Origin of the sequence: Nocardia pneumoniae NBRC 100136, from assembly GCF_000308755.1 — a bacterium.
GTDB lineage: Bacteria > Actinomycetota > Actinomycetes > Mycobacteriales > Mycobacteriaceae > Nocardia > Nocardia pneumoniae.
In genome coordinates this window covers 1-54,314 of the sequence record NZ_BAGF01000145.1, presented here as the reverse complement: position 1 = coordinate 54,314, position 54,314 = coordinate 1, and the positions used below count along the sequence as shown (strand labels likewise).

The following is a 54,314-nucleotide window of genomic DNA, read 5'->3' as shown; positions in this document are numbered from 1 at the left end:
GAAGGAAAGATCATCAACGTGGCCGGGATGATCGCCTTCAGCGGCCCCGCAGACGGATCCGTCATGCCCCGCCGTGCCGTCTACGCGGGCACCTTGGCCCACCTCGTCGCCATGTCCCAGACGCTCAGCGCCGAACTGGACGGCACCGGCATCCAGGTCGAGGTCCTCTGCCCCGGCATCGTCGCCACCGAATTCCACGAGCGCCAAGGCCTCGACCTGAGCGCCGTGCCCCGCATGACCGCCGACGAGGTCGTCGCCGCTGGACTACGCGGCCTCGAGCTCGGCGAAGTCGTCTGCGCCCCCGGTGTGGAAGACGCCGGCCTCCTCGACGCTGTCTTCGAAGCCGACCTCGCTGTGTTCAGCGGACAGAGCCCCGAACTCGCCTCCCGCTACCGGGCCGACTGAAGATGAACTCCTGCAAGTCAACACCAAAGTCCTCGACCTGCTCGGCCGCAGCTGCCCGGTGAAATCCAGGTGCGCCCGCATGCTTTCATTTCGCCAGCTGTAGTGCGAAGTGGCCCACGCCGCCCGCGGCGCCGTTGATGAGCATCGTCGTGTCGGCGTTCAGCGCCATCGGGCGATGCTCACCGACGCCCAGGCCGCACACAAAGTTCGACGAAGATGCGCCGCCTGGGAGACGGATCCTGGTGAGCCGCGCCGATTCAGCCGGCCTGTAGCAGCTGCCCGGCGATCCGGTATGTGTGCCGGCACGGCCCCACCCACGCCAGGTTTGATGCTGCCGACCAGCAGGAATACACCGTCAGCGAGACCGCGTTCGATCCATTTCTGGTGTCCGGTCATGTGCTGCGGGGCGTCATTCCGGTTGCTGGAGAACCTGAGCAGAACTACGAACATGCTTTTGTCGCTTCTATTTCCGTCAGTCGTGTGCCCCGGCGTCGTCACCGGGCAGTGTGGTCGGGGTTGTCGGTGTAGGTGTCGAGCCAGTCGTGCAGGCGTCCGACCTCACGGCGGATGAACTGTTCGTCGTGGAAGGCATTGGCCAGGGTGGCCACGCCCTGGGTCGCACGCCTGATCCTCCCATTGGGCGAGCATGCGGCGGGTGTCGGCGACGCGGGCGTCGATGACCGCGTCGAGGATGTCGTCCTTGGCCTTGAAGTGGTAGTAGAAGTTGGCGCGCGACAGATGCACGGCCGCGGCGATGGACGCGAAGGAGGTCCGGTCGAACCCGCGATGGCAGAACACCTCGTCCGTCACCTCGACGATGTGTTCGCGAGTCGTCTTGCCGCTTGCCGAATCACCGAGGCTAGGACGCATGACCTACTGCGTCGAGATCGCGTGCGTGAAGACCTCACCGCGGCCACCGACGCGATCGAGCGAGCTCGAGCGGAACATGGACACACGCCTGGCCTTGGCGGGTGAGTGACAGTGAATCGCCACAGCGAAATGACCAAAGTATGACGCGCGGGCGGTCGCACGCGACTTTGCCGCTACTGTCCGGACAGAATCACCTCATGAATATCGACTTCGCGGGTGGAACCCGCACGACCAGCGCCATCCGGGCGTGACGCCGATGCGGATCATGTTGACCGGTGCCGCCGGGTTCATCGGATCGCATGTGCGCCGGGCGCTGTCGGAGGCCGGGCACGAGGTGGTTGCCGTCGATCTGATGTTGCCCGCGGCGCACGGGCCTGGTGTACCAGTCCCGGACGGTGTGCTTCGGGTCGATGTCCGTGATCGCCGAGGCATCGAGCCGTTGCTGCGTGGCGTCGACGTGGTTTGTCACCAGGCCGCGGTCGTCGGAGCCGGTGTGAGCGTCGCGGACGCACCCGCATATGCCAGCCACAATGATTCGGGAACGGCGGTCTTGCTGGCCGCGATGGCTGAGATGGGCTGCCGTAGGTTGGTTCTGGCGTCCTCGATGGTCGTCTATGGCGAGGGCCGATACCGAAACGCGCGCGGAGAGATTGTCGACGTGGGGTTGCGCGATCGAGCGGATCTCGACTGTGGGCGGTTCGAGCACCGTTGCGCTGAAACCGATGCGGCGTTGGATTGGGAGCCGGTACCCGAGCACGCTCCGTTACGTCCGCGCAGCCTGTACGCAGCCAGCAAGGTGGCGCAGGAGCACTATGCGGCGGCGTGGTCGGCCGCTACCGGCGGCGTTGTCACGGCCCTGCGGTACCACAATGTGTACGGCGATGATATGCCGAGGGACACACCGTATTCCGGTGTCGCGGCGATTTTCCGGTCGGCTCTCGAGGCCGGACATCGGCCAAGGGTGTTCGAAGACGGCGGGCAGCTGCGAGATTTCGTGCACGTCACCGATGTCGCGGCGGCCAACCTGGCGGCCGTCGAGCATCCGTTGCCGGGATTCGCGGCCCTGAACGTCTGCTCAGGGCAGCCGATCACGATCGGCGAGGTCGCCGCGGTGCTGGCGAGAGCCCGTGGTGGTTTGCCGCCGGTTGTCACCGGCGAGTACCGGCCCGGCGATGTCCGCCATATCGTCGCCAGCCCGGACGCGGCGCAGCGCATGCTGGGGTTTTCCGCGCGGGTAGAGCCGCGTAAGGGGCTCGCGGACTTCGCGTTCGCGCCCCTGCGTGCGACGACAGGCGCAGTCGCGCCGACGATCTGACTCAATGCCCCGGAAGCGGCAACCGTACTTCGAACCGGCAACCTTGTTCACGATTCTCCGCGGTGATATCGCCCGCGTGCGCCTCGACGAGCCCCGCGGCGATGGCCAGGCCCATGCCGCTGCCTGCGGGCACGCCGTCGGCGGCAACCGGTGATCGGGTGGACGTGCCCCGGTAGGCGATGTCGAAGATCCGGGGAAGGTCGTTCTCGGCGATGCCGGGGCCCGTGTCGTCGACCCTGGCCCAGGCGTGCCGGTCGTCGGATCCGGCCGAGATCGCCACGTGACCACCAGGCGGGGTGTGCGCGATCGCGTTCGACACCAGATTCGTCAGCACGCGTCCCAGCGCCCGATCGTCGGCCGCGACCGTGATCCGGGAGTCCGGGTGTTCGGCGTAGAGCGCCACCGTGGCGCGCTCGGCGGTCGTGCGATTGGCGGCGAGCACCTCATCGATCAGCTCGCGCAGATCGATCGGCTCCAACTCCAGTCGCAACGCACCGGCGTTGATCTTCGACATTTCGAACAGGTCGTCGACCATGCCGGAAAGCCGGTGGACCTCCCGGCCGATCTGTGCGGCGTAGCGCGATACGTCGGCGCTGTCGGTCACCACGCCGTCCGAGAGCGCCTCGGCCATGGCGCGGATGCCCGCGAGCGGGGTGCGCAGATCGTGGCTGACCCATGCGACCAGCTCACGCCTGGAGTGCTCGGCGGCTCGCTCTTGTTCCCGTATCTGCTTCTCCCAGACGGTTTTACGGGCCTGCTGACGACCGAGCAGTACTGCGGCGGGGACGGTGACCGCGGCGACGACGACGAGCACGACCAGTGTGTGGTGCAGCTCGGTGGTGAACATCAGCCCGCTCACGACGGTCATGCCGGCCAACGCCGAGAGGATCGGAATCAACACCAGCGCCACCATGCTGGTGGTCAGCGACCGGCTACCGGCCGCACGCAGCAGAATCGCGCCGAACAGCACCACCGGCGCCGATCCGGCCGCAGTGTAGAGCACCAGCTGTACCGTCGACTCATCCATTCGACGCCTCCTGCTCGCCACCGGCGCGTCTCCACGCGTAGCCGCGTCCCCATATCGTGTCGATCCGATGATGGTCACCGAGCTTGGCACGCAATCGCTTGACGTGCACGGTGACGGTCGACAGGTCGCCGAAGTCCCAACCCCACACCCGTGCGAGCAGCTCCTCGCGACTGAACACCGCACCAGGATGCCGCACCAGGAATTCGAGAAGGTCGAACTCGCGCGGCGTCAGGTCCACTGGGACGCCGTTCGCGGACACGAACCGCGCAGCGGGCCGCACCTCGACGCGGCCGTCGCGCAGCACCAGGTGGCCGGGGGTGGCCGGTGGCCGTGACCTGCGCAGCACCGACGCCACACGCAGCGCCAGTTCGCGCGGGCTGAACGGCTTGGTCACGTAATCGTCGGCGCCCGCCTCGAGCCCGACCACCCGGTCGTCTTCCTCACCGAGCGCGGTGAGCAGGATGATCGGGGTGTCCGGACGTGGCCCGGAGCGGACGGCGCGGCAGATGTCTATGCCGTCCGGCGCGGGCATCATCACGTCCAGCACCGCGAGCTCGACCTCGTCGTCGCGGCGCGCCAGCGCAGCGGTAGCGCTCGCCCCGTCGGCGGTCTCGATCACGGTCAGGCCGTCGCGTTCGAGATAGCGGCGGACGACCTCTCGTACCACGGGGTCGTCGTCGGCGATGAGTATGCACATGGCGATCACCAATTCGTCAGGATCAGATGAGCGAGTACCAACGTCCCCACCGCCTGCACCGTAAGCCAGATCCGTGCCGATGCTCTCGGCAGGAACGCGGTGCCGACGAGTAGCCACACGTCGAACGGCAGCCAGATCCGCTCGGTCTCGGCCTTGCTCAAACCGCTGGCGTCGGCGATGAGGACCGCACCCAAACCGGCGGCCACCAGAATCGCCGCCGGGTCCGCAGCGCGCAGCCGCGCGATCGCTCCCGGCAGCGCCGCGACGGTCGCCAAACCGACAGCGCACACGGTTGCCGCCAGATTGCCCCACCACCAGTAGCCGAACGGCCGCTCGGCGGCAATGCCCTGGTAGTAGCGCTGGACGACCAGGTGGTAGCCGTCGAGCCACCAGAACCCGGCGGCGGTGAACGCCACGACAACCGTCAGCGCACCGGCGAGCGCGGGAAGCAGTGGCCGCAACGTCCGGCCAGTGATGAGGACAGCCGCGGCCGGGAGAGCCATGAGCACCAGTCCGTAACTGAGGTAAGCGCCGAGGCCGAACAACACCCCTGCGCCGACCGCGGCCGGGGCACGGCCGGAGCGGGTCGCGATCGCGAGCAACGCGACAGCCCACGCGGCGGTCGCGGCGAATATCGCGTCGGCCGACACTGCGATCCACAACGCGGCAGGCGCGAGCACCAGGAACGGTAACGCGGCCCGCGCCTGGGCCTGGGCTCCTAGCGCGCTCAGCGCGACGGCCACGGCGATCACCACGCTGCAGCCGATCACCAGGCAGGCCAATCCTGCCCACGCACCGCCGCCGAGCCCGGCCCGGTCCAGGATCACGAAGAACAACAGGGCTCCGGGAGGGTGCCCGGAAACGTGCGTGGTCCACGAGTCGGGCTGGAAGTCGAGAATGCGGCCGGAGAACCCGCGAAGCACGGCATGCAGGTCGGTGACTCCGGGAACCTCGTACAGGTACTCGTTGCGATCCGTCAGCCGGTCGGTGAAACCTCGCCGCCAGCCGTCGACCAGCGCCAGCGACAGCGCCCAGCAGACCGACGCGGCATAGGCCGCACCCAGCAGCCGGGGCCAGGACAGCCGGGCCACGACCGCAGGGCCGCTCGTGACGATCGCCGCCGCGAGGAGAATCGCGGGCACGGTTCCCCACCCGGCATGGGGCAGCCACTCGCCGAAGATCGGCGCCGCGCCCGCGTACAGCGAGCGACGCCACTGTTCGCTGGCGATTCGCGGAATGACGAATGCGGTGACAACCAGCGCGACGGCGGCCCCGGCGGCGAGTAAATCGCCGCGCGATGGGACAGTCCTGCCCCGCGCGGCTTCGGTCAGGTCATGCACAGAGGTCACGATAGGCCGGAGTGATCCCCGGATCTGCGACTGAAGGAACCGAAATGCATAACGTCAGAGTTTCGTCACCGGTTTCGCGGCTCTGTCGAGCTTTCGAGCGCATAGCGTCGGCACGGTGACCGAACCCATGGACGAGCGATACGGCGTGACAGTCGTCATCCCGTGTCGAGACGAAGCTGAAGCGTTGCCAAACGTCTTGGCGGCCATTCCCGCCGGCTACCGGGTACTGGTCGTCGACAACGGATCCACCGACGCCACCGCGACCGTCGCGCAGGCGGGTGGAGCCCGGGTGGTCGCCGAGCCCCGGCCCGGATACGGCGCCGCGGTCCAGACCGGTGTCGCCGCGGCGCAGACCGAGTTGATCGCGGTCCTCGACGGCGACGGCTCGATGGACCCCACCGAACTGCCGATGCTCGTCGAGGCGGTACTGGCGGGTGCGGATCTCGCGGTCGGCCGACGCAGACCGGTACGCCCTGGCGTGTGGCCCTGGCACGCCCACCTCGGCAACCGGATAATCGCCGGACGACTGCGCCATAAGCACGGCGTGCCGGTGCACGACATCGCCGCGATGCGCGTCGCCCGCCGCGCGTCGCTCCTCGCACTGGGGCCGCTGCACACCCGCTTCGGCTACCCGCTGGAACTGCTCATCGGCGCCGCGAAAGCACAGTGGCGGATCGTCGAAAAAGACATCACCTACCGACCACGAGCCGGTGGCACATCGAAAGTGTCCGGCTCCTGGCGTGGATCGCTGCGCGCCACTCGGGACTTCTGGACGGTCCTGAAATGATGTTTCCGACGACTCGATCCGCGACACTTCTGGTGCTGGCGAAGGCGCCCGTCGCCGGATTCGCCAAGACACGCCTGACACCGCCGCTCACACCACACGAAGCAGCAGATCTCGCCGCGGCGTCGTTGCTCGACACACTCGAGGCCGTGCTGCACACCGACGTCGCCCACCGCGTCGTCGCTCTGACCGGCGACCTCACCGCAGCCGAGCGCCGGGGCGAACTACGGCGACTGCTGGCCCACTTCCGGGTCGTGCCGCAACGCGGCCGCACCTTCGGCGAACGACTGGCCAACGCGCATGCCGATGCCGCCCGGGCAGCCCTGCCAGTACTGCAGATCGGCATGGACACACCACAGATCGACGCGACGCAACTGACCCGCGCCGCCGGCGAACTCGTCGACACCGGCGACGCCGTGCTCGGCCCGGCCACCGATGGCGGCTGGTGGGCGCTCGGCCTACCCACCCCGCAGCCAGCGCGCGCCCTCATCACCGTGCCGATGTCGACCCACCGCACCGGACTACTGACCCGAAAGGCGGTGCAGCAGTGCGGTTTACACGTTCGCACACTGCCGACGCACTCCGATGTCGACCGGTTCGAAGACGCCATGCGCGTCGCCACGTCCACCCGGGGACGGTTCGCCGACACGGTGCACCGCCTGCGCCGACGACACCTGGCGACGCGATGAGCGGGACCTTCGACCAAGCGCTGACCGGCGCGGACTGCTGGGTCCGCGCCGCAGACGGAAGCAGACGCGCGTTGCCGATACGACGCTGGTTGGGAACCGCCGACCCCGCCGATCGCCGCGCCGACACCGCCTTGACTCGCCTGTGCGACGGACCGACGATCGACCTCGGCTGTGGACCGGGACGACTGGTCGCCGCGCTGCTACGGCGCGGCGTTGTCGCCCTCGGTGTGGACATCTCGCCCATGGCCGTGGCGATCACCAGATTTCGCGGGGCGCCCGCCCTGCACCGCGATCTGTTCGGGCCGCTGCCCGGCACCGGGCGATGGTCCTACGCGCTGCTCGCGGACGGCAATATCGGCATCGGCGCCGACCCGGGTCGGTTGCTCGCCCGGATTCGCGACCTGCTCGCGGGCGACGGAGTCGCCGTAGTCGAATTCGACAGCCCCGGCACCGGCATGGTTTCCGAGCGACTGCGCCTCGAGACGAATAACGCTGCCAGCCAATGTTTTCCGTGGGCGCGCGTAGGCATCGAGCACGCCGAAGCGCTGGCCAGGGCCACCGGGTTCCGGGTACGCACGACCCTCGAGGTGCATGGGCGACACATCGCCTGTCTGGACCGATGCCGGACCCCGACGGCGGTTCCGGCATGATCGCGCGGAACTGGGCAATCCGGCGACGGAACGAATTATCGAGTCGCAAAACCGATTCCGGCCCGCGCGGACCCGAAGTTGCCAGCCGAGTCGGCATCCCACTCGGCATCGCGATTCTGGTGTGCTTCACGACCGGCCTGATCAGCCACTGGATACAGCATCCGCCGACCTGGTTCTGGTGGCCCACCCGACCTGTATGGCTGTATCGACTCACCCAGGGCTCGCACATCATCGCCGGAGTCGCCGCCATTCCCCTGCTGCTGGTGAAATTGTGGGCGGTATACCCGAGGCTGTTCCGGCGACCGGTCCTGCGTTCGCCACTGGCGATCGCCGAACGCGGATCGATCGGCTTGCTCGTGGGATCGGTCATCTTCCAGCTGTCGACCGGACTGGCGAACATCGCCCAGTACTACCCATGGAAGTTCTTCTTCCCCACCGCGCACTATGCGATGGCCTACGTCGCTATCGGGGCACTCTCGGTGCATCTGGCCGTGAAGCTGCCAGTGGTGCGAAACGCGTTGAGCCGCCCCATCGACTCCTCGGCCGGTGCCGCATCCGCCACCACATCGGCGAAACCAGCTGCGACCGGACCGCTGTCGACCGCCGAACCGCCCGCGATGAACGTTCGCGAAGATACACCTTCGGTCGGCCCAGCAGCCGCCGCCCCTCGTATATCCCGCCGCGCGATACTGAACGCGGCATGGGCTTCCGCCGCGGTTGCCGCGCTGGCGGTCGCGGGGCAGACCGTACCATTCCTGCGCTGGATGGCGGTCCTCGCACCGCGCAGCGGCCAAGGCCCACAGGGAGTTCCCGTCAATAGATCGGCGACCGCGGCTGGTGTCGTCGAACGTGCAAACGATCCGCGCTACCGGCTGGTCATAACCGCTGGCAACCGGCGGCACGAGTTCACCCTGGACGAATTGGCCGCGCTGCCACAGGCCACGGCGCGACTGCCGATCGCATGCGTCGAAGGGTGGTCGGCGTCCGCCTACTGGTCCGGTGTCCGGCTGCGGGACATACTCGCCGTCGTCGGATATAGCGGAGGCGATGTGCGTTTCGATTCCCTGGAAGCCAGCGGCCTCTATCGAAGCTCGGTTCTGCCCGCACACCACGCGACAGATCAGGACACGCTCATCGCGCTGACGCTGAACGGGCAAACACTCGACCTCGACCACGGCTATCCGTGCCGTCTCATCGCGCCGAACCGCCCAGGCGTCTTACAGACGAAATGGCTCTTCCGAATCGAGGTGCTGTCATGATCACCGCCGCACGCGGCCTCCTGCTCGTAACCGGCCTCGGGCTCGGCTGGTATGGCATCGCCGCGCTCCTGGACCTCCCCCCCACGGACCTGATCTCCGTCGCGCTGTGGTTCTGCGGCGGAATCCTCGTGCACGACGCCGTCTTCGCTCCGCTGGCGGCGGCCACCGGACTCGGCGCGCGACGAATCCTCCCCATCGACGGGTGGGCACCCGCGGCGTGCGGCGCCGTATGCACCGTCACACTCGCATTGATCGCCGCGCCAGTAATCGGACGCCGAAACGCGATGCCGGACAATCCGACCGTGCTGGATCGCTCCTACTCACTCGGCCTGATCGCCGCCGTGACCGTGGTGTGGTCGCTCGTCGCCATCATCTTGTTGATACAGCGACAGCATCGACGCCTTCGATAACAAAAGACTTGACGCTCTCGTCGCGGCGGGTTCACGAGCTCAGGTGTGGAGATCGCGGCGGGTATAGCCGAAACACCGATAGCCGTGAAGGCGAAGGTGATCGCCGTGAACACGGTGGTTACGAGCCGGTCCGGAGGGACGTGCGGCACTGCGGCGAGGTGAGCGGTGAGTCGTCCCCGTCGTCTGCGGCTCGGTGGCCATCCTCATTTCGCGATGCGTGGAGACGCCAGAGAGACGCCACGCCGGTTCGATGACCGCCGGGAGGATTCCAAGGCCCCAGCCGAATCTTCGACCGTGCCGCGATTGTCCTCCCGCGTTCACTCACACCGCGTCGAGGTGCGTCCTTTCCTGTTCTCCTCCGTCTGTCCTGATGCCAGTCCCCACGGATCAAGGAGTCACCATGACCGACCCGACCGAGTTCGAGTCCCCGGCGACAGTTCGCACGGACGCACCCCCGCAACCTGCGGCGCCCACGTGTTGCAGCACCGAACGGCAGACCGCGTGCTGCGATGACAGCGAAAAGGCGACGTGCTGCGCTTCGGCAGCCACGGCCGGCGGCGGATGCGGCTTTCAGTAGCTCTCACCCGGGACAGTGCGGTGCGAGCCTCGAGAGGCTCGCACCGCATCTTTGTCTGGTCGTGGTGACGTGCGGGTGACCGGTGGACGTTCCGAGCCGATGCGCCGGTCTACTGGTCCGAGGGTGCGGCAGCACCACAGCCGCAGCCTCCGTCACTGCCGGCTGTGTCTCCGCAGGCTCCCTCGCGGGGTTGGTAGTCGTGGACGTGGCCGGCCCGGTCCTGGCTGATCTGGCAGCAGGCGTGCAGTTGGGCGTGGAGGGCGGCGCGGCCGCGTTGGACACGGGATTTCATCCCGGACACCGAGATACCGGCCTCGCTGGCGGCAGCGGCGTGCGTGCGGGCGTCGAGGTCGACCATCTTCACCGCGGCCGCCTGCTCGGCGGGCAGCGCGGAAAGCATCGGCACCAGGCAGGAGGCGAGTTCTTTCTGCGCCGCCTCGTCGGCGCCGAGTTCGTCCTCGCCTGTGGACGGGTTGTCGGGGACGGCGTCGACGGGGAGTTCGCGGCGATGGGGCGCGGAACGGTAGTAGTCGGTGATGGCGTTGCGGGTGATGGCATACATCCAGCCCAGCAGCCGGTCCTGGTCGCGCAAGTTGTCCAGGCTTTTGGCCATTCGCAGGAACACGGTCGACAGGATGTCGTCGGCGTCTTCTGGGCGGGAGACCCGGCGGGCGATGAAGGCGCGCAGGTCGCTGGAAAAGCGGCGCCAGAGCTGTTCGAGATCACCGGGTTGCGGCTGGGGTGTGGTCGCGGTGGTGGCCGTTGGCTGGCTCATGATCGTGGTTCCTCTCCGTCTCCAGCATCCTCGCCTGCTAGCGCGGCGGCGAGCCTTTGGTTCGTCATCGCACGTAATGACGGTGATGACCCCGATCGGACGCATCCGTGCGTCCCGATCCGGCGTGTCACGTCTGTATGGATGTCGATGTCGATGTCGGATTCGCCGATTCGACAGACCCGATGAGCGCGGTGAGGAGGTGAGAGCGATGCTCACGACACATCTGCTGTCGGATCTGACCGACGAAGAGGTCGATCTGATCGTGGCCGAGGAACTGCATCTGCTCGACGCCATCCCATGAGCGCGTCGACGCCCGCACCGGGCGTATCCGCTGAAACAGCACACCCCGTGCGCCCCTACGCCCTCGCCGGGTAGGGGCCATGGACGTGCCCGGCTCCGGGCGCACCGCACACGCAGAACCCGCCTCGTCCTTCCCTGATGGAAGGACGAGACGAGTGCGCCGTCGTTCAGCGAGCGCTTGCCGACCGAACCATGCGGGTGAGGGCGGGGACTGCGGTGACCGCGGCCCACAGTCCGAGCGCCGCGACCAGGGCGGCGGCAGTGTCGGCGGCGGTGGCGGTGCCCAGCACGTGCCCGCGCAGGGCGTCGGTGGCGTGCGCGACCGGGTTCAGCGTGGCCATGGCCTGCATCAAGCCGGGCATGGTGCGGATCGGTGCGAACGCACTCGAGACGAACATCAGTGGCATCATCACCATCATTCCGGCGAACTGGACCACATCCGGGCGGCGCAGCCGGTCCCCGATCAGCCCGAACAGCGCGCTCATCGCCCCCGCCAGCACCACCAGAACCACGACCGCGGCAACGGCATCGATAGCGGTGCCGTGGAAGTCGAAACCCAGTAGTACCGCGGCGATTCCGAGCAGCCCGGCTCGGGCGAGGGTGAACACGGCCTCGTTGATGGTGCGAGCCATCCCTGGCAACGTCGCGCGCATCGGCAGGGCCGCGAAGCGGTCGTGCAGGCCGGTGGTGTGATCGATCGCGGCGGAGACTCCGGCGTTGGTGCCGGCCATCACCGTGGAGACCGCGAGCATGGCCGGGGTGAGGAAGTCGATGTAGCTGACCCCGGCCGGGAAGCCGGGTCCGGCGGCGACGCTACGGAACACCTGGCTGAACAGCACGAGCATCGCCATCGGCATGGTCAGCGAGAACATCAGCAACTGCGGCACGCGGGCGCTGGTGCGCAGGTTCCGCACAGTCAGGGCGGCGAGTTGGTCGACGATCGGGGAACGCCCGATCACGGTCGTAGTGGTGGTGTTCATCGGTGGGCTCCGGTGGTGTGGGCGAGGTGAGTGAAGACGTCGTCGAGGCTCGGGGAAGCCACGTCCAGATCGGTGACGTCGATGCCGCCGCGGTGCAGGTCGGCCACCAGCGCGGTCGCGGTGCGGGCATCGTCGACGGTGACCGACACCCGCACCCAGGTGCCCTCGACCCGATCGGTGTCCGGGGTGAACGGCAGATCCGCGATCCGGTGAGCGGGGACGGTGGCGTGCAAGACCTTGCCGCCGACGATCCGCTTCAACTCCGAGGGAGCGCCGCGAGCGGCGACCCGGCCGTGGCTGAGCACCACGATGTTGTCGGCGAGCCGGTCGGCCTCCTCAAGATACTGGGTCGTCAGCAAGACGGTGGTGCCCGCAGCGGTGAGCTCGTCGACGACATCCCACAATCCGGCGCGGGCCAGGGGGTCAAGACCAGTGGTCGGCTCGTCGAGGAACAGCACCGACGGGTCGCCGACAAGGCTGGCGGCCAGATCGACGCGGCGGCGGGAACCGCCGGACAGTTCCCCGACCCGCCGGATCGCGTACTCGCCCAGCCCGAGCCGGTCGATCAGCCCGTCGGCCCGTGCGCGGGCGGTGCGGCGCAGCCCGGCAAGGCGGCCGATCAGCTCCAAATTCTCCCGGGCAGTGAGGAATTCGTCGAGTCCGGCATATTGACCGGTCACCCCGATCCGGCGACGGACCTCGGTGGCGTCGGCGACCACGTCGAGCCCCCCGATCTCCACACGGCCGATCGTGGGCCGCACCAGAGTGGTGAGGGCACGAATCAGGGTCGTTTTGCCCGCCCCGTTGTGCCCGAGCACCCCCAGCGTCGTCCCGGCGGCAACTTCCAGATCGACACCGTCGAGGGCCCAGGTTTTGCCGTAGGCGACGTGCAGATCCTCGACCACGACGGCCGGGGCGCTCATCGCACACCCCCGACGCGGTTGAACAGGTGGTTGGAAAGGTGGATGGTCATCGCAGGGTTCCTCTCGGAAGAAGGTGTGTTCCCACCCCGGGTGGATGGGAGTCCGCTTCCTCAGACGAACCAGCCGCTGGTTGGACGCACTGCCCCCCCAGCGGCGGCCGGTCATCAGGTGGATCCCACGCGGGCGAGCTACGCCGGATCCCGCGACCCACACCGCGCAGTGACACCGACGACAGCAATCACTGCCACTCCGCACCCTGCAGCTGGACGCGGATGCGTATGGGAAAGAGGCACCATTGCGGATGCATCCTGTGCTGACCTGCGCTCCGAAAAGTTGACTGAGCGGTTCGGGGCGTTCGCTTATTGAGCAGGGGAAGGCAGCGAGGCGGGTTGGACCAGCGCGCGGGTGATCGGCAGTTTCGTCGTCGCGGCGATGCCCGCCACCGACCAGGGACAGGGTGAGTGAGTCGATGTCGGCGTCGGCTGCGATGCGGCCCAGTTCCCGCTCGTCGGCGATACTGGACGCGGTCGGCAACGCCATCGACTCTTTGGGCGGAGCCTTCACGGTGGACTACATCACTTTGGCCGCGACCGCCGCACGCAGGCACTTCCTGACGGCCGCGCTCGGCACCGAAGCCGGTCGAGGGTCGATGGCTGCGGCTCGAGCTGGCGCACAACCACATCGGCGTGCACGTTGCCGCAGGTCGCCGTGATGCAGCGTGCGTCGCGGCGGGCCTTCATCGCGCGGAGGTCGAATCATGTGATGGCTGACTCGAAAATCCGTTACGGTCCGATCTGGGTAGAGGTGCCCACCCCCTGCGGGCGTCCCACCCACCCGGGGGGTGGGCACCCTCCACCCCCCGGGGCCCCTGCGGGGCTTGTGTGGGTCACGCCAGTTCGGTTGGACCCGCGTCGTCTGTCCAGTCAGAACAGTGCGGCCGATGCGCTGCGGCTCTGCTCACGGGCTTTCCGATGCCTATCCCCTATAGCGAATAACTCTATGTCGCTGTTACAGCTGCAGAGGTCGGCTCGCTTCAAGTTGGCGCCCACAGGCTCGTCTCCATACGCGCGGCCGCTGCCAGCGCGGGCAACGTGGATGGCAGGAATGGTTTGTCCGATCCGTCGGTCGAGCCTACGCGGCCATGACGGCCCGAGAATGCCTCGTGGCGCGCACCTATCGGGCGTGCGGTGCCATCGTGGCGTGCGCCGCGAATCCGGGCCCCGGAGGATAAGCACCGGCTGGAATGCGCCTGCGCGGAGACCTCTGCACTGAGGTGTTGCTGGATGACGTCTTTGCTGCCGGGTAAACGCCAGCTGACGAGGCGATGTCAGTGAAGCCGCCGCATCCCGCCATCGACATTACAGGGGCCCACTTACATTCGCTGGGAATAGGTACGACCACGCTTTCCTCGAAAGTCATAGTTTGCTGGCTTAGACTCTCCCTGCCCGCTCGCTTGGGGGACGGCGGCGGACGTAGGACGCAGTGCGGAAACAAGGAAGCATATGGAAGTGATTGCGCGCGATGCGCTACCGGAAATCACCTCGGTTGTCGTCGACGGCGAAGTCCACAACATAGGCCTGCTCAAGGACTTTCATCGCAATCCCACGCTCGAGGAGTTCGTTCCCGATTTCAGCCGGCTTTCGGTCAGCTGGGTGCGACTGCGAGCGGACGAGGAACTCGCGGTCCACCAGCATCCCACGAAAAGCATGATCGTCATCGCCGAGGGAACCGGCCGGGCCATCGGCGACATCACCTCGGACATCCGGGCCGGTGACGTCGTCGTGGTTCCGCCGGATGCGCGGCACGGATTCGTGGGTACCGCGCCGGATGGCTTTTGGGCGCTGTCGATCCAATTCGAGGGCGCAGGCCTGTACGAGAATCTGGACGATCCCCGGGTCACTTTCGTCGGTGACCGACCGGAACTCGCGGCCGTGCGCGCGGAAAACGACCGGTACATGCGTGAATTCGAAGACCACGCACTGGTCCGCCTGGTCCGCGAGCTCGACGCGCAGCCGCCGCGGGTGCGCGACGGTCTGCTCGATCATCTCCAAGGGTGGTCCGACGGGTTCCAGCGCGTGATCGCCGCGCGGGTCGCCGGCGAGTACGACGGACCGGCGCGCGCGCTCGCCGACGAACATCTCGCCGAGGAGATCGGCCACAACCGGCTGCTGGCCGAGATCCGCGACGGTCGCCGCGCACCGTGGGATCCAGTGATCGCCGCCGTCTCGTCGTGGTTCGTGGATCGCATGACCACGGCGTCTTCGGTGGAGCGCACGGTTCTGGCGCATTTGGTGCTCGAGGGCAGCGGGCTGATCTTCCATGTCGCCGGACTCTCCTCGTTCCCGGACAGCCGGTACTTCCAACTGCACGACGGTGCGGACGCCGAGCATCTCGAAATGGGATACCGGGCACTGGCCGAGCGCGAGGACTGGACACCCGCCGAGGTCGGCACAATGCTGCGCCAGGGCTGGCAGATGATGGGCTTGCTGTGTGACCGGATCGCCGAAAACGCCCGGCGGACGGCGTCACTCGACCATGTCTGAAATCGAGGCCCACGACCCCGCCCGGTTCGAAGAGCTGGAACGCCAAGTGCTTGCGGCGATTTTCCGCGGTGACCAGGCCGCCATGGAAGAGCTGATGCACCCGGACGGTTACGGCTTCGACGCGACGATGGGCCTCGTGCGTCAGCGCGAGCTGATCGACAGCATCGACGGACTTGCCCCGGGCGCCCGCTTCGCGGCCGACCAGGTCCAGGTGGTCCCCGCGGGAGAGGGCGTCGCGGCACTGACGTACCGGCTCCGGCAGTGGGGCGAATTCAACGGCACCTCGCTACCGGAAGTCGTCTACTGCAGCAGCATCTGGCGACTCGGGGACGGTCGGTGGCAGGCGGTCTTCCACCATGAGACCCCGGCCTCCGCCGGCCGATCCGATTGAAAGCGGTTCGGATGACCCGAAATGCGGCGACCCACGCCGAGCCGGTGCTGGTGACCGGCAGCGGCGGTCCGGCCGACCCCCAGCCATGGCGGAACGCGGTATGCCGGCTCTACGGGACTTCGAGCCCCGTTGTTCCGCTGGGCAAGATCATGCACTGGCGCGCGGTCACCGAGGCACTGGGTGTCGAGACGCCCGCCGCCGATCCCGCACTCATCGCCGGTGGTTACTTCTACCGGCCGCACACCACGGCGCCCGATGCGGCCGAGCTGGAGGCGGACATCTGGGCAGCGGTATCCGGCGGGGCGCGGTGGCTGTTGTATCCGGTAGTGCGCGGCGCCGCGGCCCTGCTGGAACGGCACGGTTTCGTCGAATTGCCATGGTTCGTGGAGGCCGAGTTCGTCACCGACGACGAGCCCGATCACCAGCTGCGGACACTGATGGGCGGAGCGAGATTCCGGGAGCTGCGGCGGATGGTGCGCCGTGCCGAAGAACAGTTCGAGTGGCACATGACCACTGGTGACCGGATCGACGATGAAATCCTCACGGCCTTCGACCGGTTACACCGGCTCAACCTGGCGAAGTACGGCCACACCCGCAATCATTTCGCCCTGCCGATCCTGCGCGATCTCACGAGATCCGCCTTGGGCGAGCGGATGTGCTTCTTCCTGCATCGGCAGCGATCCGGTGGCACACCGGTACAAGCCGTGCTGGCGATGCGCTATCCCGAGTCGAACACCGTCGAGGTCCTGGTGCAGGGTATCGACCACGCCGTCGTCCCACCGGCGCAGAACCTCTACGCCACTGCGTTGTACCGGATCTATCGGTGGGGGTGGTCTCGCGGCATCCACCGGTTCAACCTCGGGCGCGGTGCCCAGCTGGCGAAGCTGAACCTGGGGGCGAACCGATTCCATGTCGTCAGCAATCACATCGCGCCGGTCACCGGCGACCGGCACGAGGAGTTCGCCGCACTGCGCGCGGCGGCACGCGCCTCGATGAACACGGCCCTGGCGGCACTGCGCGCCGCCGCGGACCGCCGGTCTGCCCGGGATGTGGTACTACCACGAGACATCGTATGAGTGGACTCGCAACAGCCCGGCGGGTGGGCGCCGTCTGGATGGACGGCCAGCAGGTGGATCCCGCGACGGCGAGCGTGCCGGTGCTGAGCTTTGGCCTGCACAACGCGGCCTGCGTCTTCGAAGGCCTCCGAACGTATCGCGGCACACCGTTCGCGGTGTCCGCGCACGTGGACCGGTTGCACGCCTCCGCCGCGGCGATCGGCATGCCGGTGCCGTGGACGGCGGCGCAGATCGCCGCCGCGATCGAGGAAACCGTCGCTGCGGCCGGATTCGCAGACGCGTATGTCCGTCCGGTCGTCTGGCGGGGTGACGAAGTCATCGGCATCGATCCGTCCGGGACCACCGTGCACTTGGCCATCGCCGTTCTCGAATGGCCGCGGCGGTCCCCGGACGGCACACGGCCATTGCACGTCGGCTTGTCCCGGTGGACCCGCCCCGCCCCGACCATGGCTCCGGTGCAGGCGAAGACCTCCGCCAACTACCTCGTCGGGTCCCTGGCGCTGACCGAGGCCAGGCAGCACGGCTTCGACGACGCACTGCTGCTCGACCACCGCGGTTTCGTGGCCGAGGCCACCGGCGCGAATGTCTTCATCGTCCGCGACGGCGAACTCGCTACGCCAGTGGCCGACACCTTTCTCGACGGCATCACGCGGCAAACCGTGCTCCGCCTGGCCGCACAGGCCGGTATCCCGGCCCGAGTGTGTCGGCTGACGCCGGACGAGGTCGCCGCCGCCGGCGAGGTGTTCCTCACCGGGACCGCGATCGGTGTCCGGCCCGTCGCGTCGTTCCGCGACACCCAGTACGGGGCCGGCCGTCCGGTCACCCGGGCCCTGGCGGAGGCCTACTTCCGCCTGGTCGGCGGCGACCACCAGAAGGAGGCTTCATGCGCGGCATCGGGATAGTCGGCATGGGGATCTCGGCGCTGCATCTGGCGCTGCTGCTGCAGCAGCGCGGAATCCCCACGACGCTCTACGCCGACAAGACCCCCGAACAGATTCGGGACGGACGGCTGCCCAACAACGTGTGCCGGTTCGGCCGGACCAGGGCCCGCGAGCGGGAACTCGGTATAGACCATTGGAATTTCACCGATTTCGGCATGCGCTGCGCGCACGTGCGCGTGGGCGGCGACCCGCCGATCGCGTTCTGCGCACACCTCACCCACGAGGCCAGCTACGTCGACTTCCGCATCTACCTGCCGCAGCTGCTCGCGGACTATCGTGAGCGAGGCGGGCAGGTCGTCGCGGTGCCGGACGCGGATTCCGCGGTCGCCGCGCATGCGGCCGACCACGACCTGGTGGTGGTCGCCTCCGGTCGCCAGGGTGTCGACACGCTGTTCCCACGCGACGCGTCCCGCTCCGCCGACCACCCCTCGCGGTTCATCCTCGCCGGGTTCTTCACCGGTGTGGCACACACCGATCCGATGGGCATGCACTTCGAGATCGCTCCCGGCGCAGGTGAGATCTTCCAGACCCCGGTCTATGCGCTGACCGGTCGGGTCGCCGGGATCACCTTCGAGGCCCTGCCGGACGGGCCATGGGCGCAGCGTGTGCGCAACCGCTACTACGACGATCCGCACGCGTGCGCACAGGTCGTGCTCGAGCTGCTGCGTGAGTCCGATTCGGAGATCTTGGACCGCATCGATCGGCGGCGCTTCGCCCTCACCCGGCCGCTGGACTTGCTGCAGGGTTCGATCACCGGCACGGTTCGCACGCCGTGGACCCGGCTCGGGCCCGACACCTACGCGGTCGCGGTCGGCGACGCGGCTGTGCTCAATGATCCGGTCACTGGTCAGGGCGCCAACCTCGCCGTCGCCGCCGCCTGGGAACTCGGGCGGATGATCGAGGTGGGCCCGGCGTTCGACGAGCACTTCTGCCACGAATGGGAAACGCGGCTGTGGGATCTCGCTCGCGACGTCACGGAGTGGACGCAGTCCGCGCTCGGCCCACCACCGGACCATGTCATGGAGGTGTTCCGGGCGGCACAGCACAGTCAGCGCCTCGCCGACGCATTCCTCGACAATTTCGACAACCCGAAACAGATGTGGGGTTCCATGGCAACCGCACGACGAGCGGCAGAATTCATCCGCCGAGCCACCGGGAGCATCGATGCCTCCGACCCGGACAGCGCGGTCGTCGATCGGGAGCTGCGCCTGCTCGACTCCCTCCGTCGCCCCGAGGACGGCACCCTCGATGCGCTTGTTGCCGCCGACGGCGTGCTGGTCACGGCGGAAGGCTGCCACCCGAAAGAACGCTGGCACCACGCGGCGGCGCCGGTCGAGGCGACCGATCACCCGGCCGACGTCACGGTGGTGCCGATGACCGACACCGCTCAGCTGGTCACCTATCGGCACGGCACCTGGCACTGCTCCACCTTGTGGCGGCGGGAGAACGACACCTGGACGGCGGTGGTCCACCACCGGTCCCCCAGCGAGGAGATCGCATGACACTTCGCGCCTTACGGCTGCCCGCAGCTTTCCGCGGACAGATCATCGATGCCGCCCACCCAGATTACGACCGCACTCGGCGGATATGGAAGGGATTGGATCGGCGTCCCGCGCTCATCGCGGGCTGCGCCGATGTGTCCGACGTGCGACGCGTCGTCGAGTTCGCCGCAGGAGAGGGCCTCCCCCTCGCCGTGGTGGGCGCAGGGCACGACGTCGCGGCTCGGTCGATGCCCGACGATGCACTCGTCGCCTCCACCGCGGCGCTCGACCGAATCGAGCTCGATCCCGAAAATCGGCGCGTCCGAGTCGGATCTGGCGTGCGGTGGGGCGACCTGGCGGCCGCGGCCGACCGGTTCGGGCTGGCTACCACCGGTGCCTCCGTCGCGACCGTCGGTGTCGCCGGATTCGCGCTGCACGGCGGTCTCGGCTGGCTCATGCGCAGTTACGGCACGGCCTGCGACAACATCCAGTCGCTGGAGATGGTGACCGCCGACGGGCGACTGCGCACCGTCGATGCCGACACCGAGCCCGACCTGTTCTGGGCGATGCGCGGGGCCGGGTCGAACTTCGGTGCCGTCACCTCACTGACGCTGCGCTTGCATCCCGTCCGCCGGGTCGTGGCGGGCGTGAAGCTCTATCCCGCCGGCAGGGCCAGGGACGTGCTGAACGCGTATCGGGAGATCACCGCCGGTGCCGGTGATGAAATGGTCACCCACTTCTACTATTCGAGCAATCCGGACGGAAGCCACAGCACCGGCATCGGCCTGTGCTACAACGGACCGCAGGACGCCCTCGATGGCCTCCTCGCCCCGCTCGCGCCGCTCGGCGAACCGATGCACGACTCCGTACGTACGATGAGCGCTGGCGAACTGCAGGCCGTTCACGACAGCAGCACCCCGCCCGGCGCCCGATATCATTTGCGCGCACACTACTTTTCCGAGTTGAGCGATGCCGCCGCCGACGTGATCGTCGAGCGCTGCCGTTCCATCGATGCGCCGTTCACCCAGGTCTTCCTGGAACACCTCGGCGGCGCGGTCGGCCGGGTGCCGGCCGAAGCGACGTCGTTCGGCGGACGCGACGCCCGCTACTCCTTCCTCGTCGTGAACGGCTGGGACGCACCAGATGCCGATGCGGCACAGGTTGAGTGGACCCGGGCCTTCGGCGATGCGGTCGCACGGCACGCGGCACCCGGCGCGTACGTCAATTACCTCGACTACGACGAGGACCACCGGATCCCCGGGGCATACGGCGACGCCTACTCGAGGCTGCGCTCGCTGAAGCGAATTCACGATCCCGCCAACATGTTCCGATTCAACCGCAATATCCCCCCGGAGGTCGATCGATGAAACTCGATCAGAAGGTCGCCGTCGTCACCGGCGCGTCCCGCGGCATCGGGGCGGCCACGGCGGCGGAACTGGCCGCGCACGGCGCGACTGTTGTCGTGAACTACCAGGACGAACGCTTCCGGGACGAGGCGGAATCGGTAGCGTCCGCCATTACTGCCGACGGCGGGCGTGTCCACCTCGTTCGTGCCGACCTGCGGGTCGCCGAACAACGCCAGAACCTGGTGGACAGCGCGGTGCGGTTGGCCGGCCGGCTGGACATTCTGGTCAACAACGCCGCGGTCTACCGTCGCCGATCCACCGAGAACGTCGACCTCGGCCACCTCGCCGAACACTTCGACACCAATGTCAATGGCGGGATCCTCACCACCGTGGCCGCGGCGGCACAGCTGAGTGACGGCGGGCGGATCATCTACATCTCCTCCGGCCTTGCCCGTCGTATCGCCGCGACCAGCACCGCCTATGCGGCCACGAAGGCGGCCGTGGAAGCGGCGGCCCGATGCCAGGCCGCCGAGCTGGGCGCCCGTGGCATCACTGTCAACGCCGTCGCCCCGGGCATCGTCGACACTGCGCAGCTGGACGGGACACTTACTCCGCCGGAGCGCGAAGCGTTGATCGCCGTGACATCGCTCGGCCGCATCGGACAGCCGCGCGACATCGCCAAGGTCGTCGCGTTCCTCGCATCCGACGACGCCGGCTGGATCACCGGGCAGGTCATCGACGTCGACGGCGGCCTGCAGTAACGGCCGGACGCGCCGTAACCACCCACGTACACGGGTGTCGTGCTCGTGTTCCAGAATCGCAATCGCCTACCCAGGTGGTGCTCGACCGATAGTGCCCGACGAGAGAAACTCTTCGAGCCGGTCGACGAAGCCCGGTGCCGCCGGGGCTAAATGGTCCGCACCCGGTGCTACCAGCCGTTGTGCTCCGAGCGCGTCGGCGAGCCGGTCGCAGATCCGCTCCAGCCTGGGAGAGTGTCCCCCGATGCGACCAGCGCGGGTATTCCGGCCGCCCGCAAGACGGTCAAGTTCGGTCGTGCTTGCCCCGGTGGTCGAGCGTCCCAGCCGAGCCACTTCAGGATCCTCAGGAGCGAGGAAGTACAGGGGTGGTTCGATGAACGGGTATCGCTGCGTGCAAATCATCGCGCTACATGCGCACATCTCGGACCACGATGGCACCGTAATCCCTGCTGGGCGGATCCGGATAGTAGTTGGGGACGATGTGCCTCCGGTCGGGCACCAGATAGTCGTGGCCCCGGTACAACTCCAAGAACGGATCGACCAGGCAGCCACCGAGTCTGCGAAACGCGTAGTCGCGGGCGTCGATTTCGCCGAATCGGCGGCAGTAGGCGTCGTAGCCGGGGATCTTTGCTCCGGTGAGGACAAAGTCCAGCGAGTAGCGCTTGGCCAGCTCGACCGGGGTCTCCATCATCACCGCATACGCGGTGCCACCGCGTGCGGTGCGTTTCAGTGAGCCGGAAGCCAGATATATGGCGTTCGCGGTGTCCAGATCGATCTCTGGATAGTAGCCGTGCCCCGTCACGGTGTCCCAATCGCTCAGCTCGGAAATCCTGTCGGTGTCGTACCGCATGGGGAAGCCCATCAAGGTGCCGACGACTTCGTCGTTCTGCTCGAAAATCCAGAACCCTTCAGGAAACGCGCGAAGGCGAGCCGTCATCTGGTCTCGGCTTGCCCGCTGGGATTCGTCCCAGTCCTCCTCGACGACCATGATCTCGTCCAGGTCGTCGATCGTCGCCTGCCGTACCAGGATCGTCATCGTTCCTCCCAGGTCACGGGTAGCCTTTCCAGGCCGTGCACGAAAACCCCGTCCTTCCACCGTAAAGTGCTCGGATCGACCGCGAACCGCAGTCCGGGAAAGCGCTGCATCACGGTTCCGATAGCCACCGTCGCCTCGAGTCTTGCCAGCGACGCCCCGAGGCAGAAGTGCAGGCCGAGGCCGAACCCCAAGTGCCGGTTGGGCGTCCTGGTGATGTCGAATCGGTCCGGCTCGGAAAACTGCGCTTCATCATGATGTGCGGACAGCAGTGAAGCGACGACCAATTCCTCGGCCGGAATGACCGTGCCCCGGAACTCGACCTCGGTGAGCGCAAAGGCTCCGGTGCTGTTCTTGACCGGCGGACAATATCGCAGCACCTCCTCGACAGCCGGTTCGATGAGCGCTGGCGTCGCGCGAAGCCGACGCAGTTGCGCTGGATGCCGCAGCAGCGCCCACACCCCATTGCCGATGAGGTTCCCCGTCGTTTCGAAACCAGCTGCGACGAGCAGGAATACCATGCTCATCAGCTCCACCGACGACAGCCGGTCGCCGTGCGTCTCCGCGTCGATCATCGCACTGGTGAGGTCGTCGCGGGGCTGACGGCGGCGCAGCGCGAGAAATTCCTCGAGGTACGCGTGAAACTCGGTCGCCATCCGGCGCAGAGCGTCGAAGTCTCCTCCCGACGGCGGAGCGATCAGAATGCTGGTCCACTCCCGGAAGCGTTCCTGGTCTTCGACCGGAACCCCGATCAGCTCGGCCAGCACGGTGATCGGCAATCGGAACGCCAATGCGTCGAGCAGATCCACCGAGTCCTGCTGCTCGGCCAGATCCAATAGTCGTGCGGTCGCCTCGATGACGCACGGGCGCAGTTCCCGGATGCGGCGCGGAGTGAACGCCTTGCTCACCAGCCCGCGCAACCTGGTGTGTTCTGGCGGGTCGGCGTAGAGCATGTGCTTGTCCAGCCGGTCGAATTCGGTCACCCGGAAGTACTGGGAACGGGCCTGATCGGACAGTTTCCGTTTGTCTTTGCTGAAACGGTTGTCGCGGAGTAATTCGACCACGTCGGCATAGCGGGTTACGTGCCACTCGGGGGCACCCTGGTGGGGATTGAACAGGCGGACGATCGGTGCCTCGGCGCGCATCAGCGCCAGCGTCGGCAGCGGATCGACGCGCATCTGTTCGCTCCACAGATCGAACCGGTTCACTCGGGCCGCTCCAGCACCTTCCCGACCCGGAGCCAGGTCGGCCTTGCGCTGATCTGCCGCCACCACCTGGCCAGGTTCGGCCGCGCGTCGATCAGGTCCGCGCCGTTGGAGGCGACCAGATACTGCAGATAGGGCAGCCAGGTCACCTCGGCGAGGGAGAACTCCGGACCTGCGAGGAATTCCTGCCCAGCCAGGGCGGCATCCGCGACATCGAACGCTGTGGCGAGTTCAGCACGCGCGGCGGCAATAGCGTCCTGGTCCGGTGGCGGCGGCAGGAGCGGCGCGGCCGGGCTTCGGCGGATGATCTCGTATACCGGGCCGCCGCGGACAAGCTCCCACACCGGTCCGCTGACATAGCTCTGCTCGATGCTGATCCACTGCTCCATCAGCCCGCGGAGCCGGAGGTCGGCAGGCGTCAACACGGGGCCCGGCAGCCGCTGATCGAGATAGCGAATGATCGCCCGCGATTCGTACAGCAGGAACCCATCGTCTTCGAGTACCGGTATCTCGCCGAAAGGCTGGCGTTTCCGGTGTTCCGGCGACTTGTCATGTCCTTTGAGGACACTCACCTCGACCAGTTCCGCCGAGTGATCCTTCTCCGCCAGCACCATCAGTACCTTGTGCGTGCAGGCGCTGGTGGCTGTCCCGTATACCTTCATCATGAGGGGTCCTCGGTGTATTCGGCGAGCACCTTCAGCAGATACGCGGTGATCGCCCTAGGGGTCGGATGCTCGAAGGCTAGGTTCGCCGGCAGCGGGAGACCCGTTCGCGCGGCCAGTTCATGCCGCAGTTGCACGGTCATCAGCGAATCCATCCCCAGTTCCATGAACCTGCCGTCGACCGGGACCTCTGTAGGCGAAGACAACTGGAGTACGGCGGCTGTGTCCGTGCGTACGGCCCACTCGATCGCGGCCTCCTGCTCGTCGTCGGGCAGCCCGATCAGTTCATCGACCCAGTGGACCGGCTCGACGACAGCCTGTTCCGTCGGTGGTTCCGGCGTTTCGAGCCAGTAGCGCCTGCGCTGCCAGGGATAGTGCGGCAGCGCTACTATCCGGCGACGATCCGGATACAGGCCGGCGAAGTCGACCGGATACCCCGCGGTATAGAGGTGGGCGACCGCGTCGAGCAGGCTGCGCATTTCCGGGCGGTCCCGGCGCAGCGTCGGTACCGCCGCTGTGCTGTCGAGGCAGTTCGCGACATGGCCGCTCAGCACGGGGTGCGGTGCTATCTCCAGGAACACCTGCTGCCCGTCTCTGGCCGCCGCGTGCACGGCTTCGGCGAACCGGACCGGATGCCGCACGTTGTCTGCCCAGTAGCCGCCGTTCAATTCATCTCCGGTGATCCGGTCGCCGCGCACCGTGCTGTACAGGGGGCATGTGGTCCGTCCGGCCTCGACCATGCCGAGTTCTTTCGCGAGCTCGGCGGCCAGCGGCGCCATGGATGGCGAGTGGAACGCGTAACCGACTGGTAACCAACGGCAGCGAACGCCTCTGCGCTGGATCGGGTCGAGCACGGTGTCCAGCTCGTCCACCGGGCCGGACAGCACGACGGAGCCGCCGTCGTTGATCGCCGCCACCACGACCGACGTATCCGGTGTGGCCAGTATGCTCGCCATCTCATCCTGGCTGAGCGCAACCGCGACCATCGCTCCCGAGTCGTCTGCCCGCGCCATGATGCGGCCCCTGGCCACGACGATCCTGATGGCTTCCGCCAGGCTCAGCGCACCCGCGACGTGCGCGGCGGCGATCTCGCCGACACTGTGCCCGATGACTGCGTCCGGTCTGATGCCCCATGACGAGAGCAGTGCCGAGAGCGCGATCTGACAGGCGAACAGCGCGGGCTGAGCGATCTCCGTGTGGTGCAACCTCGACCGAGCGTGTGGCGCCGCGAGTTCGGCGAGCAGTGAGAACGATGCGTGCCGTGCGATCAGCTCATCGCATTCGGTGAGCGCGGCGCGGAAGACAGGCTCACTGGCCTGTAGCTGTCGTCCCATACCGATCCACTGAGCACCCTGCCCGGAGAAGACATAGGTCAGCGTGGGCGGTGCCGCGGCTACCGCCGCGGCGGCACCGTGCCGTGCGAAAATGCGTAGCTTCTCGGCCAGTTCGGTACCGGACGCACCGACCACCGCGGTCCGCCAATCATGATGGTCGCGCCGGGCCCCTGCGGTGTAGGCGATGTCGTGCGGATCATCCTCCTGCTCCAGGATTGCCGCGTACGCCGTGGCCAGCTCGGTCAGTGCCGCCGGACTTCGCGCCGACAGCGGGAGCAGCACCGGTCCGGCGCGCGGCGGCACCTGCTCGACCGCGGGTGCTTCGGCAACCACGACATGAGCGTTGGTACCGCTCATGCCGAACGAGCTGACGCCAGCGACCCGCGGCTGCTTGCCGCCGGGCCAGGCCAGCGTCGTCTTCGGGATCACGAATGGTGTTCCGGTCAGGGAGATCCGCGGATTCAGGGTGCTGAAGTGAAGGTTGCGGGGAATTTCCGCGTTCTGCACAACCAGCACCGTCTTGATCAGTCCCGCGATGCCGGCGGCGGCCTCGAGATGCCCGAGGTTGGTCTTGACCGCGCCGAGCACACAATCCCCGCTGCCCGGGTCCACCTCACCGAAAACCTCTGTCAGAGCCTCGATCTCGACGGGATCCCCGAGAGCCGTGCCGGTGCCGTGGGTCTCCACGTATCCGATCTCACCGGGGTTTACCCGTGCATCGGCGAACGCCTGACGCAGCATGTCCCGCTGCGCCAGAGGATTCGGCGCGGTCAACCCGGCTGAGCGACCGTCGGAGTTCACCGCCGAACCGCGCAGTACGGCCAATACCCGGTCACCGTCGGCCAGCGCGTCGGAGAGCTTCTTCAACACTACGATCCCGCAGCCCTCGCCCCGGACGAACCCGTTGGCACGCGCGTCGAATGTGCGGCACCGGCCATCGGGGGACAGCGCTTGCAGATCGGCGATCATGTCGGTCGAGGACTCGTCGAGAACCAGGTTCACCCCGCCTGCCAGCGCTAGCGAGCTCTCCCCTCGCCGCAAACTCTGCATCGCAAGGTGCACCGCGACCAGCGACGAGGAGCACGCGGTGTCCACCACGAGACTCGGCCCGCGCAGACCGAGCAGGTACGACAACCGGCCCGCGCCGAAACAGTGGGCCGTTCCGGTACCCGTGTACCCGCGCATGGCGCCGGATCGGGCACTGAGTAGCAGGTAGTCATTGCTGCTCATTCCGAAGAACACGCCGGTTCGGCTGCCGACCAGCCGCTCGGTCACCACTCCTGCGTCTTCCAGCGCCTCCCATGCGACCTCGAGCAGTAGCCGGTGCTGCGGATCCAGCGCGGCGGCCTCGCCGGGCGAGATCCCGAAGAACGCGGCGTCGAAACCGTCCACTTCGGACAGGAACGCAGCTGTTCTCGCGGCATCCCGGGTGATACGGGCGGGTCGCTCGGTCAACGCGTCGACACCGTCGCAGAGCAGTCTCCAGAACGATTCCGGGTCGTCGGCGCCGCCCGGGAATCGGCAGCCCATGCCGATCACCGCGACAGGTTCGGTTTGCTGCCGCGTCAGTCGCGCGACCTCCGCCTCCAGCTTGCGCAGCGCGGCAGCGGCTTTGACCAAGCGCGCGCGGTAGCGTTCCTCGTCGGCGTCGTTCACGTCAGCTCCCCGCGGTCGAGCCGGTCGAAGGAATCGTCGATCTGCGTCAGCAGGTCGTCCATGTCCAGATCGCCGAGATCATCGAGTTCCTCGGTGGCCGCCCGCGGCTCGGCAATGCCGAGGGCGCCGAGCAACTGTTCGGTCAGCGCGAGCACCGTCGGTGCGCCGTACAGCAGCGTCGCGGACAGCCGCACGCCCAGCGCCGCCTCCAGCCGGTTCCGCAGTTCGAGCGCCATCAGGGAGTCGACCCCCATGGTGGTCAGCGGCGCCTTCCGGTTGATGAGCCCGGCGTCGAGATGCAGGATCTGGCCGAGCTGCTCGGTCACGACGGCGTCGATCAAGCTCGGGCGCTCGGCAGGGGTCGCCGCACGCAGCCGGTCCGCGAACCACGGAGCAGATCGTCCTCCCCCACTCCCCCGGTCGTCACCCAGTTCGGCGAACAGCGACGCACTGGCCAACGACGGGTAGAACGACAGCCACTGTCGCAGATCGAGATTCGCCGCCGCGACCTGGCTGGTGCGGCCGCCCAGCAGCCGACCGAGGATGTCCATACCTTGTTCGGGGGTGATGGTGCCGACCCCCCGATGCGCGAGTCGCTGCCCTTCCGCCCCTCGGCCTGCCATGATGCCGTCCTGCGAGTACAGCCCCCAATCCACGCACAATGCCGTTCGGCCACGGCATTCCCGATGCCGCGCGAGCGCGCCGAGAAATGCGTTCGCGGCCGCGTAGGCGGCCTGTCCCGGTGAGCCGAGGAGGGCGGCGGCCGAGGAGTACATGACGAAGAAGTCCAACTCCCGGTCGCCGGTCAGTTCATGCAGGTGCCACGCGCCGAGCACCTTGGGTGCCAGGACCCGGTCGTACCGCTCGGCATCCAGTTCCAGAATGGTTCGATCGTCCAAAACCATGGCGGCGTGCACCACTCCGCGCAGCGGCGGCATCCGGTCGTCGATGTCGGCGAGCATCCTGGCGACATCCGGACGCCGTGCGACATCCGCACGCACGACCATGACCTCGACGCCATCATTTCTGAGCTCGGTGATCCGGTCCTCCGCATCCGGGCCCGGATCGTGCCGTCCGGCCAGCACCAGGTGCCGGGCCCCACGCGCTACCAGCCAGCGTGCCAAGCGGAGACCGAGCCCACCCAGCCCACCGCTGATCAGGTAGGTGCCCCCGGTCAGGGCTGGCACGTCGTCTCCGGCATCGAGGCGGGTCCGGACCAGCCTCGCCATGCTCCGCCCGTCCTCGCGTAACGCGACCTCGTCTTCGCCATCTGCTCCGACCAGTTCAGGGAGGAGTTCTCTCGCGCAACGAGGTGGCGCCCAACCGGAATCGAGGTCGACCCGGGTGCACTCCAGTTCGGGATGCTCGACACTCAATGTCCGCGCCAATCCCCACAGTGGTGCCTGGGACACCGCGACCGGTTCGCGGCCTACTTGCTGCGCCCCCTTGGTGATCAGCCAGAGCCGGGGATGGTCCCGCAGGCGGAGACGGGCGAGCGCGCGGACCAGCCGCACGGTGGATAGACCGGTGGTGCGCAGATCGGCGGTCAGTGTGTCGGCGGTGGCGTGTTCGGTACCGGTGGTGTCCAGGCTCCACAGGTGCACCACCCCGACGCGGCCCGCTTCGCCCTGGGTGACGTCGGCGAGCAGCGTGCTCCATGCGTCGTCGTCGGTGACGTCGATGTCGTCCTTGCCGACCACAACGCACGTCTGTCCGCGCTCTTCGAGCATGGTGGCCAGCGCCTTGCCGACACCGGTGGAATCGGTCAGTACCAGCCAGGTTCCGGCAATTCCCGCACTCGGCTCCGGTACCGTGAGCCGTTCCCCAGCTCGCCAAGCCACCCGATACAGCCAGTCCCGGTACGGGTCCGGTTCGGCAGCTCTGGCCACCATCAGCCCCTCGACCTCGATCAGCACGGCGCCGTCTTCGTCGAGTACCAGCAGATCTCCGCAGTCCGCGCTGGACCGTGCGCGCGCGTGTACCCAGACGCGTCCGCCGAGTGGCCGATGCGCTCGAAACCGCTCGATCCGCACCGGAATGACGCCGCCGGTCGGCACCTGATCGAGCAGCACGCCGCCGAGCACTTGAAAGCAGGCGTCCAGCAGCGCCGGGTGACAGACATAGCCCGATGAGGGCCCTGGCAGCTCGACCAAGGCGACACCCTCGCCGTCACCGATCCAGATCCGATGGACACCGCGAAAAGCCGGGCCGTAGCCGACCGCTCGCCTGGCATACCGTTCGTAGTGCTCGGCCGTGGTGATCTCGGTGCGGCACCGGTCCCGCACCGACAAAGGTGGCTCCGCCATGGGTGGCCCGCCGTCGCCGTGACCGATCGTCCCGTGCGCGCACAGCGCCCACGGTTCGGCCGTTGTCGCCCGGGCGTATACCTGGAAACCGTCGGAGTTCTCGATGAATTGGACCTGGCCGGAACCATCCTCCCCGAGGATCGCCATCCGGTCGAATACGAGGCCCTCCAGCACCGATGATCGTCCGCAGGCACCGAGCGCCATCTCCACATAGCCCGACGCCGGAAACACGACCGCACCCGCCACGGTATGGTCGGCCAGATACGGCAGATCCAGCTCGCGTTCCCAGATTCGACTACCCGGCGAGTTCGCCGGGCTGACCGGTGCACCGAGCAACGGATGCCCGTCCTGCGCGCGCCGGGCGGAAGCTCTGTCCACCCAGTACCGCTGGCGCCGCCACGGGTAAGCAGGCAGCTGCACGCAGCGCCCGCCGCTCGGGTGCAGCGTGGGCCAGTCCACGTCGCAGCCCCGGACATACAGCGCCGCAAGCGATTCCGAGAATACCGCGCGCTCATCGTGGTCGCGCCGCCCGGACGGCACAACCGTGCCTCCGTCCTCCTCTATCGAGGGCAGCAGGATCGGGTGCGGACTCAGCTCGACGAATACCGTGGGCCCCGACGCCAAGCAGTCACGAACCGCGTCCGAGAACAGCACGGGTTCACGAAGGTTGCGTACCCAGTAGTCGGCATCCAGCTCCGTCCCGTCGCAGACCTTCCCGAGCACGGTGGACCGCATCGGCACGGTGGTGGCCGCCGGTGTCAGCGCACCGAGCCGCTGTCTCAGCTCATCGCTGATGGCGTCGACTTGCGGGCTGTGCGCGGCAACCTCCACCTCGACCCGGCGGCAGAACACGCCCGCACCGGTCAGCTGGGTCACGACTTCGTCCACCGCGTCCGGCTCACCGGAGAGCACGGTCGAGCGTGCACTGTTGCTCGCCCCGATCGAGACCCGATCGGCGAATCCGGACAACACCGCGCGCGCCTGCCCTAGCGGCAGCTCGACCAGCGCCATCGCACCGCGCCCGGCCAGTGTGCGGAGCAACCGGCTGCGGCGACAGATGATCCGCGCCGCGTCGGCCAGCGTCAGTGCGCCGGCCACATGGGCGGCGGCCACCTCGCCCATGCTGTGCCCGATGACCTCGTCGGGCTCGATGCCCTTCGACCGCCACAGTGCCGCCAAGGCGACCTCCATCGCGAACAGCACCGGCTGCACGATGTCGATCCGGTTCAACCGAGACCTGGACGGGTCGGCGGTCAGCTCGGCGATCACAGACCATTCGGCCTCATTTCGGATCGCCTCGTCGCACGCCTCGACGGCCGCGCGGAATGCCGGCTCACCGGCGAACAGCCCGCGTCCCATGCCGAGCCACTGCGAGCCCTGTCCGGGAAAAACGAACACCACCCGTGGCCGTTGGTCCGGCGCGGTGCCCGACACCAGCCGCGGCCGACCGTCCCCCGGAACCACCAGTGCGGCGCGGTGCTCGTGATGGTGTCTACGGACCGCCGCGGTGTAGGCGATATCGGCGACCTCGGCCTGCCGCTCGGTCACCATGGTGCGGAACGCGGCGACCAGATCGGTCAGCGCGCCTGCATCGCGCGCGGAGATCGGCACCAGCGCCGGTCCTGCTTCGAGCGTGGCGGCGGGAAGCTCGGTGCGCTCCGGTGGTTCGGCGACGATGACGTGCGCGTTGGTACCGCTGATACCGAACGCGCTGACGCCGGCCATTCGCGTCGCCCCCTCCCGTTTCGGCCAGGCGACCGGGCCTTTCGGCAGTACCAGCGCGGTCCCGGTGAGGTCGATCCTCGGGTTGACGGTACGCAGGTGCAGGTTCCGCGGAATTCGCTCCCATCGCAGCGCGAGCACTGCCTTGATGAGTCCGATCACCCCGGCGGCTGCCTCGAGGTGACCGATGTTGGTCTTCACCGCACCGAGAACGCAGCGCGAACCGTCGTCCCGCGGCCTGCCGTACACGTCGATGAGCGCGTCCACCTCGATCGGATCGCCGAGCGGCGTTCCGGTGCCGTGGGTCTCGACGTAACCGATCTCGGCCGCGTCGGCGCGCGCGCTGCGCAACGCCTGCCGGAGCAATTCCTTCTGCGCGGACACGTTCGGCGCGGTCAGCCCGGCCGAGCGCCCGTCGGAGTTCACCGCGGAACCACGGATCACGGCGAGCACCGGATCACCGTCTGCCACCGCGTCGGAAAGCCGTCTGAGGACCAGCACCCCGCACCCCTCGCCCCGGACGTAGCCGTTGGCCAACGCGTCGAAAGTCTTGCATCGCCCGTCCTCGGACAATGCGCGGGAACTGGCCAGCATGTCGGTCATGTCGCTGGCCAGCATCAGGTTGACCCCGCCGGCGAGCGCCATCGTGCTCTCGCCCGATCGCAGGCTCTGAACCGCTAGATGCACGGCGACCAGCGACGACGAGCACGCCGTATCCACCACCATGCTCGGGCCCTGCAGCCCCAGCACGTAGGACAGCCGTCCAGCGGGGAACGAGTGACCGTTGCCGGTGACGGTGTAGATGTCGCGATGTGCGACGCTGAGCCGGTCGTAGTCGGTGACCACGACACCGGCGAACACACCTGTCCTGGAACCGGCGAGCCGGTCGGGTAGAGCGTGCCCGGCCCGTTCCAGCGCCTCCCAGGACACTTCCAGCAGGAGGCGCTGCTGGGGGTCCATCGCCGCGGCCTCGCGAGGCGATATGCCGAAGAAGGCCGGGTCGAATTGGTCCACGTCGGACAGAAAGCCGCCCCACCGGGCTGCGGTGCCACCGTCCACGCCTGCCCACCGGTCCGGGGGCACCTCGCTGATCGCGTCTACGCCGTCGTCGAGCAGCCGCCAGAACTCATCGGGGCCGATGCCGCCGCCGGGCACCCGGCACCCCATGCCGATGATGGCGATCGGCTCGGTCTTTGCCAGCAGTTCCCGGTCCAACCGTGCCTGCAGGGTCCGGATAGCCGTCAGAGCGCGCTTCACCGACAACGTCTGCTCAGTCATCGCACCATTCCCCTTCGACGAGTTCGATGCTGTCCAGGAGCATGGCCTCGGCCTCCGCGTCGGAGAGCGAATCGATGTCCGCTGCCACGGACGGCACTTCGTCCGGGTCCGGTTGCCGATCCGGAGTTTCGGCGGACGCGAGTTCGTCCGCGATGAACTCGGCCAGCGCGGCGATGGTGGAGTAGGTGAACAGCAGCGCGACGGACAACCGGATGCCCAGCGTGGATTCCAGCCGGTTACGCAGCTCCACGGCCATGATCGATCCCATCCCCATGCTTTGGAATGTCGACTTCCGATGCAGGTTTGCTGGGTCGCGTTGCAGCGTCAGGGAAAGCTGTTCCGTGAGGTGTTCTTCGATCAGCGCGGTTCGTTCTGGTCCGGTGCTCATGGCTAGCCTGGCGGCGAACGCTGTCGGGATATTCGGCGCACCGGATTCGATCTCATCGAACAGGGGCGTTCCCGCCGCACTGGGAAACAACTCGAACCAGTGCCGAAGGTTCAGCCTCGTGACTACGAGCCGCCCGGGGCCCTGGCATACGCCGCGGTCCAATGCCCTGGCCAGCCCGGCAGAGGACGCATCGGTGATGCCGAGTGCCGCTGTGTCGGCGCGCGCGAGGTGCAGGCTCAGTGCCTGCAGGCCGAGGGTACGGCGGTGCTGGGCAATCGCATCCAGCCGCGCGCTGTCCAGCGCGTCACCTGGACGACCGAACACCGAGGCGACCGATGAGCAGAGTACGAAGAGGTCGAGCCCGCGGTCGAGTGTGTGCTGATGCCACCGCCATGCGCTGTCGCCGTGTCCGGCGTGGATGAGCCCGCGCAATGGGCCCGCGGCGGCCTCGATCTCGGCAGTCAGTCTCGTCAACTCGTGATCGTCGCCAGCGCACGGATCGATGGTCAGCACCTTCACCCCCGGAAGGCTGATCGCCCCGGCGGCGCCGGTCCCGCCCGCGATCACGACGTTCCGGGCGCCGCGGTCGGCCAACCACCCGGCGAACGAGGCCGCGATCTCGGCGTCCTCGCAAACGATCAGATACGCCCCCTCCGCATGCAACGCCACGACTCGCTCACCATTGTCCGGCACGCGGACCAGCCTGGCGACGAGTCGTCTGCCGGGACGCAGGGCGATGTCGGTCTCGCGACCATCGCTGAGCAATTCCGACACGAGCGTGGCCGCTTCCTCGGGGCCGGGCCGTGCGGCGAGGTCCACCCGCGTGACGGACAGCGCCGGATGGTCGAGCCCGAGCGTCCTGCCGAGTCCCCACACGGGCGCTTGGTCGACGCTGATCTGCGCATTGTCCTCACCGACTGCCTGTGCGCCACGGGTAACCAGCCACAGCCGTGGCTGATCGCGCCATCCCATACCGGCCAGCGCCTCGACCAGTTCCCGCGCGGTCGCGCTGTCGAGACTTCCGATATGCACGACCCCGGCAGGCGCCGGTCCAGCCAGAAGTGCCCGCAGGGAACCATTTGCGGTCAAGTCCGCTATTCGCGCAGTCACCAGCTCGCAGTGAACGTCTCGAGCCCGTAGCTCGTCGGCGAGCTCTGCGCCGACGCGGTCCTGGCCCGCGATCACGACCCACGACCCCACTCGTTCGCGCAGCGGTGCTGGGTCTGCGCGTTCGCGCCATTCCACGGTGTACAGGCAATCCGCATCCGGATCGGCGTCGGTGGGCGGCAGCGACCGAAGGCGCACGCTCTCGGCTTCCACCAGTACCCGGCCGTCGTCGTCGAGCAGGTAGAGGTCGCCGCCCGGGCCCGCTGATCGGCCGTGCACCCATACCGGCCCCGTCACTGTCCGATACACCCGCAACCGACCGATCCCGGTCACGACGTAGCTGCCGGTCGGCCCGTTGCACAACGCGATCAGCGTCTGCAGAGCGCTGTCGAGCACCGCGGGATGGAGGCGGTAATCGGCGCCCTGCCAGTGGTCGGGATCCTGCGGCACGAGCTTGGCCAGCACTTCGTCCTGCCCCAGCCACAGCTCCGAGACCCCCCGAAGGCGCTCTCCGATATCCAGTCCCGCCCTGGCCAGCGCACCATAATGGTCTGTCCCGTCCCAGTGCGTGGTGCAGCGCTTCGGGATCGCGGCCGGTTTCTCGCGCACTTCCGGCTGACCGGTATCCGGACCAACAGTGGCCAGCACGTGGCGTACCCAGTCCGAGCCACGATGGCTGAACACCTGGAAGAGCTCATCCCGAGTGTTGATCACCGCCTGCGTCTCGGGCACCGCTGCCTCGGTCACTTCCAGCATTCGCTCGAACACCAGGCGAGTGACGGCAATGTCCGTGGTGCCGTACGCTTCGGCGGCCGAAGCCAATGCCATCTCGGCGAACGTGGCGGCCGAGAACACGACATTCCCCCGCACGGTGAGGTCGGTGAGATACGGCAGCCGCGCCGGGTCCAACGCGCGTTGCCAGTACCGGGTCCCGTGCTCGACAGCCGAGACCAGACCGGGGCCGAGCAGCGGATGGCCCTCGGCGGTCCGGGAGAGCACGCTGGTCCGGTCGGCCGCGAGCCAGTACCGCTTTCGCTGCCATGGGTACGCGGGCAGCGCAACAACCCGGCCGGTATCGAGAAAACGATCGAAGTCCAGCTCGCACCCGCCGGCGTACAGTGCGCCCGCCGCGCGGCGCAGCGCGGACCGCTCGTCCTCGCCCCGCCGCAGCGAACCGATGGCGTGACCATCGACCCGGCGGGCCGCGAGACATCGCTGGATGTTCTCCAGCAGCACCGGATGCGGCCCGATCTCCAGGAAAACCCGGTGGCCGTCGGAGATCGCGGCGTGCATCGCGTCCGCGAACCGCACGGTCTGTCGGACGTTTCGGCCCCAGTAGTCCGAATCGAATCGCCGATCGCCGACGAGTTCGCCGGAAACTGTGCTGTAGCAGGGCAACCGGCTCGACTCCGGAACAAGCGTGCCGAGCACTTGGGACAATTGCTGCCCGGCCGAATCCATCCCCACGCTATGAAACGCGTAACCGACCCGGAGTTCACGACAAGCGACCCGGTTGCGGCGCAGCCGTCCGAGCAAGTCCGCCAGTGCGGAGACGCCGCCGGAGACGACGGTCGAATACGGATCGTTGATCGCTGCTATCGCCAGGTCTCCCTGGTACTCGCTCAGCATGTGGCGCAACCGTTCGGCAGGCAGTTCCACCGAAGCCATCCCGCCCGCTCCGGTCGCCGCTGCCGCCTGCATCAACCGGCTCCGGTGATACACCACCTCGACCGATTCGGCGAGGGACAGTGCCCCCGCCAGATACGCCGCGGTGACTTCGCCGACGCTGTGGCCGATCACTGCGTCCGGTTCGATTCCCCATGACTGCCACAGCCGTGCGAGGCCTACTTGGATCGCGAACAGTGCCGGTTGCGCGACCGCGGTCTCATCGAGGCGACTGCGTGCCGCCGGCGCGGTCAGCTCGGCGGTCAGCGACCATCGGGTCAGCGGCTGTAACCGCTTCTCGCATTCCTCGATTGCGGCACGGAACACCGGTTCGGTGCGCAGCAGATCGCGGCCCATCCCGGCCCACTGCGAACCCTGGCCCGAGCATACGAACACGATCCGAGGCCGCTCGCCATACTCGACGCTGCCCATCCATGCGTTGCCGGGCATGCCGCCTTCGGCCGTGGCACGCAGCGAATCGGCCAGTTCCCTCGACGAGGAACCGGTTACCGCGAGCCGGTGTTCGTGATGATCGCGCCGCACGGCGGCGGTGTAACACAGGTCGCTCAGGGCGACGTCGTCGCTGTCGAGTACCCGTGCCATCGCGGTCGCCGACTCCAGTAGGGAGTGGCGAGACCGGGCGGAGAGCACCAGCAACTCCGTACGCCCGTGATCCGGCGTCGTCGGCCGGGCGGCACCCCGCGTGTACAGCGCACCCAACGAATCAACCAACGTCGAGCAGTCGCGATCACCCCGGCGCAGTGTCGGCAACGCCGCGCCGCCGTGCTGCTCCACTACCGACGTGAGGATCGGATGCGGGTCGACATCGATGAAAATGCGGGATCCGGCGGCGAGCAGGCACTCCATCGTGCTGTCGAATCGCCACGGTTCGCGCTCGGTGCGCACCCAGTGCTCGGCATCGAGCCGGGTGCCGTCCATCCGTTCCCCGGTGACCGAGGAATAGAACGGTATTCGTGTCTCGCCGGGCCGCAGATCGGAGAGCGCGGCCCGCAGATCGGACAGCACCGGGTCCACATAGGGACTGTGTGAGGCATAGTCGACCCTGATAGATGCCGTTGCGACCGCTCGCGCGGCGAGTTCGCCCCGAATCGCCTCGATTTGCGCTCGGTCACCGGAGATCACCGTGCGTCCCGGGCTGGCGCTGCCCGCGACCCATACCTCAGCACCGTGCCGAGACAGCAGCTCGTTTGTGTCGTCGGCGGACAGGTCGAGCACGGCCATGCCGCCGCGGCCGGACAGCGTTGCCGTCAACGCGCTGCGCCGACAGATGATCAGCGCGGCGTCGTCGAGGCCGATCGCACCGGCGACGTGTGCCGCGGCGACCTCACCCATGCTCATTCCGGCGACGGCGTCCGGCTCGACTCCCCATGACCGCCACAGCTCGGCCAGTGCCACCTGCATCGCGAAAATCGCTGGCTGGGCCAGCTCGGTGCGTTCGATCCAGCTCTCGTCGGCCGAGGTCAGCAGTCTGGTCAGAGACCAGTCGACGCCGTGCCCGTGCAGCGCGGTCTCGCACCGGATGATCGCCGATCGGAACGCCGGCTCCCGCAGCAACCACGCACCCATCCGAGGCCATTGCGAGCCCTGCCCGCCGAACAGAAACGTGATCGTCGGCCGGTCGCCTTCCACTTTCCCGGTGCTGGCCCCGGTTCCGGCGTAGCCGCCGAGGAATTTCGCCACTCCCGACACGACATCGTCGTAGGTGCGAACGGACAGTGCGAGCCGGTACGGGCCGTCTGCCTTCGCAGCGGCCGAGGCACACAACCGAGCGATCGACGACCGGTCCCCGGTGCTCACCAGTTCCCGCGCCGCCGCCCGAAGGCCCTCTTCGCTGGCCGCGGCAAGCGGCAGCAGATGAACCCGGGCGCCGCCGCCGCTCTCGAGGACCACATGGCAGTTCGTGCCGCCGAAACCGAACGCACTCACGCCGGCGACGAGGCGGCCTCCCGCATCACTTCGCCACTGCTCCGGCCGTGCAGGCACCCGCAAACCCCATTCCGCGAAGGGGATAAGCGGGTTGGCTTGCTCGAACTGGCCGCACGGCGGCAGGGTGCGATGCCGCATCGCCAGCAGCACTTTGATGAGCCCGGCGATCCCGGCCGCCGGTTCGAGGTGCCCGATCGCGCTCTTGACCGAACCGATCGGCAGCAGCCGGTCGGACGAGCGGCCCGCGCCGAGCACCGTGCCGAGAGCACTCGCCTCGATCGGGTCGCCGAGCGCCGTTCCGGTCCCGTGGGCCTCGACGTACCCGACATCGGCGGGCGCGACCCCAGCTCGGCGATAAGCACTGCGCAGCAACGATTCCTGGGCCAGCAAGCTCGGCGCGGTCAGGCCGTTGGTGAACCCGTCGTGGTTCACCGCGCTGCCTACGAGCACGCCATGAATCGGATCACCATCGATGAGTGCCCGGTCGAGCGGCTTCAGCACGATCATCCCGGCACCCTCCCCGCGGCCGTATCCATCGGCGCGCGCGTCGAACGCCTTGGACCGCCCGTCCGGTGCCAGTGCGCCGAGTCGCGACAACGCGTGCACCGTGTCGTGCGCCAGCATCAGGCTCACGCCACCCGCGAGCGCGATATCACACTCACCCGCCCGCAGGCTCTGCGCCGCAAGATGCACGGCGACCAGTGACGACGAGCAAGCGGTGTTCACCAGTAGGCTGGGCCCGCGGGCACCGAGCGTGTAGGACAACCGGGCGGGAATAATGCTCGGATCGCCTCCGGCCAACGTGTGCTCGGTGACCAGGTCCGGGTCGGCGCGAATTCCCGCCCCGTACTCACTCCACATCGCACCGACGAACGCTCCGGTTCGGCTTTCGCGGAGACTGCCGGGCGGAATGCCCGCGTCATCGAGAGCTTCCTGCATCAATTCGAGCATCAGCCGTTGCTGCGGGTCGACGTGCGGAGCCTCGCGGGGAGAGATGCCGAAGAACTCCGGATCGAACTCGTCGATCCGGTCGAGGAATCCGCCGCGCGCCGGACCGCCTCCGGCCCAGCGGCCGTCCGGCGGTTCGGTGAGCGCGTCCGCACCCGTGCTGAGCAATCGCCAGAATGCCGCCGCGTCGGGAGCACCGGGGAACCGGCAGGCAAGGCCGACGATCGCGATCGGCTGCTGCTCCGGCGATTCGTGGTGGTCCGTCGGCTCCGGCCGGGCCCCGGTGAGCCAGGCTGCCAATGCGACCGGTGTCGGATACGCCCACAGCAGAGTCGGCGACACCGGTTGGCCGCCTAACTCACTCAACTCGCTGGCGAGCGTCGTCAATGTGAGTGAATCGAGCCCGTAGCGGGTGAACGGCTCGCGTCCGTCGATCGCGGCGGGCTCGAGTCCGCTCAACGCGGCGGTTCTGGCAATGAGCCAGTCCCGCACCTCCTCCATCGACCGGGACCGCATGGGCCGGGGACACCTCCAACACGCAACCAACCTCATCGCCGCGTGTCTCGATGCCCTCCCTCCGCCAGCACGCTCGAATCAGACGGATCGTATCCCGCCCAACTCACCGTGTACAGACCGCAAGGTCTGGAAAATCGGGCGTCCGAGGCGATCTCTTTCGTCATAGGCGCCAGCCCATCGAAGACCTCGGATGGTGCGGTCCGGTCAAGATCCAGCAATCACGTACGCGCACTGGAGCATTGGCGATCCAGACGGCCGCAGGGGCCAGGTGTAGGGAATCTCGTAGTAGCCGAATGTCATTCGCAGTCCCGAGCGGCTCGCAGCTCGACCGACGCAGCCGCGCCGCCCGCAACTCATCGGCGACCGCCAGTACAGCACCCACGATCACCATCACCTGTCCCGCCGGATCGCGATCACGAGCGATGGGATCACCAACGGCCTCCGCACCGGCCGTGTCACCGTTTCCACGGCACGAGGCGGTTCCCCGTGCCGCCTAGGCGGGCGCGGGCACGCCGCCGACCTCCGCATGGCCTCGATGGTTACCTGGAGCGACGGATTCGAGTGAGCGGGCGGGAGTTGCCCGCTCGTCGCCCTCGGTGCCGAGGTCGCGCGGGCAGGGTGGTGCGTCGCAGATCGCATGGCCTCCAGCGATTGCGGAGGCGGGTAGCTGGCATTAGGTTCATCCCATGAGCTCCGCCTTTCCTCATTTGCTGTCGCCGATCGAACTGGGGAGGGTCAGGCTCCGGAACCGAGTCGTGATGGGCTCCATGCATACCGGGCTGGAAGACCGGGCCTGGCACATCGACCGGCTGGCCGCGTTCTTCGCCGAACGCGCACGCGGTGGAGTGGGGCTGATCGTCACCGGTGGTTACTCCCCCAGCCGTGAGGGATGGCTGTGGCCGTTCGCGTGCGCGATGCTCGACGAGACCGACGCCGAGCGGCACCGCGTGATCACCGAGGCGGTCCACGAGGCGGGAGGCAAGATCGCGCTGCAGATCCTGCACGGTGGACGCGATTCGAACATCCCCACCAATCTGGCGCCCTCGGCCGTGGCGTCGCCGCTCACCGCGTTCGAGCCCCGGGCGTTCACCGAGCAGGAGATCGAGACCACGATCGCCGACCACGTGCGCTGCGCGCGATTGGCGCAGCTGGCCGGATATGACGGCGTGGAGATCATGGGCGGCGAAGGCTTTCTGATCAACCAATTCCTCGCGCCGCGCACCAACACCCGGACCGATCGCTGGGGCGGATCGGCGGCGAACCGGCGGCGTTTCCCGGTCGAGGTCGCCACCCGGACCAGGGCCGCCGTCGGCGACGACCTGCTCATCATGTTCCGGATGTCACTGGCCGAATTCGTCGAGGACGGACAGACCTTCGCCGAGATCATCGACCTGGCGAAGGAACTGGAAACGGCCGGGGTCGACGTCATCAACACCGATATCGGCTGGCACGAATCGCGGGTGCCGACGATCGTCACCTCGGTGCCGCGGGCTGCGTTCGTCGGCTACACCGCGGCGCTGAAGGAGCACATCACGATCCCGGTGTGTGCGTCGAACCGGATCAACATGCCCGAGGTCGCCGAGGAGATCTTGGCGCGCGGCGACGCGGACCTGATCTCCCTGGCCCGCCCGCTGCTGGCCGACCCGGAGTGGGTCAACAAGGCCGCCGAGTCGCGCGTGGACGAGATCAACACCTGCATCGCCTGCAACCAAGCCTGCCTGGACCACACCTTTACCCGGCAGACCGTGTCGTGCCTGGTGAATCCCCGCGCGTGCCATGAGACGCTGCTGCAACTGCTGCCCACCAGGCGGGCCAAACGCGTCGCCGTCGTCGGCGCCGGTCCGGCCGGGTTGTCGGCCGCGATCGGGCTGGCCGAACGCGGACACCAGGTGGAGCTGTTCGAAGCCGAGAACCGGATCGGCGGCCAGTTCGACCTCGCCCGCCGCATCCCGGGCAAGGAGGAGTTCGACGAGACGATCCGGTACTACCGCCGAAAGCTCGAACTCACCGGCGTCACCGTGCATCTCAACGTCCGCGCCACCGCCGAGCAACTCGCCGCGGGTGGCTGGGACGAGGTGGTGCTGGCGACCGGTGTGCGCCCCCGCGTTCCCGACATTCCCGGCATCGATCATCCCATGGTGCTGTCCTATCCGGAACTGATCCGGAAGGAGAAGCCCGTCGGCAACCGGGTGGCCGTCATCGGCGCGGGCGGAATCGGTTTCGATGTCAGCGAATTCCTGACCGCGAACCACCACACTGCGCTCACACTGGACCAATGGCGCGACGAGTGGGGCGTCACCGATGACCTCCACGCTCCCGGCCAGCTCCGTGCTCGTCGGCCAGCTCGGGGAATCCGCGAAGTGACCCTCCTGCAACGGAAGTCGGGCCCCTTCGGGTTGACTCTGGGGAAGACGACCGGCTGGATCCATCGCGCCGCGCTGGAGGCGCGCGGTGTCGAGCAGATCGGCGGAGTCAACTACGAACGGATAGACGATCGCGGGCTGCACGTCAGCTTCGGCCCGCAACGTCAGGGTGGCCGGGTGATCGAAGTCGACAACGTGGTGGTGTGCACGGGGCAGGAATCGGTCCGAGATCTGCAGGACCAGCTCGAATCCCGCGGTGTCCGGGTGCATCTCATCGGCGGCGCCGACGAGGCGAAGGAACTCGACGCCAAACGCGCCATCCAGCAGGGTACCCAGCTGGCGGCCGAACTCTGATGTGAACAGTGGGCCCGGGGATTCGATCCCGGGCCCACCGGTATTCACCCGTTTCCGCCGCCCATCCGCACGAATGTGGCGGTGGCTGTCGCATAGACCTTGTCGTTGGCGTCGATGAGGCGGCCTTCGGCGGTCGCCGTCGTCCGGCCTACGTGCACCGCCTCCGCGACCGCCCGCACCGGCCCCTGGGTGTGCGAGACCCCGCGCACCAGGTTGGTGTTCATGCTCACGGTCGTGAGCATGGACTTGTCGTCCACCGACAGCTGGACCGCGCCCCACATCGCGACATCGAGCAGCGTGCCGACGACGCCGCCACCGACCACGCCGAGGAAGTTCACATGGCGCTCGTCCGGTGTGAGCCCCAAGGTCATCCGCCCCGGCTCGGCGTCGACGACCTCGATATTGAGCAGCTTGGCCAGCGGTGGCAGCGGCAGTTCACCGGTGCGAATGCGCTCGACCAGTTCGTCCCGCGTGAGCTGGATCATGCCCAGCACGGCGATGCTGGGATCGTCCCACTCCAAGTGCAGTGAGCGCACGCCATCGGTCACTTCGACCGTCGACATGTCGTTGTGTGCCATATGCTTCCTCTACTTTCCGGTGATCTGCTGGTCGATGAGAGCGAACAGTTCGTCCGCGGTCGCGGCCGCCTCGACGGCGTCCCGGCCCTGGGCACCGACGGACTCGGGTGCGGACTCGGGTCCGTCCACGGCGTCGGTCAGCGTCGCGCGGATCCGCTCGGCCAGTCGCGCCTTGTCCTCCTCGGACGGCAGCGTCGCGAACAACGCGGTGAGCGCGGCGATCTGGTCGTCGATCGCCGAGCTGGTCGCGGTCGCCTCCCATTGCGAGCGCAGTAGTTTCGCCACCGCGCTCACCGTCGGGTAGTTGAACACCAGCGTCGACGGCAGTCGTGTCCCAGTGCCCTCCGACAACCGATTCCGTAGCTCGACCCCACCCAGTGAATCGAAACCCATTTCCTGGAACGGCGTTTCGGGATCGATGGCCGCCGAGGACTGGAATCCCAGCACCGCCGCAGCGTGTTCGCGGACGAAATCGACTACCAATGCGTCGCGTTCGTCCTCCGGCGCGGCGGCGAGTCGGTCGGCCAGCAGCCCGCCCCTGCCGCTTCCGGTCGTGGTCCGCCGCGCGCGGCTGGGCACCAGGCCACTCAGCACCTCGGGCAGCAGTCCGGCGCGTGCCTGAGCCGCCAGGGCGGGCTTGTCGAATTCGACGCAGGCGACAACGGCCGCGTCCGTGGCGACCGCGGCATCGAACAGCGCCGTCCCGTCGGCGTCACCGAGAATCCGCAGACCCATCCGCTCCAGCCGTGCCAGCGCGGCGCGGTCCATCTCGCCGGTCATTCCCGTGCCCTGGTTCCACAGTCCCCAGGCGACCGACAGCGCGGGCAGGCCCTGCGCACGGCGGGCATGCGCGAGCCCGTCGAGGAACGCGTTGGCGGCCGCGTAGTTGCCCTGGCCGGGTGATCCGAGAATCGCGGCGGCCGAGGAGAATACGACGAACGCGGACAGGTCGTGTCCTCGGGTGAGCTCGTCCAGGATCAGCGCGCCGTCGACCTTGGGCGCAAGCACGCGATCGATCTGCCGTTCGGTGAGCGTCTCGATGGTGGCGTCGTCGATCAGGCCGGCGGAGTGGACGACCGCCGTCAGGGGGTGCTCGTTCCCGATCGACTCGAGCACGGCCGCCATACCGGCGCGATCGGCCACGTCGCACGCGGCGACCCGGGTTCGCGCGCCGAGCTGTTCGAGCTCGGAGACCAGGTCGGCGACCCCATCGGCCGCCGCACCGCGACGCGACACCAACAGCAGGTGCCCGATGCCGTGTGCGGTCACCAGATGCCGCGCGATCACCGCGCCCACCCCGCTCGTCCCGCCGGTGATCAGTACTGTGCCGTTGCCGAAAGCGCCTGTATGGAAACGGTTTTCGGTGGGTAGGTCACCATAGGACAGGCGCGGCAGGTGGATCTCTCCGGCGCGGACCGCCACTTGGGCGTGCCCCGATCGGATCACGCCGAGCACCATGTCGGCGTCCAGGTCCCCGTCGTGATCCAGGAGCACGATCCGGCCCGGTTGTTCCGATTGTGCGCTACGGACCAGGCCGGTCACCGCGGCGGTGGCCAGATCGACTGGTTCGCCGTCCAAGCCCGTCGTCCGGCGGGTCGCCACCACGAGGCGGGTGTCCGCCAGCCGCTCGGTGGACAACCACGATCGCAACAGTTCCCACGCCCGCATGGTCGCATGCCGCACTGCCCCGGCACGCCCGTCGAGCATGGAATCACCCGGCCGGTCCAGCTCGATCGAGGGCAACTCGTCGAGCGACCAGACGACCACAGCCGGGACTTCCTCGGCCGCAGCCACTTCCGCCACGTCGGCGTAGTGAGAATCGATGCCGGACATCCGCACCTGCCCCATCGTCGCCGTCACGCCGGTGGGTACGGCAGGCAGCGCCGGGAGTTCCGAGCGCATCCAGCGCAGGTGCAGGGGCGCCGCACGCCGCGCCGCGCTCGCTGTTGCCAAGGCGTCGGCGGCGATCGGACGTGCGAGGACCGCATCGATGCGCGCCACGAGGGCGCCGGTGTCGTCGGCGATGTCGATCTCGGCCCGGCCTTCGGCGTCCCGGCCGACACGGACACGCACCGCCGTGACACCGGATCGCCACAACCGCACGCCGGCGAACGAGAAGGGCAACAGCACCTGCTCGGTGGGCAGGCCATCGATCAGATCGCCGAGTGCCGCGTGCAGGCATGCGTCCAGCAGTGCCGGATGGATGCCGAACGGGGCTGCCGCGACGCTCACGGATTCGTCGAGGGAGACCTCGGCGAAGGTCTGCTGGCCGCGAGTCCACAGCGCGGTCACGCCCTGGAAGCCGGGACCGTAGTCGAAACCGCGCGCCGCCAGCCGATCGTAGAGCGACCCGTCCGACGGCTCGGCGCCAGAGGGCGGCCACACCGGTTCGCTCCAGACCGACGCCGAGCCGTCGGCGACGGTGAGCACGCCGCTCGCGTGCTGCACCCACGCGTCCACGCCCGCCGAATCCGGGTCGGCGGCGCGGGAGTGGACGGCGAAGCTCCGTCGCCCTTCCTCGTCCCGCGCCCCGACGCTCAGTTGTAGCTCGATCTCGGCGCTCGTGGTGAGCAGCAGCGGGGCTTGCAACAACAGTTCATCGACGTCCCCGACGTCCAGATGCGCGCCTGCGGCCAGCGCCATCTCCGCGAAAGCCGTTCCGGGCAGCAACACCGAGCCGAACACCGCGTGGTCGCTGATCCACGGCTGGGTGCGCACAGAGCACCGGCCGGTGAACAACCACTCGTCCTTGCCGGCCAGCGGCACCGCGCTGGTCAGCAGTGGATGTCCGAACGAGCCTGCCACGGCCTCGGGAGCGGGCTGCACCCAGTAGCGGCGGCGCTGGAACGCATAGGTGGGCAGAGTCACCCGTACGTCTCCTCCGGGCAGCAGCGACCGCAGGTCCACCGGTACGCCCGCCGCGAAGGACTGGCCGAGAAGGGTGACGAACTGGGTCACCTCGTCGACCGAGCGTCGCGACGAAGCCGCGACCAGCGACTTCGCCGCCACTTCGGGACGCTCGGCCAGGCATTCTCCGGTCATCGCGGTGAGCGCCGCGTCCGGTCCGACCTCGACGAAACGCCGCACCCCGGAGTCGAGGAGACTGCGCACTCCGGGAGCGAAGCGCACACAGCTGCGTACCTGCGCCACCCAGTAGCCCGGATCGCGCACTTCGTCGCCGACCCGCGCGCCGGATACGTTCGACACTATCGGCACGGTGGGCTCGCGATAGGTCAGACCCTCGGCCACCGCGCGGAATTCCTCGAGGATGGGCTCCATGAGCATCGAATGAGACGCATGCGAGATCCGCAGCAGGGTGTTCTTCCGTCCCGCCTCGGTCAGCCGCCGCTGCATCTCACCGACGGCATCGGCGTATCCCGAGAACACCACCGACTCCGGACCGTTCACCGCCCCCAGCGCGAGCCGATCGCCGAGACCGGTCAGCAGTTCCTCCGCTTCCGCCTCCGACACCGCGGCCGCCAGCATCGCCCCGCCCGCGGGCGCCGCCCCCATCAACCGTCCGCGCGCCGCCACCAGCGCACAGGCGTCGGCGAGCGACCAGACCCCGGAGACATACGCCGCGACGAGTTCGCCCAGCGAGTGACCCGCGAGCACGTCGGGTACGAGACCGTACGACTCCAGCAGCCGGAACATCGCGACCTCGAAGGCGAACAATGCGGGCTGCATCCAGTCCATCCGGTCCAACACCCCTGCCTCGTCGGTGAACATCACCTCCCGCAGCGAACCCCCGAGATGCCGGTCGAACTCCGCGCACACTTCGTCCAGCGCGGTCGTGAATACCGGGAACGCCCGGTACAGGCTCGCTCCCATGCCGACTCGCTGCGCGCCACCACCGGTGAACAGGAAGGCCGTCGCACCCGGCACCACCTCTGTCTCGACCGCGTGCGGGGACGCCGCCCCCGCCGCCAGCGCGGCCAACCCGGCGAGCAGCTCCTGCCGGTCGACGCCGGCGACCATGCCGCGGCGATCCAGTAGCGCGCGCGAGTCGAGCAGCGCACGCGCCACCCGCGACAAGTCGATCTCCGGCGCACCGGCCAGCCAGGACCGCAAGCGCGCGGCCTGACCGCGCAGGGCTTCCGCGGATTTCGCGGAGATCACGAGCGGTACCGCGGCAACCGCGGCGCCTGCCGCCGGTGCGGGGTTCGCCGCCGTACGCTCGTCGCGGGCGGACAGCGGCGCTTCCTCGAGGATCACGTGCGCGTTCGTACCGCTGATCCCGAACGAAGACACCCCCGCGCGCCGTACCCGGCTTCCGGAGGTCCACGGCTCGGCTTCGGTCAGCACCCGCACCGATCCGGCCGACCAGTCCACATGCGGGGAAAGTTCGTCCACATGCAGGGTTCTCGGCAGCATCTCGTGGCGCAGCGCCTGCACCATCTTGATCACGCCGCCCACACCGGCCGCCGCCTGGCTGTGCCCGATATTGGATTTGAGCGAACCGACACGCAGCGGGCGATCCGGACGGCCCTGCCCATAGGTGGCGAGCAATGCCTGCGCCTCGATCGGGTCGCCGAGTGTCGTTCCGGTCCCGTGCGCTTCCACGGCGTCCACGTCCGACGGCCCGAGCCCGGCATCGGCCAGCGCCGCCGCGATCACCCGCTCCTGCGACGGACCGTTCGGCGCGGTGAGACCGTTGCTGGCGCCGTCCTGGTTCACCGCGCTGCCGCGCACCACCGCGAGCACGTTGTGGCCGAGCCGCCGTGCGTCCGAGAGCCGTTCGACCACCAGGACGGCCGCGCCCTCCGCCCAGGCCACACCGTCGGCGGCGGCCGAGAACGATTTGCACCGCCCGTCCGGGGCCAGGCCGCGCTGGCGGGAGAATTCCACGAATACCGTGGGTGTGGCCATCACCGTCGCACCGCCCACCAGGGCGAGTGAACTCTCTCCCTGTCGCAGCGCCCGGCACGCCACATGCAGTGCCACCAGCGAGGACGAGCACGCCGTGTCCACCGTCATCGCGGGGCCTTCCAGGCCGAGTGAATAGGCGATGCGCCCCGAGACGACACTCGCCGCCGAGCCGGTCCCCACGTAGCCTTCGGATTCGGGCCCGGCCTTGCGGGTCAAGACCTCGTAGTCCTGGTACATCACCCCCGTGTAGACGCCGGTGTCGGTGCCCCGCAGCGATGTCGGATCGATACCCGCGTGCTCGAGCGCTTCCCACGACACCTCCAGCAGCAAACGTTGCTGCGGGTCCATCGCATTCGCCTCCCGCGGGCCGATTCCGAAGAATCCGGCGTCGAAATCGGCCGCTCCCGTCAAGAATCCGCCCTCTTTGGCGTAGGAGGTTCCGGTGTGCTCGGGATCCGGATGGATCAGACGATCGAGGTCCCAGCCGCGATCCGACGGAAACTCAGAGATGGCGTCGGTTCCCGATGCCACCAGATCCCAGAGATCGTCCGGAGACGCGACACCGCCGGGGTACCGGCAGGCCATACCGACGATCGCGATCGGTTCGTCGGCGCGCGTGTGCCGCTGCGTCTGGCGAACCCTCGGCCCGGCGCCATCGATCCGGGAACGCAGCAGCCGAGCGACGGCCGCCGACGTCGGATGATCGAAGGCGAGGGTCGACGGAAGACGCAGACCGGTGGCCTTGGTGAGGCGGTTGCGCAGATCCACCGCGCCCAGCGAATCGAAGCCGAGTTCGCTGAACGGCTTGTCGGCCTCCACATCCTCGCCCGTGGCGTGCCCCAATACCTCGGCGACCTGATGGCGCACGAAGTCCAGCACGATCGCGTCGTGCCGGTTCGGCGGCACCGACGCGAGCCGCGCCGCCAGATCGCCGCCACTGCCCTCGGCGCGGCGCGGCACCGCTACCAACGAACGCAGCAGCGGTGGCAGCAAACCTGCACGAGCCTGCGCGGACAATGCCGCGGTATCGAAGTCCACGGCGGCGACCAGTGGCGTGTCCGCGCCCGCGGCCCGGTCGAACAGCGCGACCCCGTCGGACTCGGTGAGGGGCCGGAAACCCATGCGGGACAGGCGGTCCAAGCCCGCGCGCCCCAGTTCGGCGGTCATCCCGCCGTTCTGGTTCCACGGACCCCATGCGACCGAGACCGCGGGCAGACCCGCAGCGACACGGCGCCGGGCCAGCGCGTCCAGCACCGAGTTCGCGGCGGCATAGTTGCCCTGGCCCGCCGAGCCCAGGACCGCGGCGATCGACGAGAACAGGATGAACGCCGACAGGTTCCGGTCACGGGTGAGTTCGTCCAGGTGGAGTGCGGCGTCGACCTTCGGCGCGAATACCCGCTCGATCCGGTTCGGCGTCAGTGCGTCGAGAGTCCCGTCGTCCAGGACACCGGCGGCGTGGACGACGGCGGTCAGCTCGGGACCGTCGGCCAGCTGGTCGAGCAGGGCACGTACCGCGGCGCGGTCACCGACGTCGCAGGCGAGCACCCGCGGTCGAGCGCCGAGTTCGGCGAGTTCGGCCACCAGTTCTCCCACACCGTCGGCCCGCTCGCCGCGCCGTGAAACCAGGACCAGATCCCGCACACCGTGCGTCGCGACCAGGTGCCGGGCGACGAGCGCGCCCAATCCACCGGTGCCGCCGGTGATCAACACCGTGCCCGTGCCCATGGTGACAGCTGTGCCGGACACGGCGTCCCGCCGGGCGAGCCGGGGCGCGAGCAGCTCGCCCCCACGCGCCGCCAGCTGCGGCTCGTCGGTCGCGAGGGCCGCCGAGATCAGCTCCGGCCCGACGAGCGCGTCGCTCTCGGCGTCCACCAGGACGATCCGGCCCGGATGCTCCGATTGCGCACTGCGCAGCAGACCCCAGGTCGCCGCGGCGGCCAGGTCGGGATCTTCACCGCGCAGTCCGGCGCCGTTGCGGGTCACCACGACCAGCTGGGTGTCGCCGGACTCGGGCAGGCGCAACCAGGACTGCGCCGCCGCCAGCGCGGCGTTCACGCTCCGGCGCACCCGGTCGGCCTCGGTGCTGTCCGCGTGCCCGGGTCCGGACTCGGCGAACCACACCACCACGTCGGCATGCGGTCGGGCGTTCGAGCCCGGGGCGTCGGTCTCGGCGGCCGCTACCAGCGCGGCCATATCCGAATGGTGTTCGTCGAAAGCGGATTGCGTCGGTCCGCCGACAGCGACCAGCCGCCCGGCGCCGGACCGTGCACCGGATGCCACTGTGGCCCAGTGCACGTCGTAGAGACGCTTCGGCTCGGCGGAGCGCGCGTTGTGCACCGCGTCGCTGTCGACCGGCCGCGCCTGCAGCGCCTCGACCGTCAGCAGCAACGCGTCCCCATCGTCGCGGAGCTCGACTCGCACGCCCTCGGCGCCCGTCCGCTGGATCAGCGCCCGCGCCGCGCTCGCGCCAGCGCGATACAACCGCACGCCGTTGAAGGAGAACGGCAGCGGCGCCTGGTGCGCGGCCGAATCAGCGGCCAATTCGTCGACAGCGGCGTGCAGTGCGGCATCCAGCAAGGCGGGGTGCACGCCGAAACGGGAAGCGTCCGAAGTCCCCTCGCCGAGCCGCACCTCAGCCAGGACAGCGTCACCGCGACGCCAGAATCGGCGCACGCCCTGGAACGCGGGCCCGTAGTCGAGACCGCGTTCTGCCAGTTGGTCGTACAGTGCGTCCCCGGTCGTCGCGTCGTCCGTGGATGGTCTGTCCGTACCGGCGGACACCGTCGCGTCCCCGGTATCGGGAGCGAGCACACCGCGTGCGTGCGTGGATCCGGCGTTCCGGTCATCTACGGGCCGCGACGCGATGACGAAGCGCCTGCGCCCGGCGTCATCAGGCGATTCGACGCTGATCTGAATATCGACCTCGATCCCCTCGTCCAGCCGCAGCGGCGCCTCGAGCACCAGTTCGTCGACCGTCCCGGCATCCAGTCGCGCGCCGACCGCCAACGCCAACTCCACGAACGCGGCTCCCGGCAACAGCACCGTGCCGAACACCATGTGATCGGCCAGCCACGGCTGCGACACCGTGGACAGGCGGCCGGTGAACAGCCACTCGTCGGTACCGGCCAGTGCCAGCGCCGCGCCGAGCAGCGGATGATCCATCGCCGTCAGTCCGGCACGGCCCACGTCGCCGATGCCGTCGGTAGGCGGCAACCAGTACCGCTGACGCTGGAACGCGTAGGTCGGCAACGGCACTCGGCGCGGCGGCCGGCCGGTGAACATCGGGCGCCAATCCACATCGACGCCCGCGGCGTGGGCGGCGGCCAGGAAAGCGGTGAACTGCCCGACCTCGTCCACCCCACGCCGCGCGGCGGCGACCACCGTGCAGCGGGCCTCGATATCGGGTTGTTCGGTCAGGCATTCACGGGTCATCGCGGCCAGCGCCGCGTCGGGACCGATCTCCAGGAATCGCCGAACCCCGCTCGCGGCCAGCGCCCGGACTCCGGGGGCGAACCGCACCGCCGCCCGGACCTGACGGACCCAGTACTCCGGATCGGTCAGCTCGTCACCGGCTGGTGCGCCCGAAACATTCGAGACGATCGGGATCGTCGGCCGCCGGTAGGTCACACCATGAGCCACGGCACCGAACTCGGCCAGCATCGGTTCCATCCGCGCCGAATGGAAGGCATGGCTGACACGCAGCCGGTTCGTCCGGCGCCCCTGGTCGGTGAAGAGCCGCTCGACCTCTGCGACAGCGTCGGCGTCACCGGACAGCACCACGGACGAGGGACCGTTCACCGCGGCCACGGACACCCGGCGGGCGTATCCACCGAGCGCGGCCGACGCCTCCTCTTCCGACACCGCCACGGCCAGCATCGCGCCGCCCGCGGGCAGTCCGCCCATCAGCCGCCCGCGCGCCGCTACCAGCGCACACGCGTCGGGCAGCGACCACACACCGGCGACATACGCCGCGGCCAGCTCACCGATGGAATGGCCGAGCAGCACATCCGGTGTCAGGCCGAAGGACTCGACGAGCCGGTACAACGCCACCTCGAAAGCGAACAGCGCGGGCTGGGTGAACTCGGTTCGATCCAGCGGTCCCGGCGCGCTGTCGCCTACCGGTGCCTCGGTGTGGATCAGGTCCTTCAGCGAACGTCCGAGCAATGGGTCGAACTCGGCACACACCCTGTCCAGTTCCGCCGCGAACACCGGGAACACCGCATACAGTTCTCGCCCCATCCCGGCGCGCTGCGCGCCCTGACCGGTGAACAGGAATGCCGTGCGTCCCGAGCCCGCGCGGCCTTCCACCACACCTGGCGCGGAATGCCCGTCGGCGAGTGCCGCCAACCCGGCCAGGAGTTCGTCCCGGTCGCGACCGACGACGGCTCCGCGCGTTTCCAGCCGGGCCCGGGAGGTGAGCAGCGAATGCGCGATATCCCGCAGGTCCGCCTTCGGATCGTCCGCCATCCACTGCCGCAGGCGATGCGCCTGTGCCCGCAGGGCCGCGCCGGAAGCCGCCGACAACAGCAACGGAATCATCTCCGGTGTGGCGTGATCCGACCCGGCCCGCTCCGTGGGAGCGGGCTCGGAGTTCGTCTCCGCGGCAGTGGGGTCGGCGGGAGCTTCCTCGAGGATGACGTGGGCGTTGGTACCGCTGGCGCCGAATGACGACACACCCGCGCGGCGGACCCTGGCACTGGCGGGCCACGGCTCGCTTTCCCGCAGCAGCCGTACCGTACCCGCCGACCAATCCACATGCGGGGAGGGTGCGTCGATGTGCAAGGTCTTCGGCAGCACTTCGTGCCGCATGGCCTGCACCATCTTGATCACGCCCCCGACACCCGCCGCGGCCGAGGTGTGACCGATATTGGATTTCAGCGACCCCAGACGCAAGGGCATGTCGGACTGCCGGGCGCCGTAGGCGTTGATCAGTGCCCTGGCTTCGATCGGATCGCCCAGCATCGTGCCCGTGCCGTGCGCCTCCACCGCGTCGACATCCGCGGGCTCCAGGCCCGCGTCGCGCAACGCCTGCCCGATCACGGCTTCCTGCGATCGTCCGTTCGGCGCGGTCAGTCCGTTACTCGCGCCGTCCTGATTGATCGCACTGCCGCGGACGACCGCCAGGACGGTGTGCCCGAGCCGCCGTGCGTCGGAGAGTCGTTCGAGCACCAGCACGCCGAGCCCCTCGGAGAAACCCGTGCCGTTGGCCCCCGCCGCGAACGCCCGGCACCGGCCGTCGGGTGAGAGGGCGCGCTGCCGCGCGAACGCGATGAGCAGGGACGGATCCGACATCACGGTGACCCCGCCCGCCAGGGCCACAGTGGCGTCACCGTTGCGTAGCGCCCGGCACGCCAGATGCAGGGCTACCAGCGAGGACGAGCATGCCGTGTCGATCGAGACGGCCGGCCCTTCCAGCCCCAGGGTGTAGGCGATCCGGCCCGACAGCACACTGCTGGAAACACCCAGATAGACATGGCCTTCCGTTTCGGCCGTGATATCCGGGGAGCCGACGCGGGGCCCGTAGTTCTGGTGGGCCACCCCGGCGAACACGCCGGTGTCGCTGCCGCGTAGCGATACCGGATCGATGCCGGCGTCTTCCAGTGCCTCCCAGGCCGCCTCGAGCATCAGGCGCTGCTGTGGGTCCATCGCGGCGGCCTCGCGCGGGCTGATGCCGAAGAAACCCGCGTCGAAATCGGCCACGGAATCGAGGAATCCGCCCTCACGTGTGTAGATCGTCCCGGGTACGTCCGGATCCGGATCGAACAACCGGTCCAGGTCCCAGCCACGGTCGGACGGATACACCCCGACGGCGTCCACGCCCCCGGCGGCGACGCGCCACAGGTCCTCGGGTGAACGAACTCCGCCGGGGTACCGGCAGGCCATCCCGACGATGGCGATGGGCTCGCGCGTTCGATCGGTGAGTTCGCGCAGGTGTTGTTTGGTCTCGTAGAGCTCCTTCGCGGTCTTCTTGAGATAGCGGCGTAGCTCGTCGGTGTCGGCCATCGGTGGGGCTCCTCATCGTGCAAGGTCAGCTGAGGTTGTCGATGAACTCGAAGAGTTCGTCATCGTCGGCGGTGTCGAGGTGGTCGGCGTCGCCACCCGGATCGACATCCCCGGCGTCCCTGCCTTCGAGTTCGCGCAGCAGGGCGGACAATGTGGTCGCCAGTGACGACCGGTCGGCGGCGGACAGTTCGGCGGAGGCGAAACTGCGGGCCAGCGCGTCGACTTCGGTCGCGATCCGTTTCGCGGGGTCCTCCACCGGAGCGATCTCCTGACGGAGGTAGCCGGCCAGATCCATCGGAGTCGGGTAGTCGAACATCGCTGTCGCGGGCACCTGGACGCCGACGGCAGATTTCAGCCGGTTGCGGAACTCCATGACGCCGAGTGAGTCGAATCCGATGTCGCTGAAGGGTTTGTCCGCGGCGATGGTCTCGGCGTCGCCGCCGAGAACCGCCGCGGCCTCGCCGCGGATCACATCGAGGACGATACGGTCCTGCTCGGCGGTCGACAGGCCCGCCAGGCGGTGCACCGGTTGCGGCGATCCACCCACCACGGTCTCGGCTCGGCGCCGGACGGGAGCCAGCAGGTCGAGCATGATCGGACGGGGGTCGTAATCGCCGCTCTCCGGAAGCGCGGACCAGTCGATGCGGGCCGCCACGAACGCCGATGCGCCACCCGCGAGTGCGGCGTCGAACAGCGCCATACCTTCCCGCTCGCTCAGCGGCGGGAAGCCCTCCCGCCGCAACCGGGCGAAGTCGGCGTCACCGAGCGCCCGCGTCATGCCGGTGCTCTGCTGCCAGGGCCCCCAGGCGATCGAGGTCGCGGGCAAGCCGTTCA

The 54,314-nt window shown here is 68.4% G+C and carries 31 protein-coding genes; 15 read left to right on the top strand and 16 right to left on the bottom strand.

All coding sequences use genetic code 11. The features are described from left to right. Positions 1 to 405: SDR family NAD(P)-dependent oxidoreductase (locus ON34_RS29315; RefSeq protein ID WP_040785722.1), on the top strand; the 405-nt coding region annotated here is incomplete at its 5' end. A 558-nt stretch (positions 406 to 963) separates the two neighbouring features. Here ON34_RS29315 and ON34_RS29310 read toward each other — a convergent pair. Continuing rightward, complete coding sequence (locus ON34_RS29310; RefSeq protein ID WP_051023293.1) at positions 964 to 1,275, bottom strand: TetR/AcrR family transcriptional regulator; 312 nt, start codon at positions 1,273 to 1,275, stop codon at positions 964 to 966. Between the two features lie 256 nt (positions 1,276 to 1,531). On the opposite strand from ON34_RS29310, the gene ON34_RS29305 reads away from it, so the two are divergent. After that, entirely contained in the window at positions 1,532 to 2,590 is a 1,059-nt protein-coding gene (locus ON34_RS29305) for an NAD-dependent epimerase/dehydratase family protein (protein WP_040785748.1), read from the top strand. 1 nt (position 2,591) lies between these two features. Here the strand turns inward: ON34_RS29305 and ON34_RS29300 are convergent, their stop codons facing one another. From ON34_RS29300 to ON34_RS29290, 3 genes are read right to left on the bottom strand one after another with little or no spacing between them, the layout of a single operon-like run. Beyond that, entirely contained in the window at positions 2,592 to 3,617 is a 1,026-nt protein-coding gene (locus ON34_RS29300) for a sensor histidine kinase (RefSeq protein ID WP_040785720.1), read from the bottom strand. Further along, on the bottom strand, positions 3,610 to 4,314 hold the full coding sequence (locus tag ON34_RS29295; RefSeq protein ID WP_040785743.1) for a response regulator transcription factor: 705 nt from the start codon (positions 4,312 to 4,314) through the stop codon (positions 3,610 to 3,612). Before ON34_RS29295 ends, ON34_RS29300 begins: the two co-directional genes overlap by 8 nt. 5 nt (positions 4,315 to 4,319) lie before the next feature. Next, positions 4,320 to 5,654 (bottom strand): hypothetical protein, encoded by a 1,335-nt coding sequence (locus ON34_RS29290; RefSeq protein ID WP_040785719.1) that lies wholly within the window; start codon positions 5,652 to 5,654, stop codon positions 4,320 to 4,322. Between the two features lie 136 nt (positions 5,655 to 5,790). Here ON34_RS29290 and ON34_RS29285 point away from each other — a divergent pair, with 136 nt between their 5' ends. Genes ON34_RS29285 through ON34_RS29265 form a run of 5 tightly spaced genes read left to right on the top strand, consistent with a single transcriptional unit; the run spans position 5,791 to position 9,455 of the window. Then, positions 5,791 to 6,450, top strand: a complete 660-nt coding sequence (locus ON34_RS29285) for a glycosyltransferase family 2 protein (protein ID WP_040785741.1) — start codon at positions 5,791 to 5,793, stop codon at positions 6,448 to 6,450. Next, positions 6,447 to 7,136: a TIGR04282 family arsenosugar biosynthesis glycosyltransferase gene (locus ON34_RS29280; RefSeq protein WP_245548251.1), complete on the top strand. Its 690-nt coding sequence runs from the start codon at positions 6,447 to 6,449 to the stop codon at positions 7,134 to 7,136. The genes ON34_RS29285 and ON34_RS29280 overlap by 4 nt, the downstream gene beginning before the upstream one ends. Beyond that, positions 7,133 to 7,786 carry a methyltransferase domain-containing protein gene (locus tag ON34_RS29275; protein WP_040785718.1) on the top strand — a complete coding sequence of 218 codons (654 nt, stop codon included), beginning with the start codon at positions 7,133 to 7,135 and terminating at the stop codon, positions 7,784 to 7,786. The genes ON34_RS29280 and ON34_RS29275 overlap by 4 nt, the downstream gene beginning before the upstream one ends. Next, the gene (locus ON34_RS29270) at positions 7,756 to 9,045 is read left to right on the top strand and encodes a molybdopterin-dependent oxidoreductase (RefSeq protein ID WP_245548250.1); all 1,290 of its coding nucleotides are present in this window, start codon (positions 7,756 to 7,758) and stop codon (positions 9,043 to 9,045) included. The genes ON34_RS29275 and ON34_RS29270 overlap by 31 nt, the downstream gene beginning before the upstream one ends. After that, positions 9,042 to 9,455, top strand: a complete 414-nt coding sequence (locus ON34_RS29265) for a hypothetical protein (RefSeq protein WP_040785717.1) — start codon at positions 9,042 to 9,044, stop codon at positions 9,453 to 9,455. The genes ON34_RS29270 and ON34_RS29265 overlap by 4 nt, the downstream gene beginning before the upstream one ends. 686 nt (positions 9,456 to 10,141) lie before the next feature. Here ON34_RS29265 and ON34_RS29260 read toward each other — a convergent pair. The 3 genes from ON34_RS29260 to ON34_RS29250 all read right to left on the bottom strand — a co-directional run bounded on the left by ON34_RS29260 (position 10,142) and on the right by ON34_RS29250 (position 13,010). Then, entirely contained in the window at positions 10,142 to 10,807 is a 666-nt protein-coding gene (locus tag ON34_RS29260; protein ID WP_040785716.1) for a sigma-70 family RNA polymerase sigma factor, read from the bottom strand. Positions 10,808 to 11,274: 467 nt separating this feature from the next. Next, positions 11,275 to 12,087 (bottom strand): ABC transporter permease, encoded by an 813-nt coding sequence (locus ON34_RS29255; protein ID WP_040785715.1) that lies wholly within the window; start codon positions 12,085 to 12,087, stop codon positions 11,275 to 11,277. Beyond that, a complete protein-coding gene (locus tag ON34_RS29250; RefSeq protein WP_040785713.1) occupies positions 12,084 to 13,010 on the bottom strand; it encodes an ATP-binding cassette domain-containing protein in 927 nt (308 codons plus the stop codon). Before ON34_RS29250 ends, ON34_RS29255 begins: the two co-directional genes overlap by 4 nt. 1,502 nt (positions 13,011 to 14,512) lie before the next feature. Between ON34_RS29250 and ON34_RS29245 the strand changes: the two genes are divergently transcribed. Genes ON34_RS29245 through ON34_RS29215 form a run of 7 tightly spaced genes read left to right on the top strand, consistent with a single transcriptional unit; the run spans position 14,513 to position 21,549 of the window. Further along, the gene (locus ON34_RS29245) at positions 14,513 to 15,553 is read left to right on the top strand and encodes a cupin domain-containing protein (protein ID WP_051023292.1); all 1,041 of its coding nucleotides are present in this window, start codon (positions 14,513 to 14,515) and stop codon (positions 15,551 to 15,553) included. Further along, positions 15,546 to 15,944 (top strand): nuclear transport factor 2 family protein, encoded by a 399-nt coding sequence (locus tag ON34_RS29240; protein WP_040785711.1) that lies wholly within the window; start codon positions 15,546 to 15,548, stop codon positions 15,942 to 15,944. The genes ON34_RS29245 and ON34_RS29240 overlap by 8 nt, the downstream gene beginning before the upstream one ends. An 11-nt stretch (positions 15,945 to 15,955) precedes the next feature. Next, on the top strand, positions 15,956 to 17,020 hold the full coding sequence (locus tag ON34_RS29235) for a GNAT family N-acetyltransferase (protein WP_040785709.1): 1,065 nt from the start codon (positions 15,956 to 15,958) through the stop codon (positions 17,018 to 17,020). Further along, positions 17,017 to 17,922, top strand: a complete 906-nt coding sequence (locus ON34_RS29230; protein ID WP_040785707.1) for an aminotransferase class IV — start codon at positions 17,017 to 17,019, stop codon at positions 17,920 to 17,922. The genes ON34_RS29235 and ON34_RS29230 overlap by 4 nt, the downstream gene beginning before the upstream one ends. Continuing rightward, positions 17,904 to 19,463 carry a styrene monooxygenase/indole monooxygenase family protein gene (locus ON34_RS36920; RefSeq protein ID WP_051023291.1) on the top strand — a complete coding sequence of 520 codons (1,560 nt, stop codon included), beginning with the start codon at positions 17,904 to 17,906 and terminating at the stop codon, positions 19,461 to 19,463. The genes ON34_RS29230 and ON34_RS36920 overlap by 19 nt, the downstream gene beginning before the upstream one ends. Continuing rightward, complete coding sequence (locus ON34_RS36445; RefSeq protein ID WP_169333910.1) at positions 19,460 to 20,809, top strand: FAD-binding oxidoreductase; 1,350 nt, start codon at positions 19,460 to 19,462, stop codon at positions 20,807 to 20,809. Before ON34_RS36920 ends, ON34_RS36445 begins: the two co-directional genes overlap by 4 nt. Then, complete coding sequence (locus tag ON34_RS29215) at positions 20,806 to 21,549, top strand: SDR family NAD(P)-dependent oxidoreductase (RefSeq protein WP_040785705.1); 744 nt, start codon at positions 20,806 to 20,808, stop codon at positions 21,547 to 21,549. The genes ON34_RS36445 and ON34_RS29215 overlap by 4 nt, the downstream gene beginning before the upstream one ends. A 403-nt stretch (positions 21,550 to 21,952) precedes the next feature. Here the strand turns inward: ON34_RS29215 and ON34_RS29210 are convergent, their stop codons facing one another. Genes ON34_RS29210 through ON34_RS33900 form a run of 6 tightly spaced genes read right to left on the bottom strand, consistent with a single transcriptional unit; the run spans position 21,953 to position 39,313 of the window. Next, positions 21,953 to 22,582 carry a hypothetical protein gene (locus ON34_RS29210; RefSeq protein WP_040785702.1) on the bottom strand — a complete coding sequence of 210 codons (630 nt, stop codon included), beginning with the start codon at positions 22,580 to 22,582 and terminating at the stop codon, positions 21,953 to 21,955. Next, positions 22,579 to 23,787 carry a cytochrome P450 family protein gene (locus tag ON34_RS29205; protein ID WP_040785700.1) on the bottom strand — a complete coding sequence of 403 codons (1,209 nt, stop codon included), beginning with the start codon at positions 23,785 to 23,787 and terminating at the stop codon, positions 22,579 to 22,581. The genes ON34_RS29210 and ON34_RS29205 overlap by 4 nt, the downstream gene beginning before the upstream one ends. Beyond that, entirely contained in the window at positions 23,784 to 24,449 is a 666-nt protein-coding gene (locus tag ON34_RS29200) for a glutathione S-transferase family protein (protein WP_218003948.1), read from the bottom strand. The genes ON34_RS29205 and ON34_RS29200 overlap by 4 nt, the downstream gene beginning before the upstream one ends. Beyond that, positions 24,446 to 27,436 carry a type I polyketide synthase gene (locus tag ON34_RS29195; RefSeq protein ID WP_051023290.1) on the bottom strand — a complete coding sequence of 997 codons (2,991 nt, stop codon included), beginning with the start codon at positions 27,434 to 27,436 and terminating at the stop codon, positions 24,446 to 24,448. The genes ON34_RS29200 and ON34_RS29195 overlap by 4 nt, the downstream gene beginning before the upstream one ends. Then, a complete protein-coding gene (locus ON34_RS29190) occupies positions 27,433 to 32,742 on the bottom strand; it encodes a type I polyketide synthase (RefSeq protein ID WP_040785698.1) in 5,310 nt (1,769 codons plus the stop codon). The genes ON34_RS29195 and ON34_RS29190 overlap by 4 nt, the downstream gene beginning before the upstream one ends. Continuing rightward, entirely contained in the window at positions 32,735 to 39,313 is a 6,579-nt protein-coding gene (locus tag ON34_RS33900; protein WP_051023289.1) for a type I polyketide synthase, read from the bottom strand. Before ON34_RS33900 ends, ON34_RS29190 begins: the two co-directional genes overlap by 8 nt. A gap of 686 nt (positions 39,314 to 39,999) precedes the next feature. Between ON34_RS33900 and ON34_RS29180 the strand changes: the two genes are divergently transcribed. Then, positions 40,000 to 42,030 carry an NADPH-dependent 2,4-dienoyl-CoA reductase gene (locus ON34_RS29180; RefSeq protein ID WP_040785694.1) on the top strand — a complete coding sequence of 677 codons (2,031 nt, stop codon included), beginning with the start codon at positions 40,000 to 40,002 and terminating at the stop codon, positions 42,028 to 42,030. A gap of 44 nt (positions 42,031 to 42,074) precedes the next feature. Here ON34_RS29180 and ON34_RS29175 read toward each other — a convergent pair whose 3' ends face one another. From ON34_RS29175 to ON34_RS29165, 3 genes are all read right to left on the bottom strand, one after another. Beyond that, on the bottom strand, positions 42,075 to 42,608 hold the full coding sequence (locus tag ON34_RS29175; RefSeq protein ID WP_051023288.1) for a PaaI family thioesterase: 534 nt from the start codon (positions 42,606 to 42,608) through the stop codon (positions 42,075 to 42,077). 9 nt (positions 42,609 to 42,617) lie between these two features. Then, positions 42,618 to 53,480 (bottom strand): type I polyketide synthase, encoded by a 10,863-nt coding sequence (locus ON34_RS29170; protein ID WP_051023287.1) that lies wholly within the window; start codon positions 53,478 to 53,480, stop codon positions 42,618 to 42,620. Between the two features lie 25 nt (positions 53,481 to 53,505). Further along, the coding region (locus tag ON34_RS29165) for an acyl carrier protein (protein WP_040785691.1) at positions 53,506 to 54,314 on the bottom strand (809 nt) is incomplete at its 5' end.

Coding starts and splice junctions, on each gene's coding strand:
- ON34_RS29310 (WP_051023293.1), bottom strand. CDS start 1,275: ATGCGTCCTAGCCTCGGTGATTCGGCAAGCGGCAAGACGACTCGCGAA.
- ON34_RS29305 (WP_040785748.1), top strand. CDS start 1,532: ATGCGGATCATGTTGACCGGTGCCGCCGGGTTCATCGGATCGCATGTG.
- ON34_RS29300 (WP_040785720.1), bottom strand. CDS start 3,617: ATGGATGAGTCGACGGTACAGCTGGTGCTCTACACTGCGGCCGGATCG.
- ON34_RS29295 (WP_040785743.1), bottom strand. CDS start 4,314: ATGTGCATACTCATCGCCGACGACGACCCCGTGGTACGAGAGGTCGTC.
- ON34_RS29285 (WP_040785741.1), top strand. CDS start 5,791: ATGGACGAGCGATACGGCGTGACAGTCGTCATCCCGTGTCGAGACGAA.
- ON34_RS29280 (WP_245548251.1), top strand. CDS start 6,447: ATGATGTTTCCGACGACTCGATCCGCGACACTTCTGGTGCTGGCGAAG.
- ON34_RS29275 (WP_040785718.1), top strand. CDS start 7,133: ATGAGCGGGACCTTCGACCAAGCGCTGACCGGCGCGGACTGCTGGGTC.
- ON34_RS29270 (WP_245548250.1), top strand. CDS start 7,756: ATGCCGGACCCCGACGGCGGTTCCGGCATGATCGCGCGGAACTGGGCA.
- ON34_RS29265 (WP_040785717.1), top strand. CDS start 9,042: ATGATCACCGCCGCACGCGGCCTCCTGCTCGTAACCGGCCTCGGGCTC.
- ON34_RS29260 (WP_040785716.1), bottom strand. CDS start 10,807: ATGAGCCAGCCAACGGCCACCACCGCGACCACACCCCAGCCGCAACCC.
- ON34_RS29255 (WP_040785715.1), bottom strand. CDS start 12,087: ATGAACACCACCACTACGACCGTGATCGGGCGTTCCCCGATCGTCGAC.
- ON34_RS29250 (WP_040785713.1), bottom strand. CDS start 13,010: ATGAGCGCCCCGGCCGTCGTGGTCGAGGATCTGCACGTCGCCTACGGC.
- ON34_RS29245 (WP_051023292.1), top strand. CDS start 14,513: ATGGAAGTGATTGCGCGCGATGCGCTACCGGAAATCACCTCGGTTGTC.
- ON34_RS29240 (WP_040785711.1), top strand. CDS start 15,546: ATGTCTGAAATCGAGGCCCACGACCCCGCCCGGTTCGAAGAGCTGGAA.
- ON34_RS29235 (WP_040785709.1), top strand. CDS start 15,956: ATGACCCGAAATGCGGCGACCCACGCCGAGCCGGTGCTGGTGACCGGC.
- ON34_RS29230 (WP_040785707.1), top strand. CDS start 17,017: ATGAGTGGACTCGCAACAGCCCGGCGGGTGGGCGCCGTCTGGATGGAC.
- ON34_RS36920 (WP_051023291.1), top strand. CDS start 17,904: ATGCGCGGCATCGGGATAGTCGGCATGGGGATCTCGGCGCTGCATCTG.
- ON34_RS36445 (WP_169333910.1), top strand. CDS start 19,460: ATGACACTTCGCGCCTTACGGCTGCCCGCAGCTTTCCGCGGACAGATC.
- ON34_RS29215 (WP_040785705.1), top strand. CDS start 20,806: ATGAAACTCGATCAGAAGGTCGCCGTCGTCACCGGCGCGTCCCGCGGC.
- ON34_RS29210 (WP_040785702.1), bottom strand. CDS start 22,582: ATGACGATCCTGGTACGGCAGGCGACGATCGACGACCTGGACGAGATC.
- ON34_RS29200 (WP_218003948.1), bottom strand. CDS start 24,449: ATGATGAAGGTATACGGGACAGCCACCAGCGCCTGCACGCACAAGGTA.
- ON34_RS29190 (WP_040785698.1), bottom strand. CDS start 32,742: ATGACTGAGCAGACGTTGTCGGTGAAGCGCGCTCTGACGGCTATCCGG.
- ON34_RS33900 (WP_051023289.1), bottom strand. CDS start 39,313: ATGCGGTCCCGGTCGATGGAGGAGGTGCGGGACTGGCTCATTGCCAGA.
- ON34_RS29180 (WP_040785694.1), top strand. CDS start 40,000: ATGAGCTCCGCCTTTCCTCATTTGCTGTCGCCGATCGAACTGGGGAGG.
- ON34_RS29175 (WP_051023288.1), bottom strand. CDS start 42,608: ATGGCACACAACGACATGTCGACGGTCGAAGTGACCGATGGCGTGCGC.
- ON34_RS29170 (WP_051023287.1), bottom strand. CDS start 53,480: ATGGCCGACACCGACGAGCTACGCCGCTATCTCAAGAAGACCGCGAAG.